This is a genomic window from Pseudomonas sp. C2B4 (assembly GCF_013359695.1).
Classification (GTDB): domain Bacteria; phylum Pseudomonadota; class Gammaproteobacteria; order Pseudomonadales; family Pseudomonadaceae; genus Aquipseudomonas.
The window spans coordinates 1-57,671 of sequence record NZ_JABFMU010000012.1 but is presented as its reverse complement, the minus strand read 5'-3'; the positions used below and the strand labels follow the sequence as shown (position 1 = coordinate 57,671).

Sequence of the window (57,671 nt, the reverse complement as noted above, 5' to 3'; positions counted from 1 at the left end):
TAGGCCTTCTCCAGGGTCATGCCGACCTCGAAGGGGATCATCTTCGACAGGCGATCGGCCAGACCGTAGGATTTGCCCTGCACCCGCGCCACGTCGCGCACCACTGCCTTGGCGGCCATGGTGCCGAACGTGATGATCTGACTCACCGCGTTGCGACCGTAGGCGTCGGCCACGTACTCGATCACCCGGTCGCGACCGTCCATGCAGAAGTCGACGTCGAAGTCGGGCATGGATACCCGTTCCGGATTGAGGAAACGTTCGAACAGCAGATCATAGGCCAGCGGGTCGAGGTCGGTGATCTTCAGTACGTAGGCGACCAGAGATCCGGCGCCCGACCCCCGGCCGGGGCCCACCGGCACGCCGTTGTTCTTGGCCCACTTGATGAAGTCCATAACGATCAGGAAGTAACCGGGGAACCCCATCTGGATGATGATATCCAGCTCGAACTTCAGGCGATCGAGGTAGACCTGGCGCTTCTCTTCGTAATTGGGGGTCGTGTCTTTCGGCCACAATACGGCCAGACGCTCTTCCAGGCCTTCGTGGGAAACATGGCGCAGGTAGTCGTCAATGCCCATGCCATTGGGCGTAGGAAAATCCGGCAGGAAGTGCTTGCCCAGTTTCACGTCGATGTTGCAGCGCTTGGCAATCTCGACCGTGTTGTCCAGTGCCTCGGGGATATCGCTGAACAGCTCGGCCATTTCCTCGGCGCTTTTGAGGTATTGCTGATCGCTGTAATTCTTCGAACGCCGCGGATCGTCAAGGGCCCGCCCCTCACCGATGCAGACGCGGGTTTCGTGGGCCTCGAAGTCTTCCTGCTTGAGGAAACGCACATCGTTGGTGGCGACCAGCGGCGCACCGATCTTCTCGGCCAGGGCTACGGCGCCATGCAATTGCTCTTCATCGTTAGGGCGGTTGGTACGCTGGATTTCCAGATAGAAACGCTCTGGAAACACCGCCATCCACTCACGCGCCAGAGTTTCGGCTTCATCCGGGTTGCCGCTGAGCATGGCTTGGCCGATCTCGCCCTCTTTCGCCGCCGAGAGCATGATCAAGCCTTCGTTGGCTTCGGCCACCCACTCGCGCTCGACGATGACCGAGCCATTGCGCTGCCCATCGATGAAACCGCGGGAAATCAACTCGGTGAGGTTGCGATAACCCACCGGGTTCATGACCAGCAGGCTGATCCGGCTCAGCGGGTTATCCGGATCCTTGTTCGACAGCCACAGGTCGGCGCCGCAGATCGGCTTGATCCCGGCACCCATGGCGTTTTTATAGAATTTGACCAGGGAACACATGTTGTTCTGATCGGTGACCGCTACGGCAGGCATATTCATGCCGACCAGGGTCTTGACCAGCGGTTTGATCCGCACCAGACCGTCGACCAGGGAGTATTCAGTGTGCAGGCGTAGGTGAACGAATGAAGCCGGCATAGTGATCCTGTCTAGAAACTAGAGACGTGAAAGCAACAAGGCCCGGATTGTACCGGGCCTTGGTAAAAAAAATCAGCCTTGCGACTAACTCTCCGCGAGGCTTTCCCGAGCCTCATACGCCAGACGCACCGGAGCGAAGGAGCGCCGGTGAATCGGGGTCGGGCCAAGGCGGGTAAGCGCTTCCAGATGAACGGGCGTGGGATAGCCTTTATGGCCACCGATGCCGTAGCCCGGGTAAATCAGCTCGAACGCCGCCATTTCACGGTCGCGACTGACCTTGGCCAGAATAGAGGCTGCCGCAATAGCCGGGACCTTGCTATCACCTTTGACTACGGCTTCGGCGCGCATCGGCAATTTCGGGCAACGGTTACCGTCGATCATCGCCAGCTTCGGCTGGATGTGCAGCCCGGCCACGGCGCGCTGCATGGCCAGCATGGTGGCGTGCAGGATATTCAGCTCGTCGATCTCTTCGACTTCTGCGCGGGCAATGCACCAGCTCAGGGCTTTTTCGCAGATTTCGTCGTAGAGCTTTTCGCGGCGGGCCTCGGTGAGTTTTTTCGAGTCGTTCAGACCGAGAATCGGACGCTGCGGATCGAGGATCACCGCTGCGGTCACCACAGCGCCACAGAGCGGGCCACGGCCGACTTCGTCGACACCGGCAACCAAATCTTCCACTTCAGCGACCAAGGTGAAATCCAGCCCCATCTGCATGCTTGTTTTACTCATTGTACTTGGCCGACCAGGTTCAATACCGCATCGGCCGCTTGATTGGAGGCATCGAGACGCAGGGTACGGTGGATTTCGTCGAAACCGCGAGTTTGCTCCTGCCCCCCCTCGATCAGCGGCGACAGGGTCTGGGCCAGAGCCTCGACCGTCGCGTCATCCTGAAGGAGTTCGGGGACCAGCAGGCGCTGGGCCAGCAGGTTCGGCAATGACACGTAGGGGCTTTTCACCATGCGCTTGAGAATCCAGAACGTCAGCGGTGCCAAGCGATAGGCGACCACCATGGGCCGCTTGTACAACAAGGCTTCCAGCGTTGCGGTACCAGATGCAATCAGCACGGCGTCGCAAGCCGCCAGGGCCAGATGGGACTTGCCATCAAGCAATGTCAGCGGCAGATCCCGGCCGGCCAACAGCTCTTCAAGCTGCGCCCGGCGCTGTGGGTTGGCACAAGGCACTACAAACCGCACACCGGGGCGCAGTGCCCGTAGGCGCTGGGCCGTATCGAGAAACAACGCACCGAGACGGCCGACTTCGCCGCCACGACTACCGGGCATCAGCGCAACCAACGGTCCGTCAGGCAATCCCAGTTCGGCCCGCGCAGCAGCGCGGTCGGCTTCCAGCGGAATGGCATCGGCCAAGGTATGCCCGACAAACCGCACCGGAACGCCTTTCTCTTCGTAGAATTTCGCTTCGAATGGGAACAGCGTCAGCATCAGGTCGCAACCTTCGCGAATCTTCAGCACACGCTTCTGCCGCCAGGCCCAGACCGAAGGGCTGACGTAATGCACCGTCTTGATCCCGGCCTGACGCAGCTTTAGCTCGATATTGAGGTTGAAGTCCGGAGCATCGATACCGATGAAGACGTCCGGTTTCGCGGCAATCAGGTCTGCCACCAGCTTCTTGCGGCGCGCCAGCAGTTCGCGCAAACGCCCCAGGACTTCCACCAGGCCCATGACCGACAGGCGCTCCATTGGGAAGTAGGAGCTCAAGCCTTCGGCCTGCATCAGCGGACCACCAACACCGATGAATTCGACCGCCGGATGGCGGGCCTTGAGCGCGCGCATGAGACCCGCGCCGAGAATGTCGCCGGAAGCCTCACCCGCCACCAGCGCAATACGCAGATTGGCCATGATTAGCGGGTGATGCCGCGGGTCGAAGACTGGATGGAGTCACGGAACACTGCGACTTCCGGGAACTGCGCCGAGGCTTCGGCCAGTTCGGCGAGCGCCTGCTCAACCGTCAGGCCCTGACGATAAACGACCTTGTAGGCACGACGCAGGGCGTGGATGGCGTCTTCGCTGAAACCGCGACGACGCATGCCTTCGAAGTTCATGCTGCGAGCCTCGGCCGGGTTGCCGAACACCGTGACGTAGGCAGGAACGTCCTTGCCGATGGCAGTCCCCATGCCGGAAAAGCTGTGGGCACCGATATGGCAATACTGGTGAACCAGGGTAAAGCCAGACAGGATGGCCCAGTCCTCCACATGCACGTGACCGGCCAGCGCCGTGTTGTTGACCAGGATGCAGTGATTGCCGATAACGCTGTCGTGACCGATGTGTGCATAGGCCATGATCAGGTTGTGATCACCCAAGGTCGTTTCCGAACGGTCTTGAATGGTCCCACGGTGAATCGTCACGCCTTCGCGAATGACGTTGTGGTCACCAATCACCAGGCGCGTTTCTTCGCCCTTGTATTTCAGATCCGGTGTGTCCTCGCCTACCGAGGAAAACTGGTAGATGCGGTTGTGCTTACCGATTCGGGTCGGGCCTTTGAGAATCACGTGCGGACCGATGACCGTTCCCTCGCCGATTTCCACACCTGCGCCGATGATCGACCAAGGGCCGACCTCGACACCGTCGGCCAGGACGGCCGTCGGATCGATGATTGCGCGAGGGTCAATCAAACTCATAGTTTGCGTTCCGCGCAGATGATTTCAGCAGAGCAGACCGGTTTTCCATCCACCGAGGCCTGGCACTCGAATTTCCAGATCTGACGCTTGCAGCTGATGAACTTCGCTTCAAGGATCAACTGATCACCTGGCAACACTGGCTGGCGGAAGCGCAACTTGTCGGAGCCGACGAAGTAGTAAAGCGTGCCATCGGCGGGCTTCACGTCGAGCATCTTGAAACCAAGGATGCCGGCAGCCTGAGCCATCGCCTCGATGATCAGCACGCCCGGCATGATTGGATGCGCGGGAAAGTGACCATTGAAGAACGGTTCGTTGATGCTGACATTCTTGTAGGCGCGAATGCGCTTGCCTTCCACATCCAGATCCACGACCCGGTCCACCAGCAGGAACGGGTAACGGTGAGGCAGGTATTCGCGAATCTCGTTGATGTCCATCATTTCGGGGGGAAGCCTATGTAAAGATTGGGAGCGCGCGACTGATGCGCACTCCTCTAGCAAATCAAGGACGCAGTCTAGCGGCTGTGCACACTTGATATGGAAATGGTATCAGCCATCTGATGAAGCATTACCGTCAGGGGTCACTTCCCCTGCCTGCTTTTCCAGCTGTCGCAAACGCCGCGCGATGTCATCGAGCTGACGGATACGTGCCGCGCTTTTGCGCCACTCGGCTGCCGGCTGCATCGCCGTACCGGAAGAATAGGCGCCCGGTTCGGTAATCGAATGGGTCACCATGGTCATCCCGGTGATGAATACGTTGTCGCAAATATCGATATGCCCCACCAGCCCTACGCCACCGGCGAGCATGCAATGCTTGCCGATTTTGGTGCTGCCGGAAATACCCACGCACGCCGCCATGGCGGTGTGATCACCTACCTGAACGTTGTGGGCAATCTGTATCTGGTTGTCGAGCTTCACGCCATTACCAATGATGGTATCGGCCAGTGCGCCACGGTCGATGGCAGTATTCACACCGATTTCCACGTCATCGCCGACCAATACGCCACCAATCTGGGCGATCTTCTGCCAGATACCTTTCTCGTTGGCAAATCCGAAACCTTCGCCGCCAAGCACCGCACCGGATTGAATCACCACCCGCTTGCCGACGCGCACATCGTGATACAGGGTGACGCGCGGCGCGAGCCAGCCACCTTCGCCGATGACACTGCGGGCGCCGATGAAACAGTGCGCGCCGATGGTCGCACCCGCATAAACACGTGCTCCGCTTTCGATGACCACGAAGGCACCGATACTCGCCGCCGGGTCAACCACGGCGTCCGCCGCAATCACCGCCGTCGGGTGTATGCCGGCAGCCGCCTTGGGCTTGGGATCGAACAAGTGAGACACGCGAGCGTAGGCAGCGTAAGGGTCAGGCACCACCAGTGCATTCCCGGAAAAACCTTCGGCGTCAGCGGCCTTGAGCAACAAAGCTGCAGCCTGACTGCCTGCAAGGTACTTTCGGTACTGGGGGTTGGCGAGAAAGCTCAACTGAGTTGGGCCAGCCTCCTGCAAGGTGGCTAGCCCAGTAATTGCTTTCTCCGGGTCGCCACGGAGGGTGGCGCCGAGGAACTCGGCCAATTGGCCGAGCTTAATGGTCGCTGTCATGGATTACTTCAGCTGATTCATGCGCTCGATAACCTGGCGCGTGATGTCGTACTGAGGTTTGACATCAATCACTGCACCACGCTCGAAGACCAGGTCATAAGCACCTTTCTTGATGACTTCTTCCACAGCGCTGTCCAGTTTCGGCTTGAGCTGCTTCAGCATTTCGCGGTCGGCAACGGCTTTGGCTTCGTTCAGCTCCTTGGACTGGAACTGGAAGTCACGAGCCTTTTGCTTGAATTCAAGCTCCAGACGTTCGCGTTCGCCTTGCTGCATTTTGTCGCCACCGGCCATCAGCCGGTCCTGGATACCCTTGGCGCTGCTTTCCAGCGTCTTGAGCTTGGTTAGTTGAGGACCGAACTTCTTCTCGGCATCCACAGCGTATTTCTTGGCCGCATCGGATTCCAGCAACGCCATCTGATAGTTCAGTACGGCAATTTTCATGTCGGCAAATGCCGGGCCTGCTACCAGTACGGAAGCCAGGAGAACCAATTGAGTCAACTTACGCACGATGCACTCCTACAAAATCCATTGTCGTTATCTTGGGTCAGACGCTTAGAACGTCTGGCCGAGGGAGAATTGGAACACTTGAGTTTCAGCGTCATCCGGTTTCTTGACTGGCATGGCCAGCGCGAAACTCAGAGGACCCAGTGCGGTGACCCAGGTCACACCCACACCAACGGAACTTGCCATGTTGCTCAGGCTGATGTCATTGCACTGGGTGTTGGACTTCGTACCATCAGCGTTGGTGACATCCGAGCACTTGGAGTCAAATACGTTACCCACATCCCAGAATACCGAAGTACGCAGGGAGCGTTGATCCTTGACGAACGGCAGAGGGAACAACACCTCCACACCACCCTGGATCAGGACGTTACCACCGAACGGCAGCGGATCCTGGTCCGGGTCGACAGCAGTGCCAGGGTTCTTGCCGGTACTTGGCGTACTGCGAGGACCCAAAGTGCTGTCCTTGAAGCCACGAACCGAGTTGAAACCACCAGCATAGTAGTTTTCATAGAATGGCAAGCCATCGGTCGAACCGTAACCATCGCCATAACCCAACTCGGTATGCAGGCGCATGGTGTAGTTTTCGGACAATGGCTGGAACAGCTGGCCACGGTAATCAAGCTTGAAGAACGACAGGTCGCTGCCTGGCGTCGTGCTTTCCAGCACCAGGCTCTGGGAATGACCACGGGTCGCCAGCACGCCCTTGTTCAGGGTGGACTCGGACCAGCCGGCCGAAGCCTTGAAGTTCAGGTACTTGTCGCCTTCCTTGTTCACGAAGTCAAAGATCTCGTCAACGGTATAGATACCCGTCTTGATCTCGTCCTGCTGAACAGTCAAGCCGAAGGTCAGACGCGATGTCTCACTGATTGGATAACCGACGCTTGCACCCGCACCCAGGCTGTCTACGGAATAGCTGGCTACGTCAACATCGAGATCGTCATAGTCCGTGGTGCGGTAGAACGCGTTGTAACCCAGGCTCACGCCATCAGCGGTCCAGTAGGGGTCGACATAACCGAAGTTATAGCGGCTCTGGTATTCACTGCGGGTCAAGCCGATGCTGACCTTGTTACCGGTACCGAGGAAGTTGTTCTGGGTGATCGAACCACCAAGGATCAGACCCGCGCTCTGGGCGAAACCGACGCTGGCGGTAATCGAACCGGACGCTTGCTCTTCCACACTGTAGTTCACATCCACCTGGTCGTCGACGCCCGGTACGGCCGGGGTTTCAACGTTGACTTCCTTGAAGAAGCCCAGGCGTTCAAGACGGGTCTTGGACTGGTCGATCAGGTAGGTCGAAGCCCAACCACCTTCCATCTGACGCATTTCACGACGCAGCACTTCGTCTTCCGACTTGGTGTTGCCACGGAAGTTGATGCGGTTGACGTAAGCACGCTTGCCCGGATCGACCGCGAAGGTGATGTCTACGGTGTGATCTTCATCGTGAGGCTGTGGCACGCCGTTGACGTTGGCGAAGGTGTAACCCTCGTTACCCAGACGACGGGTGATCAGCTCGGAGGTGGTGGTCATCAACTTGCGAGAGAACACCTGGCCTTTCTGCACCAACAACAGCGACTTGACCTGGTCCTCAGGAACTTTCAGGTCACCGCTCAGCTTCACGTCACGAACGGTGTACTTGTCGCCTTCGTTGATGTTGACGGTGATGTAGACGTGTTTCTTGTCCGGGGTGATGGACACCTGGGTCGAAGCGATATCCATGTTGATATAGCCACGGTCCAGGTAGTAGGAGCGCAGACGCTCCAGGTCACCGGAGAGCTTTTCACGAGCATACTTGTCGTCGTTCTTGAAGAACGACAACCAGTTGGTGGTCTTGAGTTCGAACAGATCGATCAGATCTTCATCAGGGAAAACCGTGTTACCCACCACGTTGATGTGCTGGATAGCCGCAACGGTGCCTTCGTTGATGTTGACCTTCAGACCAACGCGGTTGCGCGGCTGCGGCACCACTTCGGTGTCTACGGTAGCCGAGTAGCGGCCTTGGGCAACATATTGGCGCTGCAGCTCGTTACGCACACCTTCGAGGGTGGCGCGCTGGAAGATCTCGCCTTCGGCAAGACCTGATTGCTTGAGGCCCTTCATCAGGTCTTCAGTGGAGATCGCCTTGTTACCTTCGATCTCGATACTGGCAACCGACGGACGCTCGACTACAGTGATGACAAGGACGTTGCCATCGCGGCCCAGCTGGATATCTTGAAAGAAACCGGTTTTGAACAGCGCACGCGTGGATTCCACCAGGCGACGATCATCCGCCTGTTCACCGACGTTCAACGGCAAAGCACCAAAGACGCTACCCGCGGAGACCCGCTGGAGGCCATTGACGCGAATATCAGAGATAGTGAAGGACTCGGCGTGAACTTCGGCGATCATCAATACGGTGAGAACCGCAGTTAGCAGCAGACGTTTCATGAAGTCCTTTCTTATTCCAACTGGCAATAAACAAACTGCCGCAAAATGCGGCAGATTCGCAATTCAGCGACGTTACAGACGGCCTAGATCATTGACCAGAGCGAGCAACATCACTCCGACCACCAAACTGATACCGATCTGTATCCCCCAACCTTGCACCCGATCCGACAAGGGGCGACCACGCGCCCACTCGATCAGATAAAACAACAAATGCCCCCCATCCAGCACAGGAATGGGCAGCAAATTCAGAACCCCCAAGCTAATACTCAGATAAGCAAGGAAATTCAGGAAATCAGCGACACCCGACTGGGCCGAAGCGCCCGCCACTTTAGCAATGGTTATCGGTCCACTCAAGTTTTTTACCGAGAGCTCGCCGAACAACATTTTCTTCAATGAATCGAGGGTCAGCAGGCTCATGGTCCAGGTACGTCGAGCCCCTTCCCCAATCGCAGCCAAAGGACCGTAGCTGACCTCACGGATCATCTCGGGTGGCCAATCGACCGCCTTCACCCCCGCCCCCAAATAACCGCTCGGCGCCTTTTTCTCACCGCGCGCAGCCAGCGTGACCGGGACGTCGATTTGAGCACCATCGCGCTCGATCCGCAGCATGATTTTGGTATCAGGACGCATACGGACGATATCGACCACCTGCTGCCAGTCATCCAGCGACTGGCCATCAAGCGCCAGCAACCGATCCCCCATCTTCAGGCCTGCAGCCTGTGCCGGACCTTTCGGGTCAAGCTCGGCCAGGATTGGCGGCAATGCCGGGCGCCAAGGACGGATACCCAGCGAACGAATCGGATCCGGCTCGTCGGCACCCTTGAGCCACTTGTCCAGCGCCAGCTCACGCGGCGAGTCAATCGTGGATCCCTGCTCACGAACCAGCAATTGCAGGGAACCGCTTTCCCCCAATCGACGGACCAGTTGCAGATTCACCGCGGCCCAGCCGGAAGTCGGCTCGCCATCGATGGAGATGATTTCCTGCCCAGCGCTCAAACCGGCTTTGGCGGCAATACTGCCAGACTCGACAGCACCGATGACCGGGCGCACCTGCTCGCTGCCGAGCATGGCCAACACCCAGAAAAACGCAAACGCCAGCAAAAAGTTGGCAATCGGCCCAGCCGCTACGATAGCAATACGCTGACGAACCGATTTGCGATTAAAGGAATGATCGAGCTGATCAACGGGCACTTCGCCTTCACGCTCGTCGAGCATCTTCACGTAGCCACCGAGCGGAATGGCGGCCACAACGAACTCAGTACCCTGCTTGTCGTGCCAGCGGAGCAGCGGCATGCCGAAGCCCACGGAGAAACGCAGCACCTTGACCCCACAGCGACGCGCGACCCAGAAATGGCCGAACTCGTGGAAGGTGACCAGCACGCCCAAAGCCACCAGGGTGCCGACAATCATATAGAGCGCGCTCATCTACTTTCTCCGCATTTCTTTCAGGTGCTGCGTGAACCAACGCAACGCAGCACTTAACGCCCGTGACGACTCAGCCATTGTTCGGCCAGCACACGCGCCTTCGCATCTGCCGTGAACACCGCCTCAAGATCATCCACTGCCACCACCGGCTCGAGATTCAATGTTTCTTCGATGATACTCGCGATTTCCGGGTAACGAACCCGTCCGTCGAGAAACGCCGCCACAGCAACCTCATTCGCCGCATTCAGCATGGCCGGTGCGCTGTTACCCGCCTCAGCCGCCAGACGCGCCAGGCGCAGGCAAGGGAAACGCTCTTCATCCGGCGCCTGGAAGTCCAGGCGGGCGACGGCAAACAGGTCCAGCGGTGCTACACCCGAATCGATTCGCTCAGGCCACGCCAACGCATTGGCGATGGGCGTGCGCATGTCGGGATTGCCCAATTGGGCCAGAACCGAACCATCGATGTAGTCCACCAGCGAATGAATCACGCTCTGCGGATGAATCACCACCTCAACCTGTGACGGCTTGGCATCAAACAGCCAGCAGGCCTCGATCAACTCGAGCCCTTTATTCATCATGCTGGCCGAATCGACCGAAATTTTGCGCCCCATGGACCAGTTCGGGTGAGCGCAAGCCTGCTCAGGCGTAACATGCGCCAGCTCAGCGATAGGCGTCTGTCGGAACGGACCGCCAGAGGCCGTCAGCAAAATCCGACGCACGCCGACTGCGCCGAGCCCACGGGCGTAATCCTGTGGCATGCACTGGAAAATCGCATTGTGCTCACTGTCGATCGGCAACAATACCGAACCGCTCTTGTGCACGGCTTGCATGAACAACGCACCGGACATCACCAGTGCCTCTTTGTTGGCCAGGAGGATTTTTTTGCCCGCCTCCACTGCCGCCAGCGTCGGACGCAACCCCGCCGCCCCGACAATGGCCGCCATCACCGCATCCACTTCAGGATCGGCAGCGACCTGACACAAGCCTTCCTCACCCACCAGCACGCGGGTCGAAAGACCTGCAGCACGCAAGTCATCCTGCAACGCGCGAGCGGCGCCCGCTTCTGGCACGACGGCGAATCGCGGGGTGTGTCGCACGCACAGCGCCAGCAACTCACTCAAACGGGTAAACCCGCTCAAGGCAAAGACTTTATAACGCTCGGGATGACGAGCGATCACATCAAGGGTGCTCAGACCAATCGAACCGGTCGCCCCCAAAACGGTAATCTGCTGAGGGCGGCTCACGGTGCAGCCATCCACAGCAGCACGGCAAATACGGGAATGGCCGCAGTCAGGCTATCGATCCGGTCCAGCACCCCGCCATGACCCGGCAGCAGATTACTACTGTCCTTGATCCCGGACTGGCGCTTGAACATGCTTTCGGTGAGATCACCCACGACCGAGATGAAGACGATCACGGCTGCACCGATCAACCCCTTGAACAACTCGGCGACGGTCCAGTCGCGAAAGAACCCGACAAGAACGGTGATGACCAGACTCAAGGCCAGACCGCCGTAGACACCCTCCCAGCTCTTGCCAGGGCTGACCTGCGGCGCCAGCTTGCGCTTGCCGAAAGCCCGACCGGAAAAGTACGCACCGATATCGGCACCCCAGACCAGCACCATCACCGCCATGATCAACCAGTTACCGAGCGGGTACTGCTTGATCTGCACCAGGCCTTGCCAGGCAGGCAACAGGATCAGCAGGCCTATCACCAGTTTGCAGGCCGCACTGGCCCAGTGATCGCTGGAACGTGGATACGTCAGCACCAGGTAGGTCGCAATGCCCCACCAGAGCACCGAAGCCCCCAACACCCAAGGCGCGAGGCCGGGCAGGATGTGCATGATAAACAGCATCAACGCGACGACAGCGGCATAACCTACGCGCATCGACTGGGCAGTGAAGCCTGCCAGTCGCGCCCATTCCCAGGCGCCAAGGGTCACGACCAGCCCGATGAACAGCGCAAAACCGGAACCCTCGAGCAGGAAAAACCCGCCCAGGGCAATCGGCAACAGGATCAGCGCAGTGATGATTCGTTGTTTAAGCATTAAACCCGGGCTCCAGCCTCGACCTGCTCGCTCGTTTTACCGAAACGACGCTGGCGGGATGCGAAATCGGCCAGCGCGTTACGCATGGCGTCGTGTTTGAAGTCCGGCCAGAACAGGTCGGAGAAGTACAACTCGGCATATGCCAGTTGCCACAGCAGGAAGTTACTGATGCGGTGCTCGCCACCGGTACGGATGCACAGGTCCGGCAGCGGCAGATCGCCGGTCGCCAGGCAGGTTTGCAGTAGGTCCGGCGTGATGTCCTCCGGACGCAAATGCCCGGCCTGGACTTCCCGAGCCAGTCGCTGGGCAGCCTGCGCGATATCCCACTGACCACCGTAGTTGGCGGCGATCTGCAGCACGAAGCGATTCGCGCCGGCAGTCATCGCCTCGGCTTCACGCATGGCAGCCTGAAGCTCCGGATGAAACCGCGAACGATCGCCAATGATGCGCAAACTGATGTTGTTGTCGTTCAGGCGCTTGGCCTCGCGACGCAATGCCTTGAAGAACAGATCCATCAAGGCACTGACCTCATCGGCCGGGCGCTGCCAGTTCTCACTGGAGAACGCGAACAGGGTCAACACCTCGACCCCGGACTCGGCACACACCTCGATGACCGCACGAACTGCGTCCACACCCGCTTTATGCCCGGCGACACCCGGCATAAAGCGTTTTTTCGCCCAGCGATTATTACCATCCATGATGATCGCGACATGGCGCGGCACCGCGGACGGCGCAGTCTGCTTGGTCTTGTCCATTAACACGTGACCCTTATACGGCCATCAGGTCTTTTTCTTTCTGCGCCAGGTCTGCGTCGATCTTGGCCACGAACTTTTTGGTCAAATCATCGATTTCGCCAGTAGCACGACGCTCTTCGTCTTCGCTGATTTCCTTTTCCTTGACCAGATCCTTGAGCTGGCTGTTTGCATCACGACGGATGTTGCGCACGGCAACACGAGCGTCTTCAGCCACATCACGAGCCTGCTTGGTGAAGCCCTTGCGGGTTTCTTCGGTCAGGGCCGGCATGGAGATCAGCAGCAACTCACCCAGGTTGGTTGGGTTGAGGTTCAGACCAGCACTACCAATGGCTTTGTCGACGGCGCCCAACATGTTGCGCTCGAAGGCAACGACCTGCAGGGTGCGTGCATCTTTAACGGTGATGTTCGCTACCTGTTTGATCGGGGTGTCGGCGCCGTAGTACGGCACCATCACGCCTTCCAGAATGCTTGGGTGCGCCTGGCCGGTACGAATGCGGCCGAAGTTGTGCGCCAGCGATTCTACGGATTTCTGCATGCGCTCTTGAGCGTCTTTCTTGATTTCGTTGATCATTGTTGGCCTTCCTCGATCAGGGTCCCTTCAGCGCCGCCATGCACGATGTTCAGCAGGGCGCCGGGCTTGTTCATGTTAAATACGCGCAATGGCATCTTGTGGTCGCGGCACAGGCAAATGGCCGTCAGATCCATCACACCCAGCTTGCGATCCAGCACTTCATCGTAGGTCAGATGATCGAACTTCTCGGCATGCGGGTCTTTGAACGGGTCAGCGGTGTAAACACCATCGACCTTGGTTGCCTTGAGCACGACATCGGCATCGATTTCGATCGCACGCAGACAGGCTGCCGAATCTGTGGTGAAGAACGGGTTGCCGGTACCGGCCGCGAAAATCACCACGTCCTTGGAGTTCAGGTGGCGCATGGCTTTGCGGCGATCATAGTGATCGGTCACGCCAACCATGGAAATGGCCGACATCACGATGGCCGAGATATTGGCACGTTCCAGCGCATCGCGCATGGCCAGGGCGTTCATCACAGTGGCCAGCATGCCCATGTGGTCACCGGTGACCCGATCCATGCCGGCCTTGCTCAGCGCTTCGCCACGGAACAGGTTACCACCGCCGATCACCAGACCGACCTGGACACCGATGCCGACCAGTTGGCCAACTTCCAGGGCCATGCGATCCAGAACCTTCGGATCGATCCCGAACTCTTCCGAGCCCATCAGGGCCTCGCCGCTAAGTTTGAGTAGAATGCGTTTATAGCGAGCCTGATAACCACTGCCCTGCTGAGCCATTGCGAATCTCTCCTGCGGCGTATTTTAAAAAATTCTTTGCGAGCTGTTTACAGCTGGCGTTCACTCTAGCTTGGCGCTGCTTCAGCGCCATCGGAACATGGCTTTGTAAGCCAGTTCCAAACGGAAACCAATTAAAAATTGGTGACCCATCTGAAAAGAGGCTGCGCGCGTGAGCGGGCAGCCTCTTCAGGGCGACAGTTAAAAACCGTCTTATTGCTTGGCAGCAGCCAGTTGAGCAGCAACTTCTTCAGCGAAGTTATCAACTGGCTTCTCGATGCCTTCGCCGACTTTGAAGTAGGTGAAGGAAACGATTTCAGCGCCGGCTTTCTTGGCCAGAGCACCTACGGTGATTTCCGGGTTCATCACGAAAGCTTGCTCAACCAGGCTGGCTTCGGCCAGGAACTTGGTGATACGACCAGCGATCATTTTTTCAACGATTTCGGCTGGCTTGCCTTTCATCTTGTCTTCGTTCAGCTGCAGGAATACAGCCTTCTCGCGCTCGATGGCTTCTGGCGAAACCTGCGATGGCACCAGGAACTCAGGGTTGCTTGCCGCCACGTGCATGGCGATTTCCTTGGCCAGCTGGACGTCGCCGCCCTTCAGGACAACAGCAACACCGATCTTGTTACCGTGCAGGTAGGTACCTACCACGTCGCCTTCTACGCGAACCAGGCGACGGATGTTGACGTTTTCGCCAACTTTGGCCACGAGGGCTTCACGAGCCGATTCCTGAGCGGCGATCAGCGGAGCTGCGTCGGTCAGTTTTTCGTCGAAAGCTTTTTCTACGCTGGCAGCAACGAAGTTCTTGAAGTCGTCTTGCAGGGCCAGGAAGTCGGTCTGCGAGTTCACTTCCAGCAGTACGGCAGACTTGTCGTCGGCCTTGATGGCGATTGCGCCTTCAGCGGCAACGTTGCCAGCTTTCTTGGCTGCCTTGATGGCGCCCGAAGCGCGCATGTCATCAATGGCTTTCTCGATGTCGCCGCCAGCCTTGGTCAAGGCCTTTTTGCAGTCCATCATGCCTTCGCCGGTACGCTCGCGCAGTTCTTTGACCAACGCTGCAGTAATCTCTGCCATTTCAAAATTCCTCTTGGATAGGTTATCAACCATTCCACCCGATCGAACGGGCGTTCAATTCTTCCCGAACCACCCTTGTTAGCTGCCGCACGTTACAAACAGGCCAGTGGGCGCCGACAAATGGTTTTCGAGGTGGCAAAAAGGGGGCCAAGCCCCCTTTTTGCTTACTGAGTCAACGCCAGGGCGTCAATTACTCAGCTGCAGCTGCCGGAGCTTCTTCTACGAACACTTCGGTGCCGCCAGCAACGTTGTTGCGACCACGGATAACAGCGTCAGCCATCGAACCCATGTACAGCTGGATAGCGCGGATTGCGTCATCGTTGCCTGGGATGATGTAGTCAACGCCTTCCGGGCTGCTGTTGGTATCGACTACGCCGATAACCGGGATGCCCAGCTTGTTGGCTTCGGTGATCGCGATGCGCTCGTGATCAACGTCGATAACGAACAGAGCGTCTGGCAGACCGCCCATGTCCTTGATACCACCCAGGGAACGATCCAGCTTTTCCAGGTCACGGGAGCGCATCAGCGCTTCTTTCTTGGTCAGCTTGGCGAAAGTACCGTCTTCGGCTTGCACTTCAAGGTCACGCAGACGCTTGATGGAAGCACGGATGGTTTTGAAGTTGGTCAGCATGCCGCCCAACCAGCGGTGATCGACGTACGGCGAACCGCAACGTGCTGCTTCTTCAGCAACGATCTTGCCAGCGGAACGCTTGGTGCCGACGAACAGAATCTTGTTTTTGCCCTGGGCCAGACGCTCTACGAAAGTCAGAGCTTCGTTGAACATTGGCAGGGTTTTTTCAAGGTTGATGATGTGGATCTTGTTACGCGCGCCGAAAATGTATTTACCCATTTTCGGGTTCCAGTAACGGGTCTGGTGACCGAAGTGCACACCGGCCTTCAGCATATCGCGCATGTTGACTTGGGACATGATAGTTCCTTAATAAGTCGGGTTTGGCCTCCACGTATCCCAATGACCAACCAGCAGCATCAGCTGAAGGCACCCAGGTCATCGTGTCGACACGTGTGTGGATTTAAGCTTTTCGGGACATCCCCGGAAAGCGGCGCATTTTATACCACAGGGTCGGAAAAAACGGAACCCGGATTCTGAAATCCTGGCGACCAGGGTGTTCCAGCCCCTGGAATCCGCGCAGATTGCACCATCCTATATAGAGAAGCGATGCACAGAGGCGCGGATTTGCGCTGTTCGTCTGTTAGAATCGCGTTTTTCAGGGCGGCGAAGTTCGATCACGCGATGCCCATTCCGTTTGAGAAGCGCCGTCGAGCGCAGAGAGAGCCTGTATGACCGTCACCCTCAAAACTCCCGAGGACATCGCAAAAATGCGCATCGCCGGCAAACTGGCCGCCGATGTGCTGGAAATGATTGCCGAATATGTCAAGCCGGGCGTCACCACTGATCAGCTTAACCAGATCTGCCACGACTATATCGTCAACGAGCAGAAAGCCATCCCTGCCCCACTCAACTACAAGGGCTACCCGAAGTCGATTTGCACCTCGATCAACCATGTGGTCTGCCACGGCATCCCGAACGACAAACCGCTGAAGGATGGCGACACGCTGAACATCGACGTCACCGTCATCAAGGACGGCTACCACGGCGACACCAGCCGCATGTTCCACGTCGGGACTGTGCCAGTCTGGGCCGAACGCCTGTCGCAAGTGACCCAGGAATGCATGTACAAGGCCATCGAGCTGGTTAAACCCGGCTGCCGCCTGGGTGACATTGGCGAAGTGATCCAGAAGCATGCAGAGAAGAACGGTTTCTCGGTGGTTCGCGAGTTCTGTGGCCACGGCATCGGCAAGGTCTTCCATGAAGAACCGCAGATCCTGCACTACGGCCGCGCCGGCACCGGCATGGAGCTGAAGGCAGGCATGACGTTCACCATCGAACCGATGATCAACCAGGGCCGTGCCGAAACCAAGGTGCTGGGCGACGGCTGGACCGCAATCACCAAGGACCGCAAGCTTTCGGCGCAGTGGGAACACACACTGCTGGTCACCGATACCGGTTACGAGATCTTCACCTTGCGCAGCGATGACACCATCCCTCGCGTTTCGGCCTGATCCGCTTGCGTAGCTCCCAGCCATAAAAGATAGGAAAGCCAATCGATGCCGCAGGTGGATCCCGAACTCTTCGACCGCGGCCAGTTCCAGGCTGAACTGGCACTGAAGGCCAGCCCGATCTCAGCCTTCAAGAAGGCGATCCGTCAGGCCCGCGAAGTGCTCGACGCGCGCTTTCGCAACGGGCGGGATATACGGCGACTGATCGAGGATCGTGCCTGGTTCATCGACAATATCCTGCAAAAGGCATGGGAGCAGTTCAACTGGAGTGAAGACGCCGATATCGCACTGGTTGCGGTGGGTGGCTACGGTCGCGGCGAGCTGCACCCCTACTCCGACATTGATTTGCTGATCCTGCTGGACAGCGCCGACCATGAAGTTTTCCGCGACTCCATCGAGCGTTTTCTGACGCTGCTGTGGGACATCGGCCTGGAAGTCGGTCAGAGCGTTCGCTCGGTCGAGGAATGCGCCGTCGAGGCCCGCGCCGACCTGACGGTGGTGACCAACCTGATGGAAAGTCGCACCATTACCGGCCCGGAGCACCTGCGCCAGCGCATGCTGGATGTCACCAGTACCGCGCACATGTGGCCGAGCAAGGACTTCTTCCTGGCCAAACGCGCCGAACAGAAGGCCCGCCATCACAAGTACAACGACACCGAATACAACCTGGAGCCCAACGTAAAAGGCTCGCCCGGTGGCCTGCGGGATATCCAGACGATTCTCTGGGTCGCCCGTCGCGAATATGGCACGTTGAACCTGCGGGCCCTGGCCGGTGAAGGCTTTCTGGTCGAGAGCGAAAACGCGTTGCTGGCTTCCTCCCAGGAGTTTCTGTGGAAGGTTCGTTACGCCTTGCACATGCTGGCCGGCCGCGCCGAAGACCGCTTGCTGTTCGACCACCAGCGCACCATTGCCAAGCTGCTGGGATTCGAAGGCGACGACGCAAAACAGGCCGTCGAAAACTTCATGCAGCAGTATTACCGGGTGGTGATGAGCATTGCCCAGCTCAGCGACCTGATCATCCAGCACTTCGAAGAAGTCATCCTCGCCCCGGAAGACGAGGCACAGCCGCAACCGATCAACTCGCGCTTCCAGCTGCACGATGGCTACATCGAAGCGCGCAGCGACAACGTGTTTCGCCGTACCCCGTTCGCCATGCTGGAAATCTTCGTACTGATGGCCCAGCAGCCGGAAATCAAAGGCGTACGCGCCGATACCATTCGCCTGCTGCGGGAAAATCGCCACCTGATCGACGACGATTTCCGCAATGACATCCGCAACACCAGCCTGTTCATCGAACTGTTCAAGTGCAAGATCGGCATCCACCGCAACCTGCGCCGTATGAACCGTTATGGCATCCTCGGGCGCTATCTGCCGGAGTTCGGTTTTATCGTGGGACAGATGCAGCACGACCTGTTCCACATCTATACCGTCGATGCGCACACGCTGAACCTGATCAAGCACCTGCGCAAATTGCAGTACACCCAGGTGTCGGAAAAATTCCCGCTGGCCAGCAAACTCATGGGCAAGCTGCCCAAACCCGAATTGATCTACCTGGCGGGCCTGTACCATGACATCGGCAAAGGCCGGCATGGCGACCACTCGGAAATCGGCGCTGTGGACGCCGAAGCCTTTTGCCAGCGCCACCAGCTTCCCGTGTGGGATAGCCGCCTGATCGTCTGGCTGGTGCAGAACCACTTGCTGATGTCGACCACCGCGCAGCGCAAGGACTTGTCCGACCCGCAAGTCATCCACGACTTTGCCCAGACCGTCGGCGACGAAACCCACCTCGATTACCTGTACGTGCTGACGGTCGCCGATATCAACGCCACCAACCCGACGCTGTGGAACTCCTGGCGCGCCAGCCTGCTGCGCCAGCTCTACACCGAGACCAAGCGCGCATTGCGTCGTGGCCTGGAAAACCCGGTGGACCGCGAAGAGCAGATCCGCCAGACCCAGAGCGCGGCCCTGGACATCCTGGTGCGCGGCGGTACCGACCCGGACGATGTCGAGCAGTTGTGGGCGCAGTTGGGTGATGACTATTTCCTGCGTCACACCGCTGGCGACGTCGCCTGGCACACCGACGCGATCCTTCAGCAACCGACCGATGGCGGGCCGCTGGTGCTGATCAAGGAAACCACGCAACGGGAATTCGAGGGCGGCACGCAGATCTTCATCTATGCACCGGACCAGCACGACTTCTTCGCCGTGACCGTGGCCGCGATGGACCAGCTCAACCTGAACATCCATGACGCCCGGGTCATCACCTCCAGCAGCCAGTTCACCCTCGACACCTATATCGTGCTTGATACCGACGGCGACTCTATTGGCGATAACCCGGCGCGGGTCAAGCAGATCCGCGACGGTCTGACCGAAGCCCTGCGCAACCCGGATGACTACCCGACGATCATCCAGCGCAGGGTGCCGCGCCAGCTCAAGCATTTCGCTTTCGCGCCCCAGGTGACGATCCACAACGACGCACAGCGCCCGGTGACCGTACTGGAACTGACCGCGCCGGACCGCCCTGGCCTGCTGGCCCGGGTCGGCACGATCTTCCTGGAGTTCGACTTGTCGCTGCAGAACGCCAAGATCGCCACCCTGGGCGAACGCGTGGAAGACGTGTTCTTCATCACCGACGCCAACAACCAACCGTTGTCCGACCCACTGCTGTGCAGCCGCCTGCAGGATGCGATCGTCGAACAACTGAGCGTCAACCAGGAACCCGATATCAAACTGTCGCGCATCAGTATCTGAATCACCCCCACTTCTCCACTGTGGGAATGGGCCTGTTTTTCCCAATGTGGGAGCGAGCCTGCTCGCGAAAGCGGTGGATCAGCACACAAGGATGTTGAACTTGCCACCCTCTTCGCGAGCAGGCTCGCTCCCACAGGTTTTGCGCCCGGACCGACACTCGAGCAAGCCCGCTCCCACCCTATAAGAGGCCCCCATGAACAACGCTTTGTCCCAGCTCCAGCCCTACCCGTTCGAGAAGCTCCGCGCCCTGCTCGGCAGCGTCACGCCCAACCCGGACAAGCGTCCCATCGCGTTGTCCATCGGCGAGCCGAAACACCGTTCGCCGAGCTTCGTCGCCGAAGCCCTGGCCAGTAATCTGGAAAAAATGGCGGTGTATCCGACCACCCTCGGTATCCCGGAGCTGCGCGAGGCCATTGCAGCCTGGTGTGAGCGTCGTTTCAACGTCCCGAGCGGCTGGATCGACCCGGCGCGCAACGTGCTGCCGGTCAACGGCACTCGCGAAGCGCTGTTCGCCTTCACCCAGACCGTGGTCAACCGGGGTGACGATGCCCTGGTGGTCAGTCCGAACCCGTTCTACCAGATCTACGAAGGTGCGGCCTTCCTCGCTGGCGCCAAGCCGCATTACCTGCCGTGCCTGGACGAAAACGGTTTCAACCCGGATTTCGACGCAGTCTCGCCAGACATCTGGAAGCGCTGCCAGATCCTGTTCCTGTGCTCGCCGGGCAACCCGACCGGTGCTTTGATCCCGGTCGATACCCTGAAAAAACTAATCGCCCTGGCCGACGAACATGACTTCGTGATTGCCGCGGACGAGTGCTACAGCGAACTGTACTTCGACGAACAAACCCCGCCACCGGGCCTGCTCAGCGCCTGCGCGGAACTGGGCCGCAAGGATTTCAAGCGTTGCGTGGTGTTCCACAGCCTGTCCAAGCGCTCCAACCTGCCGGGCCTGCGTTCCGGTTTTGTCGCCGGCGATGCGGATATCCTCAAGGGCTTCCTGCTCTATCGCACCTACCATGGCTGCGCGATGCCGGTTCAGACGCAACTGGCCAGCGTTGCCGCATGGAATGACGAAGTACATGTGCGAGCCAATCGGGCGCTGTATCGCGAGAAGTTCGACGCCGTACTGGAAATCCTCAGCCCGGTCCTCGACGTACAACGCCCCGATGGCAGCTTCTACCTGTGGCCGAATGTGGCGGGTGATGACGCAGCCTTCTGCCGCGATTTGTTCGAGCAGGAGCATGTGACCGTGGTGCCAGGCTCCTACCTGTCGCGCGACGTGGATGGCGTCAATCCGGGTGCGGGGCGTGTGCGCATGGCGTTGGTTGCGCCGCTGGCCGAGTGCGTGGAAGCCGCGGAGCGGATTCGCGATTTCATCCAGCGCCGTAAATAAACACGGAGCTTTGCAGGAGCGAGCTTGCTCGCGATGGACCAGAGAACAACACGGGACACCAGACAGCCCGCGTTACCGTTGGCGTCCATCGCGAGCAAGCTCGCTCCTACAGGGACAAGCGTTATTTCACCTGCCCAAGCTTGGCCTCGCTCAAATCCAGTTCCGCCAACACCTCACGCAACACGTCATCGCCAACCTGGTGCTGACGGCTGAGGCTGTACAACTCCAGGCGCTGCGCCCGCAGTGCCTTCAAGCGCAACCGCCGCTCCAGCAAGTCCATCTGAAACGCCAGGGCCTGGGCTTCGGCGGAGTCGTTGAACACCTCCAATTGATGGCGATACTCGGACATGATCCGCGCCTTGAGCTCCGCCGCCAGCGCGGCCTGGGTGGCATCCTGCGGATTGACCTCCTCGGTTTCCAGCGAGTGAATGGCCGCTTCGGCCGTCTTGCGCCAAGCGTCACGCACTTCGTTGCGGCGCTTGTCGTCGGGGCTTTTCTCGATGCCGCGCAGCAACAAAGGCAAGGCAATGCAGGCGGCGATCAGCGACAACAGAATCACTCCGGCGGCGATGAAGATCAGCAGGTCGCGCTCGGGAAATGCGCTGCTCCCCAAGAGCATCGGCACCGACATCACACCCGCCAACGTCACCGCGCCTCGCACGCCACCCACCGTCAACAGCCAGCAGGAGCGCGCGCTCGGCACCCGGGTGATCTCATCCTTGCCGCGCCAGCGCCGTACAAAAATGGACAGGCGCCAGATGCTTTGCACCCAGACAAACCGCAACACCAGCAACACCAGGAAAATCAGCGCCACGTCGAAGCAGCGATACAGCAGTGTCGGCCACAACGAATCCTCATGGCTGGCCACGGCCTTGATGATGTCCGGCAATTGCAGACCCAACAGCAGGAAGATCAAGCCGTTGAAGGCAAACTCCAGCAACGACCAGACGCTGCGATTGAGCAGGCGGGTGTTGGTCTGGCGCGGCAACAGATCCAGCCAGCTCTGCATCATCCCCGCCGCCACCGCCGACAGGATGCCCGACGCCCCCACGCGCTCAGCCAGCACGTAGGCGGCAAACGGCAGCAACAACATGAACACGACGTGGGTGGCCGGGTCATCCCAGCCGCGGGCAATCATCCACGAGCGCATGCGCCCGACCAGCCAGCTCAACGCCACGCCAATGGCCAAGCCGCCAACCGCCACCAACACAAACGTCACACTGGCGTTGGCCAGCGAGAACACGCCCGTCACCGCCGCCGCCAGGGCAAACTTGAACGTCACCAGGCCCGAGGCATCATTCATCAGTGCCTCGCCTTGCAGCATGTGCATCAACGGCGTCGGCAAACGGTTCTGGGAGATTGCCGAAACCGCCACGGCGTCGGTTGGCGACAACACCGCTGCCAACGCAAACGCCACCGGCAGCGGGATGCTCGGCAATAACCAGTGAATGAAATAACCCGCACCGACCACGGTGAACAGCACCAAGCCCACCGCCAGCGTGAGGATTGGCCCACGCAAGCGCCAGAATTCGCGTTTAGGCATGCGCCAGCCATCGGAAAACAGCAGCGGCGGCAGGAACAGAAACAGGAACAACTCGGGATCCAGCGCCACATGCAAACCGAGCGTCGGCCAGGCGAGCAAGGCGCCAGCGGCGATTTGCACCAATGGCAACGGCAGGGGGATCACCCGTCCGATCAAGCGCGAAACGCCGACCAACATGAGCATGATCAGGACGGTATAAGCGGTTTGCATAAAGCGGGGTTCCCGGACAATCGACAGCGTTGAAGTGCCATATTAGACGCTTAGACTACGCACGACCCTTGCACCTATGTCGCACACCAGGACAGCACAACCTCCTGTAGGAGCGAGCTCGCTCGCGATGTACTGTAAGACTCCACGGGGTGTCAGGCTGCGCGCATTATCGTTGGCGACCATCGCGAGCAGAGCTCGCTCCTACATGTTTTGTGCCATGACACAACGACAAACCCGACCACAGCCGCCGCGAAACCGTCCGGTCATGGCATAATCCGACACCTTTTTTCTCCAGCACCTGTAAAGGGGGCGATTCCTTGACCGTTTCAAGCAAAACGTTGCACCTTTTCGGCATCAAAGCCTGCGACACCATGAAAAAGGCGCGCACCTGGCTCGATGAACACGCTGTCAGCTATGACTTTCATGATTACAAAGCGGTCGGCATCGACCGTGAACACCTGACCCAATGGTGCGATGAGCACGGCTGGGAAGTGGTGTTGAACCGTGCAGGCACGACCTTTCGCAAGCTCGACGACGAACGCAAAGCCGATCTCGACCAATCGAAAGCCATCGAACTGATGCTCGCACAACCTTCGATGATCAAGCGCCCGGTGCTCGATCTCGGTGACCGAACCCTGATTGGCTTCAAGCCAGACATCTACGCGGCAGCTCTGAAGTAAGCAGCCCGTTTCAATTTGTTAGAGGTATCAACATGTCCACTACCCTGTTCAGCCTGGCCTTTGGTGTCGGCACTCAAAACCGTCAAGGCGCATGGCTGGAAGTGTTCTACGCGCAGCCATTACTCAACCCATCGGCCGAACTGGTCGCTGCCATTGCCCCGATCCTGGGCTACAGCGAAGGCAACCAGGCCATCGCCTTCACCACCGCTCAAGCCTCGCAACTGGCTGAAGCCGTCAAAGGCGTCGACGCGGCCCAGGCTGCATTGCTGACCCGCCTGGCCGAAAGCCACAAGCCGCTGGTCGCCACCCTGCTGGCCGAAGATGCCCAGCTATCGTCGACCCCTGAGGCGTACCTCAAGCTGCACCTGCTGTCCCATCGCCTGGTCAAGCCACACGGCCTGAACCTGGCCGGTATCTTCCCATTGCTGCCGAACGTGGCCTGGACCAGCCAGGGCGCCATCGATCTGGCCGAACTGGCCGAGCACCAACTGGAAGCCCGTCTGCGCGGCGAGCTGCTGGAAGTGTTCTCGGTGGACAAATTCCCTAAAATGACCGACTACGTGGTTCCGGCCGGCGTGCGTATCGCTGACGCCGCACGTCTGCGCCTGGGCGCCTACGTGGGCGAAGGCACCACCGTGATGCACGAAGGCTTCATCAACTTCAACGCCGGCACCGAAGGCCCGGGCATGATCGAAGGCCGCGTATCCGCTGGCGTATTCGTCGGCAAGGGTTCGGACCTGGGCGGCGGCTGCTCGACCATGGGCACCCTGTCGGGCGGCGGCAACATCGTGATCAAGGTCGGCGAAGGCTGCCTGATCGGCGCCAATGCCGGTATCGGTATCCCGTTGGGCGACCGCAATACCGTTGAGTCGGGCCTGTACGTCACCGCTGGCACCAAAGTGGCGCTGCTGGACGAGAAAAACCAGCTGGTCAAAGTCGTGAAGGCCCGTGAACTGGCCGGCCAGACCGACCTGCTGTTCCGTCGCAATTCGGAAACCGGTGCCGTGGAATGCAAAACCCACAAATCGGCCATCGAACTGAACGAAGCGCTGCACGCTCACAACTAAGCGTCGTAGACTCTGTGGGAGCCCCTGTGGCGAGGGGATTCATCCCCGTTCGACTGCGCAGCAGTCGTAAATCCAGCGCTCGCGGTGTATCTGGCACACCGCGCTTGCAGGATTTAGGGCCGCTACGCGACCCAACGGGGATAAATCCCCTCGCCACAAAAGCTCGCTCCTACAGGGAGTCAGGCGTAAAGGCCGAACACCATGATGATTGCCTCCCCCTGGCGCGCCGATTTTCCGGCCATCGCCGCGCTGCAACGGCAAGACCAGACCTATCTGGACAACGCCGCCACCACGCAAAAACCTCAAGCACTGCTGGATGCCCTGGCGCACTACTACGCCAATGGCGCGGCCAATGTGCATCGGGCGCAACACCTGCCCGGCGCCCATGCCACCCAGGCGTTCGAGGACAGCCGCCGCAAAGCCGCGCAATGGCTCAACGCCGGTGACAGTGGGCAGATCATCTTCACCCACGGCGCGACCTCTGCGCTGAACCTCCTGGCCTATGGCCTGGAACCTCTATTCCATCCGGGCGATGAAATTGTCATCAGCGCCCTGGAGCATCACGCCAATCTGCTGCCGTGGCAGCAATTGGCACACCGCCGCGCGCTGAAACTGGTGGTCCTGCCATTGGATGCCGACGGCGTGATCGACCTCGAAGCCGCCACAGGATTGATCGGTCCACGCACGCGACTGCTGGCGGTCAGCCAGTTGTCCAACGTGATCGGCGCCTGGCAACCCCTGCCCGCGCTGCTGACGATGGCCAAGGCGCATAACGCGTTGACCGTGATCGACGGCGCCCAGGGCGTGGTCCATGGCCGGCATGACGTGCAGGCACTGGGGTGTGATTTTTACGTATTTTCCAGCCACAAGCTCTACGGTCCCGATGGCCTGGGCGTGTTGTTCGGACGCCATGAAGCGCTGCAACAGCTGCGCCCCTGGCAGTTCGGCGGCGAGATGGTGCTGGACGCCAACTATCACGACGCACGCTTCCGGCCTGCACCGCTGGGCTTCGAAGCCGGCACGCCGCCGATTTCCAGCGTCATTGGCCTGGGGGCCACCCTGGATTACCTGGCCGGGCTCGACCAGGACGCCGTATCCGCCCACGAAGCGGCGCTGCATGACTATCTGCTCAAGGGCCTGGATGCGCGAAACGGCATCCGCCTGCTGGGCAAGCCGCAAGTGGCACTGGCGAGTTTTACCATCGAGGGTGTACATAATTCGGATCTGGCACACCTGCTGACCGAACAAGGCATTGCGGTGCGCGCCGGTCATCACTGCGCCATGCCGCTGCTCAAAAGCCTGCACCTGGCCGGAGCGATTCGGGTGTCGTTGGCGCTGTACAACGACTCCGAAGACCTGGAGCGGTTCTTTGAAGCGCTGGATCAAGCACTGGAGCTACTGCGATGAGCCTGCCCGCCGAGGCATTGACTGCACTGGAAGCCTTTCAGGAGGCACCCGGCTGGGAACAACGGGCGCGCCTGCTGATGCAGTGGGGCGAACGCCTGCCCGCCTTGAGCGATGTGGACATGTGCGAGGCCAACCGGGTGCATGGCTGTGAAAGCCAGGTGTGGCTGGTGGGCGAGCTGAAGGATGGCCACTGGCAATTCAGGGCCAACAGCGATGCACGCCTGATTCGCGGCCTGGTGGCGTTGCTGCTGGCGCGGGTGAACGGGTTGTCGGCGGCTGAACTCAAGCAGGTGGATTTGGCGGACTGGTTCAATCAGCTGGGGTTGGGACGGCAGTTGTCCCAGTCGCGCAGCAATGGCCTCAATGCCGTATTACAACGAATGAATGAGTTGGCTGGTTAATCGCCTTCGCGAGTAGGCTCGCTCCCACAAGAGAAAGCATTCCAATGTGGGAGCGAGCCTGCTCGCGAAGAGGCCATCAGCAGCAATACTTAAACCTGAGGCTTGACCCGATCCGCGGGCCGTCTCACACCCGCCACAATCTTGTCCACAGCCTTGGTCGCCGCGACCATGCCGAAGGTCGCCGTCACCATCATCACCGCGCCAAAGCCACCGGCGCAGTCAAGCTTCACGCCATCACCGACAAAACTCTTCTGCAAACAGATGCTGCCGTCCGGTTTCGGGTAGCGCAGTTGCTCGGTGGAAAACACGCACGGCACGCTGTAATGGCGGGTCACGGTACGCGAGAAGCCATAGTCGCGGCGCAAGGTGGAGCGAACTTTCGAGGCCAGCGGGTCATTGAACGTGCGGTTGAGGTCGCAGACCTGGATCAACGTCGGGTCGATCTGGCCGCCCGCGCCGCCGGTAGTGATGATCTGGATCTTGCGGCGCTTGCACCAGGCAATCAGCGCCGCTTTCGCGTTGACGCTGTCGATGCAGTCGATCACGCAGTCGATGTTGGGCGTGATGTACTCGGCCATGGTCTCGCGGGTAACGAAATCCGGCACCGCGTGCACCGTGCAGTCCGGGTTGATCCCGCGCAGGCGCTCGGCCATGACCTCGACCTTGGGTTTGCCAACGGTGCTGTCCAGCGCGTGCAACTGACGGTTGGCGTTGCTGACGCAGACGTCATCGAGGTCAAACAGCGAAATCTCGCCGACCCCGCAACGGGCCATGGCTTCCGCCGCCCAGGAACCGACGCCACCCACGCCGACGATCGCCACATGCGCCGCACGCAGGCGCTCGAGCCCTTCGATGCCATACAAGCGGGCAATGCCGGCAAACCGCGGATCTTCTGTACTCATGACCAACACCTCAAAAACCGGCGCGCATTATAGGGCCGTCGGCGTCCAAGAGCATCATTGCGCTATGAATGGACGACTTTCCAGTCTTGATGAAACGACATCGAACGAAGATTCGCCCTACACGCTCTAATGAAAGAACTTAAATCGACTTGGATTGCCCAACGTCCGGCATTTCCCTGTCCGATGTACGTTCAGTGAAGTGCCGGTGTAGGATGCGCGCCCCCGCTCTTGGGCAGCCGACAGCCGATCGTTCCCTCGTTCCACAGCCTCCGGAACCCGAAATAACCATGTCATCGCGTAAATTTGGACTCAACCTGGTGGTGGTGCTCGCCATCGCTGCCTTGTTTACCGGCTTCTGGGCGCTGATCAATCGCCCGGTTACGGCCCCTAACTGGCCTGAACAGATCTCCGGCTTCTCGTATTCGCCGTTTCAGCAGGGTCAATTCCCACAGAAAGAGCAGTACCCGACCGACGACCAGATGCGTCGCGACCTGGAGATCATGAGCAAGCTAACGGACAACATCCGTACTTACTCGGTCGATGGCACGCTGGAGAACATCCCGAAACTGGCGGAAGAATTCGGCCTGCGGGTCACGCTGGGGATCTGGATCAGCCCGGACCAGGAACGCAACGAGCGGGAAATCGCCCGCGCCATCGAACTTGCCAATTCTTCGCGCAGTGTCGTCCGCGTCGTTGTAGGTAACGAAGCCATTTTCCGTAAGGAAATCACCGCTGCCGAACTGAGCGTGATCCTTGATCGCGTCCGCGCCGCTGTGAAAGTGCCGGTGACCACGTCCGAACAGTGGCACGTCTGGGAAGAACACCCGGAACTGGCCAAGCACGTCGACCTGATCGCCGCCCACGTTCTGCCCTATTGGGAATTCATCCCGATGGACAAGGCCGGGCAGTTCGTCCTCGACCGCGCCCGCGACCTGAAGAAGATGTTCCCGAAAAAACCGCTGCTGCTGTCCGAGGTCGGCTGGCCGAGCAATGGCCGCATGCGTGGTGGCGCCGATGCGTCGCCGGCGGACCAGGCGATTTACCTGCGAACCCTGGTCAACAAGCTCAACCGCCAGGGCTTCAACTACTTCGTGATCGAAGCCTTCGACCAACCGTGGAAAGCCAGTGACGAAGGTTCGGTGGGCGCTTACTGGGGCGTGTTCAACGCCGCGCGCCAGCAGAAATTCAACTTCGAAGGTCCGGTGGTCGCCATTCCGCAGTGGCGCGTGCTGGCCATCGGTTCGGTGGTATTGGCGCTGCTGTCGCTGACCTTGCTGATGATCGACGGCTCGGCCCTGCGCCAGCGTGGTCGCACCTTCCTGACCTTTATCGCGTTCCTCTGCGGTTCGGTGCTGGTCTGGATCGGTTATGACTACAGTCAGCAATACAGCACCTGGTTCAGCCTGACGGTGGGCTTCCTGCTCGCCCTCGGCGCCCTCGGGGTCTTTATCGTGTTGCTGACCGAGGCTCACGAACTGGCCGAAGCCGTGTGGATTCACAAGCGCCGCCGGGAATTTCTGCCGGTGGTCGGCGATTCGAACTACCGCCCGAAAGTCTCGATCCACGTGCCGTGCTACAACGAGCCGCCGGAGATGGTCAAACAGACCCTCAACGCCCTGGCCAACCTCGACTATCCGGACTTCGAAGTCCTGATCATCGACAACAACACCAAGGACCCGGCGGTCTGGGAACCGGTGCGCGACTACTGCGAAACCCTCGGCCCGCGCTTCAAGTTCTTCCACGTCGCGCCACTGGCCGGTTTCAAGGGCGGCGCGTTGAATTACCTGATTCCGCACACCGCCAAGGATGCCGAAGTGATCGCGGTGATCGACTCCGATTACTGCGTCCATCCGAACTGGCTCAAGCACATGGTGCCGCACTTCGCCGATCCGAAAATCGCCGTGGTGCAGTCGCCGCAGGACTACCGCGACCAGAACGAAAGCACCTTCAAGAAGCTCTGCTACGCGGAATACAAAGGCTTCTTCCATATCGGCATGGTCACCCGTAACGACCGCGACGCGATCATCCAGCACGGCACCATGACCATGACCCGTCGCTCGGTGCTCGAAGAACTGGGCTGGGCCGACTGGTGCATCTGCGAAGACGCCGAACTGGGCCTGCGCGTGTTCGAGAAAGGCCTGTCGGCGGCGTATTACCACGACAGCTACGGCAAAGGCCTGATGCCCGACACCTTTATCGACTTCAAGAAACAGCGGTTCCGCTGGGCCTATGGCGCGATCCAGATCATCAAGCGTCACACCCGCAGCCTGCTGCGCGGCAAGGACACCGAGCTGACCCGCGGCCAGCGCTACCACTTCCTCGCGGGCTGGTTGCCATGGGTGGCGGACGGCATGAACATCTTCTTCACCGTTGGCGCGCTGTTGTGGTCGGCGGCGATGATCATCGTGCCGCAGCGGGTCGATCCGCCGCTGCTGATTTTCGCGATCCCGCCATTGGCGCTGTTCGTGTTCAAGGTCGGCAAGATCATCTTCCTCTACCGTCGCGCCGTAGGCGTGAACCTGAAGGATGCGTTCTGCGCGGCACTGGCCGGCCTGGCGTTGTCGCACACCATCGCCAAAGCGGTGCTGTACGGCTTCTTCACCAGCAGCATTCCGTTCTTCCGCACGCCGAAGAACGCCGATAACCACGGCTTCTGGGTGGCGATTTCGGAGGCCCGGGAAGAGGTGTTCATCATGCTGTTGCTGTGGGGCGCGGCGCTGGGGATCTTCCTGGTCAACGGTATGCCGAGCAACGACATGCGCTTCTGGGTGACCATGTTGCTGGTGCAGTCGCTGCCGTACCTGGCGGCGCTGATCATGGCGTTCCTCTCCTCCCTGCCGAAACCGACCGCCGAAACCGAAACGGCGCCAGCGGTCTAAATCTTCACCGATCCACTAAACGGCGGCCAATGGTCGCCGTTTTGCTTTAAGATAACCGCCATTTTGCGGGGCTTGCAGCCCAATGGCCGGACCTGACCCCTGTGGGAGCGAGCCTGCTCGCGAAGGCGTTGTAACAATCAACGTTTATGTTGACTGACACACCGCCTTCGCGAGCAGGCTCGCTCCCACAGTGAGTCCGCGCCCACATTCATGATTTTCGGAGTTTTCCATGACGGCCCACGCCGACCTTTCGCCGACCCTCCAACTCGCCATCGACCTGATTCGCCGTCCGTCCGTGACGCCGGTCGACGCCGATTGCCAGAAGCAGATGATGCAGCGCCTGGGCGATGCCGGTTTCATGCTGGAACCGATGCGCATCGAAGATGTGGATAACTTCTGGGCCACCCACGGTAAACACGACGGTCCGGTGCTGTGCTTCGCCGGTCACACCGACGTGGTGCCGACCGGTCCGGTGACCGCCTGGCAGATCGACCCGTTCAACGCCGTGATCGACGAGCACGGCATGCTCTGCGGTCGTGGCGCGGCGGACATGAAAGGCAGCCTGGCGTCCATGACCGTGGCGGCCGAGCGTTTCGTCGCCGACTACCCGGACCACAAGGGCAAGGTCGCCTTCCTGATCACCAGCGACGAAGAAGGCCCGGCGCACCATGGCACCAAGGCAGTGGTTGAACGCCTGGCCGCGCGCAAGGAGCGCCTGGATTGGTGCATCGTCGGCGAACCGTCGAGTACTACCCTGGTCGGTGACGTGGTCAAGAATGGCCGTCGCGGCTCCCTCGGTGCCAAGCTGACCGTACGCGGCGTGCAGGGCCACGTGGCCTATCCGCACCTGGCGAAAAACCCGATCCACCTCGCCGCCCCGGCCCTGGCCGAACTGGCCGCCGAGCACTGGGACCACGGCAACGATTTCTTCCCGCCGACCAGTTTCCAGATCTCCAACGTCAACTCCGGCACCGGCGCGACCAACGTGATTCCGGGTGATCTGGTGGCGGTGTTCAACTTCCGCTTCTCCACCGAGTCCACCGTCGAAGGCCTGCAAAAGCGCGTCGCCGACATCCTCGACAAGCATGACCTGGACTGGCACATCGACTGGGCATTGTCCGGCCTGCCATTCCTCACCGAGCCGGGCGCGCTGCTCGACGCGGTGTCGTCGAGCATCAAGGACATCACCGGCCGTGAAACCAAGGCGTCCACCACCGGCGGCACCTCCGACGGGCGCTTCATCGCGACCATGGGCACACAAGTGGTCGAGCTGGGGCCGGTCAACGCGACCATCCACCAGGTCAACGAGCGCGTGCTGGCGGCCGACCTCGATGTGCTGACCGAAATCTACTACCAGACCCTCGTCAAGTTGCTCGCCTGATGCTCGCTTGCCCGATCTGCAGCGAACCGCTCAACGCGGTGGACAACGGCGTGGCCTGCCCCGCCGGGCATCGTTTCGACCGTGCGCGCCAGGGTTACCTGAACCTTTTGCCGGTGCAGCACAAGAACAGCCGTGATCCCGGGGATAACCAGGCGATGGTCGAAGCCCGTCGCGACTTCCTCAACGCCGGACACTACGCGCCAGTGGCCAGGCGCCTGGCGGAGCTGGCAGCCGGTTACGCGCCGCAGCGCTGGGTCGATATTGGCTGTGGCGAGGGTTACTACACCGCACAAATCGCCGAGGCCCTGCCGGAGGCCGATGGCTATGCGCTGGACATTTCCCGGGAAGCCGTCAAACGCGCCTGCAAACGCAACCCGCGGCTGACCTGGTTGATCGCCAGCATGGCCCGCGTGCCTTTGGCGTCGGGCAGTTGCCAGTTCCTGGCCAGCGTCTTCAGTCCACTGGACTGGAACGAAGCCAAACGCCTGCTCAGCCCCGGCGGCGGCCTGATGAAAGTCGGGCCGACCAGCGGTCACCTGATGGAGCTACGTGAGCGGCTGTACGACGAAGTCCGCGAGTACATCGACGACAAGCATCTGGATCTGATGCCGGAAGGTATGGCACTGGCCCACAGCGAAACCCTGGAATTCAAACTTTCGCTGGCCAGCGGCCAGGACCGGGCGAATCTGCTGGCCATGACGCCCCACGGCTGGCGTGCCAGTGCCGAACGCCGGGCAGCCGTGATCGAGCAGGTCGAGCCCTTCGAGGTCACCATCTCGATGCGCTACGATTATTTCGTACTTCAATAACTTGAAATTTTTGGTCTTGGGCAATGGCTCAAGACCGGCTAAATCCGCGAATGGATTTTTCAGACACGCAGTGAGGACATCCATGCGCCAGCCCGATATCGAGATTTACCTGAAAGACGCCGACGTCGACCATAAAGCCATCTCCACCTGGCTCGGCGCGGCGTTGGGCCCGTGCACCGACTGGGTGCAGAAAGGTCAGACCTACAAGTGCAAGGCCGGCAATGTGCCAGTGACCTGGTTGCCCAAGGCCGTAGGAAAATGGAACAGCCTGTACCTGGAAAGTGACCAGACCCCGTGGGACGACGACATCGCCTGCGCCCGCGCCGCCTTTGCCGCGTTGAACGTCGAAGTGCGTTGCGCACCGGGCAGTTGGGTCGAGGAAGAAGGTGAAGAAACGGCTGATCGCTGGATTCGCATCAGCGCCGATGGTGAAGAAGAAATCACCTGGAAAACGGCTTAACAGCCGTACAACGGACCTGTGGGAGCGGGCTTGCCCGCGATTGCGGTTTGTCAGTCACATCATTGTTGGATGTGCCGCCGCCTTCGCGGGCAAGCCCGCTCCCACAGGTTTTTTCGTGCTATGAAGAGTGGGTTTACAACCCCACCACATCCTCAGCCTGCAACCCCTTCTGCCCTTCCACCACCGCGTACTCGACCTGCTGGCCTTCGGTCAGCGAACGGTGGCCTTCACCGCGAATCGCGCGGTAGTGCACGAACACATCCACCCCGTCCGCGCGCTGAATGAAGCCGTAGCCCTTGGCGTCGTTGAACCACTTCACGTTGCCGGTTTCACGTGTTGCCATCTGTTCATACTCCCTTTTTATTATTGATCGGGCTTTTCGCAGGAAAGCCTCGGAACGTCAGCCTGCACATGCCGGCCCCTGAGGGGCGACGGCGACAGAGCGCCGAGTATATGTCAGACGTTTAATCTCTCAATAGCACTTTGATTGCCGCTTTTTTGCCGATTTTCGATGAATACGGCACACTAACGACCGCCCGAGCAATTGCTCGGTTTTCATTCACTCATGCAGATGCCGTATGACCCGTTCCCCGCTCCGCCGTCTTGTGTTTGGCACCCTGCGTCGACTGTTGTACCTCTGGGTTCGCTCGGAGACGATCAACCAGTCGTCGTTCACCCTCAACCTCGACCGCAGTCGTCCGGTGTTCTACGTCCTGCAAAACCCTTCGCTGACCGACCTCGCCGTGGTCGACACCGAATGCAGCAAGGCCGGCCTGCCACGTCCGGTGTTGCCGGTATCGGTGGGCAACCTGCTGGAACCGGCGGCGTTTTTCTACCTGACACCGGACCCGGACTGGCTCGGTCGTCAGGACAAGCGCGGCGCCCCGCCAACCCTGACCCGCCTGGTCAGCGCCCTGAGCCAGAACGCTGCCGAAGACGCGCAGATCATTCCGGTCAGCGTGTTCTGGGGTCAGTCGCCGGACAGCGAAAACAGTCCGTGGAAACTGCTGTTCGCCGACAGTTGGGCGGTCACCGGGCGCCTGCGCCGCTTGCTGAGCGTCATCGTGCTGGGGCGCAAGACCCGCGTGCAGTTCTCCGCGCCGATTCACCTGCGCGAGCTGATCGAGCACAACAAGGGCCACGAGCGCACCGTGCGCATGGCCCAGCGCATCCTGCGGGTGCACTTTCGCAACCTCAAAGCCGCCGTCATCGGCCCGGACATCTCCCACCGACGCAACCTGGTCAAGGGCCTGGTCAACCAGCCACTGGTCAAGCAGGCGATCCTCGACGAAGCCGAACGCGAAAACATCGCCCCGGAGAAAGCCAAGGCCCAGGCCTTGCGCTACGGCAACGAGATCGCCTCGGACTACACCTACACCGCGATCCGCTTCATGGAAGTGGTGCTGAGCTGGTTCTGGAACAAGATCTACGACGGTATCAAGGTCAACAACATCGAAGGCGTGCAGAAGGTCGCCCCGGGTTACGAAGTGATCTACGTACCTTGCCACCGCAGCCACATCGACTACCTGCTGCTGTCCTACCTGCTGTTCCGCAACGGCCTGACCCCGCCGCACATCGCCGCCGGGATCAACCTGAACATGCCGGGGATCGGCGGCCTGCTGCGTCGCGGCGGTGCGTTCTTCATGCGCCGTACCTTCAAGGGCAACCCGCTGTACACCTCGGTATTCAACGAATACCTGCACACCCTGTTCACCAAGGGCTTTCCGGTGGAGTACTTCGTCGAAGGCGGACGCTCGCGCACCGGGCGCATGCTGCAACCGAAAACCGGGATGCTGGCGATCACCTTGCGCAGCTATCTGCGCTCCTCGCGCACGCCGATCGTGTTTGTGCCGGTGTACATCGGCTACGAACGCGTACTGGAAGGCCGCACCTACCTCGGCGAACTGCGCGGGGCGAGCAAGAAGAAAGAATCGATCTTCGATATTTTCAAAGTCATCGGCGCCCTCAAACAGCGTTTTGGTCAGGTGGCGGTGAACTTCGGCGAACCGATCAAGCTGGCCGAATTCCTCGACAGCGAACAACCGGACTGGCGCAAACAGGAACTCGGCCCGCAGTTCAAGCCGGCCTGGCTCAACGAAACCACCAACCGCCTCGGCGAGAAAGTCGCGCAGCACTTGAACGAAGCGGCGGCGATCAACCCGGTCAACCTGGTGGCCCTGGCGCTGCTGTCCACCAGCCGCCTGGCGCTGGACGATCGCGCCATGTCCCGGGTGCTCGACCTGTACCTGGCGCTGTTGCGCAAGGTGCCGTACTCGCCGCACACCACGCTGCCCGAGGGCAATGGTCGCGCGTTGATCGAGCACGTCAAGGACATGGACCTGCTGTCCGAGCAGAGTGACGCGCTGGGCAAGATTCTCTATCTGGACGAGCAGAACGCCGTCCTGATGACCTATTACCGCAACAACGTGCTGCACATCTTCGCGCTGCCGGCGCTGTTGGCGAGCTTCTTCCAGAGCGCCTCGCGCATGAGCCGCGAACAGATCCTGCGTTATACCCGCGCGCTGTACCCGTACCTGCAGGCCGAGCTGTTCATTCGCTGGTCGCTCGACGAGCTGGATGGCGTGATCGATCAATGGCTGGAGGCGTTCGTCGAGCAAGGCCTGCTGCGCTTCGAGAACGACGTCTACCTGCGCCCGGCGCCAAGCTCGCGGCATTTCGTGCTGTTGACGCTGCTGTCAAAAAGCATCGCCCAGACGCTGCAACGCTTCTACATGACCGTTTCCCTGCTGCTCAACAGCGGCCAGAACAGCATCAGCGCCGAAGAACTGGAAGACCTGTGCACCGTCATGGCCCAGCGCCTGTCGATCCTGCATGGCCTGAATGCCCCGGAGTTCTTCGACAAGAGCCTGTTCCGCCACTTCATCCAGACTATGCTGGATCTCGAGGTGCTCAAGCGCGACGAGGCCGGCAAGCTGGGTTATCACGAACTGCTCGGCGAACTGGCCGAGGGCGCGGCCAAACGGGTGCTGCCGGCTGATATTCGCCTGTCGATCCAGCAGGTAGCGGTGCATCGCAGTGAAGATGCCGCCGACCAACCCGCCACACAACCCGCAAACTGATGTAAAACCTGTGGGAGCGAGCCTGCTCGCGAAGAGGCCGTATCAGTCGACTTTAATGGCGGCTGACACGCCGCCTTCGCGAGCAGGCTCGCTCCCACATGAGAAGGAGATCTGCAATGAAAAAACTCTCTCTATTGGCCATGACCGTACTGCTGGGCGCCTGCCAGTCGATGCAGCCTGCAGCAAAAGCCAGCCTCGATGGCGAAGTCTTCTACCTGCAACGCATCGCGCTGCCGCCGAACGCGGTCCTCAGCGTCAGCCTGCAAGACATCTCACTGGCCGATGCTCCGGCCAAAGTCATCGACGAACAACGCGGCCCGGTCAAAGGCCAGGTGCCGTTGCCCTTTCACCTGAGCTACGACCCGACGCAGATCGAGCCCAATCACCGTTATTCAATCAACGCGCGCATTGAAGTCGATGGCAAACTGCTGTTCATTACCACCGAGAATCACGCCGTGCGCCTGGACGGCTCCGACCCACAGCCTGTGAAGGTCCGCGTCGACGCGGTCCGCTAGAGCTGATTGAAATAAGTGTCTTTTTGAAAAAGGAAGTTGCCATGCTCCGCCCTACCCTCCGCTTCGCCGGCCTGTGCGCAGGTTTGATGATCTGTGCCAGCGCCATGGCGCTGTCCCTCAGCGACCTGTCGCAAAAAGACGCCACCGGCGGTCTCAAGGACGCCCTGACCCAAGGCGCGCAACTGGCCGTGAAACAACTCGGCACCCCGGGCGGATTCAGCAACAACCCGGACGTGAAAATCGAATTGCCCGGCAAACTGGGCAAGGTCGCCAGCAAAATGAAACAGTTCGGCATGGGCGACCAAGTCGATCAACTGGAAACCAGCATGAACAAAGCGGCGGAAACCGCTGTCGTCCAGGCCCAGCCAATCCTCGTCGATGCCGTGAAAAAAATGACGGTAGACGATGCCAAGGGCATCCTCAGCGGCGGCAACGACTCGGCCACCCAGTACCTGAACAAAACCAGCCGCGAACAGATCCGCGCCAAGTTCCTGCCGATCGTCAAGCAAGCCACCGACCAGGTCGGCCTGGCCAAGCAATACAACGCCTTCGCCGGCCAAGCCGCGACCATGGGCGTGATCGATGCCAAGAGCGCCAACATCGAAAACTACGTCACCGAACAGGCGCTCAATGGCTTGTTCGAAATGATCGGCAAACAGGAAGAAGCCATTCGCAAGGATCCGGCGGCTGCAGCGACCAGTTTGGCGAAGAAGGTCTTCGGCACGCTCTAAGCTTCACCGCAAAACCAGTGGGAGCAAAGCTTGCTCGCGATGGCCACACCTCGGTTTGACTGATAGAACAACTTTCAAGCGCTTGAAAAAAGCCCGCTGACTTTCAGAAAGTCAGCGGGCTTTTTTGTTAGGCCTATTTCGGCAGATCGATCTGATCCAGCACGCGGTTCACCGATAGTTGCGCCAGCACAATCATCTGCTGAATACCGAGCACCAGATTGCACGCCGGGCCGGTCAGAATGGAGGACAACTCGGTGGCCATGACATTGGCTGAAGCGAGGGTTTCATGGGCATGGACAAGCAGGGTTTCAGAATTGACGCCGGGGTGAATCGTGAAGATTGGACACGGGCGGTAAGTGGTTTTTGCCTGTGGGTCAGCGGGAGCAGATTCTGGAGGGTTCATGGACTCGTTGTTCATGGTGCAACTCCTTGAGACTGGAGCGCCCGATACCATTTTTAGATCCGGCGCTTGTTAGCACCTAACAAAAATTCGGGCTTGCAGTCCCGGTCGCTGAATTGGCAGCGACGGACACAGGCTAGTGATCGAGGTTCCTAGGGACAACCTGAAAGTGTTGTGGGAAGGTTCTGAAGATTTGATTGAGCGATAAACATCATTGGCTGCGAGGCCGTCTTCGCGAGCAGGCTCGCTCCCACAATTGGACCGTGTACAACCGGGAGAGATTGGTCGGCTGTCAGGCCGCCATCGCAGGCAAGCCAGCTCCCACAGAGGGTTGGTGGTTGCCGCAAATTTCAGCTTCGGCACCGGCCTACTGTGGGAGCGAGCCTGCTCGCGAACGCGTCGGGTCAATCAACACTGGTGCTGAATGTGCCACCGTCATCGCGAGCAAGCTTTGCTCCTACAAGCTGTTTGGTCAGACCGGCTCTTTCTTGACCCTGAACCAAGCCGCATACAAAGCCGGCAAGAACAACAGCGTCAACGCCGTCGCCACAATCAAGCCCCCCATGATCGCCACCGCCATCGGCCCGAAGAACACACTGCGCGACAACGGAATCATCGCCAGAACCGCCGCAAGCGCCGTCAACACAATCGGCCTGAACCGCCGCACCGTGGCCTCGATGATCGCCTGCCAAGGCTTCAACCCGGCAGCAATATCCTGCTCGATCTGGTCCACCAGAATCACCGAGTTGCGCATGATCATCCCCGACAAGGCAATGGTCCCGAGCATGGCCACGAAACCAAACGGCTGGCGGAAGACCATCAGGAACAGCGTCACCCCGATCAGGCCCAACGGCGCCGTCAGGAACACCATCGCCGTGCGTGAGAAACTGCGCAGTTGCAGCATCAGCAACGTCAATACGACCACGATGAACAGCGGCACGCCGGCCTTCACCGAGTTCTGCCCGCGGGCGGAATCCTCCACGGTGCCACCGACATCCAGCAAATAGCCGTCCGGCAATTCGGCGCGGATCGGGTCGAGGGTCGGCATGATTTGCTGCACCAGGGTCGCCGGTTGTTCCTTGCCGTAAATGTCGGCACGGACGGTCACGTTGGGCAGGCGGTTGCGGTGCCAGATCACGCCTTCTTCGAAGCCGTATTCCAGCGTCGCGATTTGCGACAGGGCGACGCTGCGACCGTTGTCGGTCGGTACCGACAGGCTTGGCAGCAACGACAACTCGGTACGTTCATGCACGGTGCCGCGCAGCAGGATCTCGATCAACTCATTGTCTTCGCGATACTGACTGACGCTGGAACCGGTCAGCGAGCTTTGCAGGAACTTCGACAGGTTCGCCGTGCTCACGCCCAATGCCCGGGCGCGGTCCTGATCGACGTTCAGGTACACGACCTTGCTAGGTTCTTCCCAATCCAGATGGACGTTGGCCACGTGCGGGTTTTCACGAACCTTGGCCGCGACTTTGCGGGCCAGCGCGCGGACTTCTTCGATGTGCTCACCGGTCACCCGGAACTGCACTGGATAACCAACCGGCGGACCGTTTTCCAGGCGCGTGACCCGCGAGCGCAGGGCCGGGAATTGTTCGTTGAGGGTTTCGATCAGCCAGGTGCGCAGGGTTTCACGCTCCTCGATGGTTTTGGCCAGCACCACGAATTGGGCGAAGCTGGGTGCGGGAAGTTGTTGATCCAGCGGCAGGTAAAAACGCGGTGAACCGGTGCCGACATAGGCCACGTAATTATCGATCCCTGCCTTGTCCTTGAGCAGCGCTTCGAGGCGCTTGACCTCTTCGGCGGTGTTGCTCAGAGAGGCGCCTTCGGCCAGTTTCAGATCAACCATCAATTCCAGCCGGCCCGACGCCGGGAAAAATTGCTGCGGTACAAAGCGGAACAGGACCACAGAGGCGATGAACAGAATCACCGTCGCCGCAATCACCGTCTTGCGCCGACGCACGCACCACTCCACCACGCGCCGGACCCGCTGATAAAACGGCGTGCCGTAAGGGTCAGGCTGATCGGGTCCGTGCTTGGCCGCATGAATTTTCGCCAGATCCGGCAGGAGTTTTTCCCCGAGGTACGGCACAAACACCACCGCCGCCACCCAGGACGCCAAGAGCGCGATGGTCACTACCTGGAAGATCGAGCGGGTGTATTCGCCGGTGCCCGATTGCGCGGTGGCGATCGGCAGGAAGCCGGCGGCGGTGATCAGCGTGCCGGTGAGCATCGGGAACGCGGTGCTGGTCCAGGCATAGCTCGCCGCTTTGATCCGGTCGAAGCCTTGCTCCATTTTGATCGCCATCATTTCCACGGCGATGATCGCATCGTCCACCAGCAAACCCAGCGCCAGTACCAACGCACCGAGCGAGATCTTGTGCAGGCCGATGCCGAGGTAATACATGCTGGCGAAAGTCATGGCCAACACCAGCGGGATCGCCAGGGCGACCACCATGCCAGTGCGCACACCAAGGGAGAAAAAGCTCACCAGCAACACAATTGCCAGCGCTTCCACCAATACCTGGACAAACTCGCCGACCCCGGTTTTCACCGCCGCCGGTTGATCGGAGACCTTACGCAGCTGCATGCCGGCCGGAAGGTTTTTCTGGATACGGGCGAACTCGATTTCCAGGGCCTTGCCCAGTACCAGAATGTCGCCGCCGTCCTTCATGGCCACGGCCAGACCGATGGCGTCTTCAGCCATGAAGCGCATGCGCGGCGCCGGTGGATCGTTGAAACCACGGCGCACATCAGCCACATCGGAGATGCGGAAGGTGCGATCCCCGACCCGGATCGGAAAGTTTTTTATCTCATCGACGGTCTGAAAATTCCCCGAGACCCGTAGCTGCAATCGCTCGCTGCTGGTTTCGAAGAAGCCGGCGGTGGATACCGCATTCTGCTCTTCAAGCGCCTGCTGGACAGCCGCCAGGGGCAAACCGAGGGTCGCGAGTTTGACGTTGGACAGTTCGATCCAGATCTTTTCGTCCTGCAGGCCGAGCAGGTCGACCTTGCCCACGTCCTTGACCCGTTGCAGCTGGATCTGGATGCGGTCGGCGTAATCCTTCAGCACGGCGTAATCGAAACCGTCGCCGGTCAATGCGTAGATATTGCCGAACGTGGTGCCGAATTCATCGTTGAAGAACGGCCCCTGAATGCCCGGCGGCAAGGTGTGGCGAATGTCGCTGACCTTCTTGCGCACCTGATACCAGAGCTCCGGGATGTCCACCGAATGCATGGAATCGCGGGCAATGAACGTCACCTGGGATTCACCGGGGCGGGAGAACGACACGATGCGCTCGTACTCGCCGGTTTCCATCAGCTTCTTTTCGATGCGCTCGGTAACCTGGCGCGAAACTTCCTCCGCCGTGGCGCCCGGCCAGTTGGTGCGGATCACCATGGCTTTGAAGGTGAACGGCGGATCTTCGCTTTGGCCAAGCTTGGTGTAGGAAAGCGCGCCGACGATAGCCAGCAGTAGCATCAGGAACAGTACGATCTGGCGGTTACGCAACGCCCATTCGGAAAGATTGAAGCCCATCGGGGATTACTCCTTGTCCGCCAGATTGACCACGCGGTTGGAGCGATCCACCGGGCGCACCTGCTGCCCGTCGAGAAGCACATGGACGCCAGCGGCCACCACCCAGTCGCTGGCGTTGAGGCCTTCGAGCACCGGGACGGTTTTCTCACCGAAGGCACCGACCCGCACCGGGGTCTTCTTCAGGGTGTTGTTGGCGCTGACGACCCAGACGTAGGTCACGCCGTTTTCGGCGGTCAGCGCCGACAGCGGCACAGACAGCGGCACTGACTCGGCGGTCTGCACGAATACCCGGGCACTCTGGCCCAGTTCGGCCGGAACCTTGCCGGCGTTGAAGGCGATGCGCGCGGCGAAGGTACGGGATTTCGGATCGGCAGCAGGCGACAGTTCGCGGATATGCCCGGCGAAACGCTGACCCGGTAGCGTCCACAGCTCCACCGAGACTGGCTCGCCGACCTTGAAGCGGCCGAAGTTCTGCTCCGGCAGACTGATCGACACTTCACGCTCGCCATCGGTGGCCAGGGTGAACACCGTTTGCCCGGCGGCCACCACTTGACCGACCTCGACCGCACGCTTGGCCACGACGCCGTCCTGGGGCGCACGCAACACGGCGTAGCTGGCCTGGTTACTGGAGACGTTGAATTCGGCTTTGATCTGCTTGAGACGGGCTTCGCCGGACCGGTAAAGGTTCTCGTGATTGTCGTACTGCGAGCGGCTGACCAACTGACGCTCCATCAGCGTTTTGTAGCGATCACGCTCGGCGCGCACCATATTCAGATTGGCTTCGGCGGCCGCGACCTGGGCGCGGGTGGCTTCCAGTTGCAGGCGCACGTCTTGCGGATCGAGCTCCGCCAGCGGTTGATCGGCCTTGACCCGCTGCCCCTCTTCTACCAGTCGTCGGCTGACTTTGCCGCCAATGCGGAACGCCAGGTCCGGCTCATAGCGGGCGCGGACTTCGCCGGGATAACTTTCCATCGCCTGGGACGAAGGCTCTGGCTGGACCACCATGGCCGGGCGAACGCTGACTTGGGGCGCCTCTTCGTGACCACACGCCGTCAAAAAAAACGCCAGGCTGACTGGCAACGCGAGGGGCAAGGCATAGCGGAACATGGTGAAGGACCTTTCGCTAATGGTGCTTGGAATAATTATACTGACCAGTATGTTATTAATAGCAAACTCACCAGTCCAGTAATAAAAGCGCATATGCCGAACAATCTTTCAGCACCCAGCGGACCCGGCCGCCCCAAGGATCTGGCCAAACGCCAGGCGATCCTCGACGCGGCGAAAACGCTGTTTTTGACCAAGGGATATGCCAACACCAGCATGGATGCTGTCGCCGCAGAAGCAGGCGTTTCGAAGCTGACGGTCTACAGCCATTTCAACGACAAGGAGACCCTGTTCTCCGCTGCCGTGGTGGCGAAGTGCGAGGAGCAGTTGCCGACACTGTTTTTCGAATTACCGGACGGCGTGGCGGTGGAAACCGTGCTGCTGAACATCGCCCGCGGCTTTCACGTGCTGATCAACAGCGACGAATCGGTGAACCTGCATCGCTTGATTATGACCCTGGGCACCCAGGACCCGAAACTCTCGCTGATCTTCTTCGAGGCCGGCCCCGAGCGCATGCTGCACGGCATGGAACGGCTGCTGAGCAAGATCGACCAGAGTGGCGCCTTGAGCATCGACAAGCCGCGCAATGCGGCGGAGCACTTCTTCTGCCTGCTCAAGGGCGCGGCGAATTTCCGCTTGTTGTATGGCTGTGGCGAGCCGTTGACCGATGAGGCGGCGGAGAGCCATGTGCGGGAGGTTGTGGAGTTGTTTATGCGGGCTTATCGACCTTAGCCAGTCCGAACCATTTTTGTTGTCTGGTCTGGCCCCTTCGCGAGCAGGCTCGCTCCCACACTGGATCTAAGTAACACCTCGGATCTCCTGTGGGAGCGAGCCTGCTCGCGAAAGGGGCGACACGGTCTTACGGCTTGAGTGCCTTCTTCGGGTAGATGTCATACCGACTGGACTTGCCATCCAGCGCATGACTCGGCTTCGGCCCTTCGATGCACGGCGCCTTGCGCGGGCGCTTGACCACTACGCGGTGGGTGGCCAGGGCCAATGCCGCAGCGAGCAAGGCCGGTGCATCCGGGTCATCGCCCACCAGTGGCCGGAACAGGCGCATTTCCTTCTTCACCAACGCGGTTTTCTCACGGTGCGGGAACATCGGGTCGAGGTAGATCACCTGCGGCGGCTCGCCTTCCCAGTTGCTCATCACCTCGATCGAATTGCCCTTGAGCAAACGCATGCGCGCCACGATCGGCGCCACCTCGAAATCTTCCGCGCCTCGGGCAAGGCCATCTTCGAGCAAGGCCCCGATCAACGGCTGACGCTCGATGAGGCTCATCTCGCAACCCAGGCTGGCCAACACGAACGCATCCTTGCCCAGACCCGCCGTCGCATCCAGCACCCGTGGACGCACGCCCTGGGCGATGCCGACGGCCTTGGCGATCATCTGCCCGCTGCCGCCACCGTACAACCGACGATGGGCCGCGCCGCCCTCGACGAAGTCCACCCGCACCGGCCCCGGTGCATCCGGGCCGAGCTGTTGCAGCTGCAAACCCTGGTCGCCCACCTGCAACGCAAACTCACCGTCATCCACCCGCAGCGGCAGGCCCAGGCGCTCGGCCCAGTGCTCGGCCTGTGGCTGAAAAGTCTGGTCCAGGGCTTCGACATGGATGCGGCACGCCGCCGGTTGCTCAATCATGGGAAAACACGCTCAAAAAATTAATGATCGGCAAAAACTGCCGATAACAAAACTATCGAGCATTTTGCCAGAGCTGAGCGTCGACCGAGAGAAATGTCAGACATTCAACCCACAATCACAGGTTTTATCTCGCCCTACGGCGACTACAACCTGCGAAACACCCAGGCACTGAGCGGCGTCAGCCACATCTGGCAGGATTTCTTTGCCCGAGCGCTGGCCGATCAGTCGGGTGAAGTGCTGCCTGAATCGCTGAACTTTCCACCGGTCGATATCGAAAGCCCGGTCGAACCCACCGTCGGCAGCGACCTGCTGGCGCACATCATTTCCCAGCGCGAATGCGACGTGAAGGACACCGAGATCCGCCCGCCCGAGCCGCTGTTCCTGCCGATTGCCGAATTCGAAATGGACCTGGCCGACAAGCCGTTCCCACCGTTCCCGCCGGAAGAAATCGTCGCCCAACAGAAGCAGCAGAACTTCGAAAGCGGCTGGGTGCGTCCGATTGTGCTGACCGCCGGCCAGCCTTTGCCGGAAGCCGGTCCGGCGCCGCAACCGCGTCCGCTGCACCTGCCGATCGCCGAGTTCGAACTCGACCTGTTGGACAAGCCCTTCCCGCCGTTCTCCCCTGAAGAGTTGGTGGAACAACAGAAACAACTCGATTTCGATAACGGCTGGGCACGCCCGATCATCCTGCAGAACCTGCGCCTGGCAGCCTGATCCCCAGCGACCGTCTCAGCGGCAACGCCACCACGGCCCGACGTCCAGATGAAAGTGATTGCGATGGGCGGCGTTGTAATCCGGACTCAACACCACACTGAACAGACCACAGGCGCCATCGCGGACCTGCCTTAGAAACTGCGCGTCCTGATTGTCCTTGGGCCAATCCTTGAGCACGCTGATGGAACGGCCATCGGCCAGGCGGAAGCCGGCGACATCCAGCGCATTGGCCGATGCGTGCTGACTGAGTCGACCATTCTCTCGACCATAGACATTGCGACAGGCAAAGCTGCCGAGGTGGTCGACCCGCGCCACCGCTTGCCCGTAGACAGCCTGCGCCGCCGGTTGCAGGGCGTGACGCTCGAACAGGGCAAACGACACCGCCAGGCGGCAACTGGCGAGGAAGCTGCTGCTCAGCGCCACGTCGCCGCCCTGCACGCGCAAAGCGTCAGTCAACGGACACTTGGCATCCGGGCTGGCGGCCTGTCGGGTCACGCGCAAACCGGAGCCGCTCAAGGCCTGATCACACAGTTGCGGATCGTCGCGCAGACGCATCAATTTGTAGCGGGTCAGCAGGTTCGGCGGGGCTTTCACGTCCAGCGGCGCCCAGGGATTCCATTGCGGTGGCAGCGACACCCAGCCCCGCCAGGCGCTCATCCCCACCGCCGCGATGATCGCCAACAACAGCCACCACCGAAATCGCATCGTCAGCCTTTGAAGAACTGATTGGCCTTGGCGTACGGCATGGACCGCGACGTGAACCCGAACGTGCCCGACGCCTGGATCTCTTCGGCGGCACGGTAGAACTCGCCCAGCGCCGCCAGTGCGAGCGCCGAACCGACACTGATGCGCTTGACGCCCATTTCACCCAGCTCCTGCACCGTCAGCTTCAAGCCGCCGGACATCAACACGTTCACCGGTTTTGGCGCCACGGCGCGGACCACGGCCAGCACGTCTTCAGCGCTGCGCAGACCCGGCGCGTACAACACGTCCGCGCCGGCTTCGGCGAAGGCCTGCAAGCGGCGAATGGTGTCGTCGAGATCCGGGTTGCCGTGCAGGAAATTCTCGGCCCGTGCCGTCAGCGTGAACGGGAAAGGCAAGCTGCGAGCAGCCGCGACGGCGGCTTTGATGCGCGCCACGGCATGTTCAAAGCAATAGATCGGGGTGTCTTCACGGCCAGTGAAGTCCTCGATCGAACCGCCGACGGCACCCGCTTCGGCGGCCCGCAAAAGGCTCTTGGCGCACTCGGCAGGATCATCGGCAAAACCGTTTTCCAGATCGACCGCGACCGGCAGATCGGTGGCGGCGACAATGGCCCGGACGTTGGCCAGGGTCTCGTCCAGGGTCAACCCGCCATCAGGACGTCCCTGGGAGAAAGCGTAACCGGCGCTGGTGGTCGCCAGCGCCTCGAATCCCAGGCTGGCGAGCATTTTTGCCGAGCCGGCATCCCAGGGATTGGGGATCACAAAAACGCCGTCGCGTTCGTGCAAGGCTTTGAAGGCGTGGGCTCGAAGGGTTTGCGCGTCCATTGGCAGCTCCTGGAAAAGGGGAACGAATCCGCTTTCAGAGCAGGCCAAGTTGCTCGGCGGCGGGCTCTCTGTATAGCTCAGGCAGCGCCGGCAAGCCAGGCAAACGCAGCATCAATCGGGCGTGGAAACGTTGCGCCAGCTTCGCCGCCAGCACGTTGTCGGCGGTGTGCAGGAAGATATACGGCGTGCGCCCCTCTTCGATCCACAGGGCGATTTTCTCCACCCATGGCAGCAGAAACGGGTCGTTGGCCTCAAGCGTCGGATGGCCGATGAAGCGCACTTGCGGGAACTGGGTAAACGCCGCGGGGCGTGGTGGAACCCTCGGCTTTTTCGATTGGGCGTGGAGCACCGAAGGATCGGTCGAAGTGCAACTGAACAACGCGCGCGGATCGAGGCAGATGCGCTCGACGCCACGGTCCAGCAGCAGGCGATTGAGCATCCGCTCACTGTCGCCCTTGGCGAAGAAATCATCGTGCCGAACTTCCACCGCCAGGGGGCGCTGCAGGGCATCGATGAAACTGGCCAGTTCGGGCAAACGTTGTGGCGTGAAGCTTTTCGACAGCTGCAACCACAGCGGCGACACCCGCTCACCGAGGGGACTGAGCAATTGGGTGAAGGTGTCGGCGGCGGTCAGTTGCTCGCGCAGGTCGCCGCCGTGGCTGATGTCACCGGGGAACTTGGCGGTGAAGCGAAAGTACCCGGGCATGGTTTCGGCCCAACGCTGCACGGTACTGGCAGCCGGGCTGGCGTAGAAGGTCGTGTTGCCTTCCACGGCATTGAATACCTGGGAATAGAGATCGAGAAATTCGGCGGGCCTGGCATCTGGCGGATAAAGATATTCGCGCCAGGCGTTTTCACTCCAGGACGGGCAACCGAGGTAGTAAGGCAGCATCAGATGTACAGGTCGAGCCCCATGACCTCAGCATCCCAGTCGACGAAACCGGCGGTACTGAGATAGCTGGCCAGGGCCATCGCCACGCTTTTGCTCATGGCGCGGTGGTAAAGCATGTCCTGCTGACGGGCGGGCAGGTTGCTCAGGCGTTGCGCGGAAGCCTTGGCGCGGGCGGCCAGTTGCTCTTCGGACGGAAACTCCAGCTCGCCGTCGATATCGACGGACTCGTCTTCCACCACAGGGCCTTTGCGAGGCTTGCGCTTGATGGGGTAGGACTGAGAGGAAATGCCGTCTATACGCATAAATGCATGCTCGGTATCAGTGATGGCAGTTTAGTGGCGCACAACCCACTTCGCAAACCGCCGAGTGATAACTAGAACACATAAAAGGCAAAAGGTTTAAAAGCTGGGGTTAGAAAACGACGATTGGTGACTATCAGAAAGAAAGCTTTCGCGAGCAGGCTCCCTCCCACAAGGAAAAGCGCAGATCCTGTGGGAGCGAGCCTGCTCGCGAAGGGTTCACCGCAGTATCGAGAATCAACGCGCCTTGGGCGTCGCTACCTTGTCCCGCAGATAAACCGGCTGCGCCTCATCGGCGACGATTGCTTCACCCCGTTCCCAGGCAAAACGCGCCAGGGTCAACAGGTCTTCGGCATGGGGCAACATGCCCGCGTCCTGGCCGCTCAAGCTGACGGCGATGCGTTCGCCATAGCCCCAACCGGTGCCCGCACCGAACCATTCGCCGCTGACGTCGGCCGGTAGTGCGGCCACTTCCGGTGGCAGCACCGCTTCGTGGCCGACCAGTCGCATTTCCCCCGCCGTCTCGCGGTAGCAGCCCCAATACACCTCATCCATGCGTGCATCAATGGCCGCCGCGACCTGAGTGGCGCCATGTTCGCGGTAAGCGCGCTGGGCCAATACAGCGAGGTTGGACACCGGCAGCACCGGGCGATCCAGGGCGAACGCCAAACCCTGCACCACACCGATGGCAATACGCACGCCGGTGAAGGCACCCGGGCCGCGCCCGAACGCGATGGCATCCACCGCTTGCAGGGTGGTGCCGGCGTCGGCCAGCAATTGCTGGATCATCGGCAGCAACTTCTGCGCATGCAGGCGCGGGATCACCTCGTAATGGCTCGTGACCTTGCCGTCATGCAGCAAGGCAACGGAGCAAGCTTCAGTCGCGGTGTCCAGGGCCAGCAAGGTGCTCATCGATGTTTCCGTAAGAGAGGTCAGAAAAAAGTGCGTCAGTATAAACAACTACGGCCCGCAAGCGGGCCGTGGATGATAAAGCCGATCAGACTTTTCAGCTCAGTGCTTCAAGCACCTTGCCGGTGATCGCTTCAACCGAGCCTACGCCAGGGATGTGGCTGTACTTCGGCTTGCCTTGGGCGGCGGACAGCTTCTGGTAGAAATCAACCAGCGGCTTGGTCTGCGAATGGTAGACCGACAGGCGATGACGCACGGTTTCTTCGGTGTCGTCCTTGCGCTGCACCAGTTCTTCACCGGTGATGTCGTCCTTGCCAGCGATTTTCGGCGGGTTGTAGACGGTGTGGTACACGCGGCCGCTGGCCTCGTGAACACGGCGGCCGGCGATACGCTGAACGATTTCTTCGTCATCGACGGCGATCTCGACCACTGCATCCAGCTCGACGCCAGCCGTCACCAGGGCTTCAGCCTGAGGAATGGTGCGCGGGAAACCGTCGAACAGGAAACCGTTGGCGCAGTCAGACTGGGCGATGCGATCTTTGACCAGCGCGATGATCAGGTCATCGGACACCAGGCCGCCGGCATCCATGATGCCCTTGGCCTTGAGGCCCAGCTCGGTGCCGGCCTTGACTGCCGCACGCAGCATGTCGCCAGTGGAGATTTGCGGAATGCCGAATTTCTCGGTGATGAACTTAGCCTGAGTACCTTTACCGGCCCCGGGAGCTCCCAGCAGAATGACGCGCATCGATGTGCTCCTCAATTTTTTATATAGATAACGTCAGATTCGCCTCGTGGGGCCAATCTCAAAAATAGGGTCGTGACCGCCCAAACGGCCAAAGGCTGATCAAGATACACAGCAGGCTGCGCCCACACAAGCCGCCAAAAGTCGGAGAAACCGCAGGGTCTTGTGACCTTTTGGTGCGGTTCCCCAAGTCGCAACCCCATCATTAACTGTCGCCTGGCCGCACTTTTCTGCCTGCCATCGAACGGCACCCGACGCCTGCATCGGATGCCAGTCCCCCACGGCAAAAACCTTAGCCGGTATTACGCAAACCGGCGGCAATCCCCGCCACAGACACCAGCAGCGCCTGTTCCACCGGGCTGCCCTGCGCCACTTCCTGTTGCCGCGAACGGGCCAGCAACTCGGCCTGCAATAGATGAAGCGGATCGAGGTAGGTGTTGCGCAGACGGATGAATTCCAGGGTGTCTGGGCTATGTGCCAGTAGCTGCGACTGACCGGTCATCCCCAGGACGATCGAGCACGCCTGCGACAATAGGTCGCGTAAGTGCGCACCCAAAGGCAGCAAGTGCGGCTCGACCAGACGCTCGTCGTAGGATCGGGCGATATCCGCGTCAGCCTTGGCCAGCACCATCTCCAGCATGTCGATGCGCGTGCGGAAGAACGGCCATTGCTCGCGCATTTGCCCCAACAGCTCACCTTCGCCACGCTCCAGAGCCTTGCTCAGGGCCGCTTCCCAGCCGAGCCAGGCCGGCAGCATCAGGCGAGTCTGGGTCCAGCCGAAGATCCACGGGATCGCCCGCAGGCTTTCGATCCCTCCGGCCCGGCGCTTGGCCGGACGGCTGCCCAGCGGCAGGCGCCCGAGCTCCTGTTCCGGGGTCGACTGGCGGAAGTACTCGACGAACTGCGGATTTTCCCGCACCACGGCGCGGTAAGCGCTGACACCGTCGGCGGCCAATTCGTCCATCAGATGGCGCCATTCCGGCGTTGGCGGCGGCGGTGGCAACAGGGTCGCTTCGAGTACCGCGGCCAGATACAGATTGAGGTTTTGCTCGGCGATGTCCGGCAGGCCGAATTTGAATCGAATCATTTCCCCCTGCTCGGTGGTGCGGAAACGCCCCGCCACCGAACCCGGTGGCTGCGACAGAATCGCCGCGTGGGCCGGGCCGCCGCCACGGCCCACGGTGCCACCGCGACCGTGGAACAACAGCAGCTCCACCTGTTGCTCGCGGCAGATGTCCACCAGGCGCTCCTGCGCCCGATATTGCGCCCAGGCTGCCGCGGTGGTGCCGGCATCCTTGGCCGAGTCGGAGTAGCCGATCATCACTTCCTGCGGCCCTTGCAAGCGCGAGCGATAGCCCGGCAGCAGCAACAGTTTTTCGATCACAGGCCCAGCGTTGTCGAGGTCGGCCAGGGTTTCGAACAGCGGTACCACGCGCATCGGCCGCAACACACCCGACTCTTTGAGCAGCAGTTGCACCGCCAGCACATCGGAAGCGGCACCGGCCATGGAGATGACGTACGAACCGAGGGACGCCGCCGGCGCGGCAGCGATTTCCCGGCAAGTGGCCAACACTTCGGCGGTGTCGGCGGACGGTTTGTAGTGAGCCGGCAGCAAGGGGCGACGGTTGTTCAGTTCGCGGGTCAGGAACGCGATGCGCTCGTCTTCGCTCCAGTCCTCGTAACGACCCAGGCCGAGGTAATCGGTGATTTCAGTCATCGCCGAGCTGTGCCGCGACGAGTCCTGACGCACATCGAGGCGCACCAGGAACAGGCCGAACGTCACGGCGCGACGCAGACAATCGAGCAGCGGACCGTCGGCAATCACACCCATGCCGCACTCATGCAACGACTGGTAGCACAGCTCCAGCGGATCGAGCAGGTCGCGGTTGTTTTGCAGCACGTCGACGGGCGCAGGCGTAGGCGCCGTCAACGCGGTATGGGCCCAGTTGCGCGTGGCGCGCAGGCGGTCACGCAACTGTTTGAGTACGGCACGATAGGGCTCTGCACTGTCCCCCGCCTTGGTCTTCAGTGCATCACTGGCCTGTTGCATCGACAAATCGGCCGCGAGTTGATCGACATCGCGCAGGTACAGATCGGCCGCCATCCAGCGCGCCAACAGCAAGACTTCGCGGGTGACAGCCGCCGTGACGTTGGGGTTGCCATCGCGATCGCCGCCCATCCACGAGGCGAAGCGAATCGGCGCGGCTTCCAGCGGCAAGCGCAGGCCGGTGGCGGCGTACAAGGCCTGGTCGGCCTTGCGCAGGTAATTGGGGATGGCGTGCCACAGCGAGTGTTCGATCACCGCAAAGCCCCACTTGGCTTCGTCGACCGGTGTCGGACGGGTGCGGCGGATTTCTTCGGTGTGCCAGGCCTCGGCGATCAGGCGTTGCAAGGTCGACTTGATCTGCTCACGCTCGGCACTGGTCAGGTCGCGGTGGTCTTGGGCCGCCAGTTGCGCGGCAATGGCGTCGTATTTCTGGATCAGCGTGCGACGCGCGACTTCGGTGGGGTGAGCCGTGAGAACAAGCTCGATTTCCAGCCGGCCCAGCTGCCGGGCCAGGGATTCGGTGCCATGACCTTCAGCGAGCAGGCGAGCGAGCAACTCCGGGAGGACACGCGCTTCGAACGGCGCGGGTTGCGACTCTTCGCGGCGGTGAATCAACTGGTATTGCTCGGCGATGTTGGCCAGGTTGAGGAACTGGTTGAACGCCCGCGCCACCGGCAGCAATTCGTCTTCAGTCAACTGATTGAGACTGGCACTCAGCTCGGCGTCCATGGAACCGCGACGGTCCGCCTTGGCGCCCTTGCGGATCTGCTCGATCTTGTCGAGGAAGCCGTCCCCGTACTGTTCGCGAATGGTGTTGCCCAACAGCTCACCCAGCAGGTGAACGTCTTCGCGCAAGCGTGCATCAATATCGGTCATCAGCAGTTCTCCAGCAAAGAATCCGGGCGGCCAGGAACCCCAAGAGTGCCGCTCCAGGCCGGTTCTTACAACCCAGACGACGAAGGGTCTTTAAACCTTCAAGGCAGAAGCTAGTCTCAACAATAAGCCGTACAACGGCTTTCGCCGGCCAACGCCGGACGCCAACCGACCTGCCACGAGCAGGCGTGCCATGAGGTCATTATGAAAATCCGCGAGCTTGCCCATCACTGGGAAGAAAACGCCAAGGGTCGCCTGACCGACACCGGCTACTCGATTCATCTTGATGTTGAAGCGGCCGCCAGGCTGGCAGCGATCGTTGATATGTACCCCAAGCGGCAACCCGAAGAACTGCTCGGCGAACTGATTGGCGCCGCCCTGGAAGAACTGGAAAAAAGCTTCCCCTACGTGAAAGGCCCGACGGTGGTCGCCACGGATGAAGAAGGCGATCCACTGTACGAAGACATCGGTCCGACCCCGAGATTTCTCGCGCTGTCCCGTCGGCATTTGCATGATTTGTCGGCGGGTCACGACAAGCAAAAACACTGACACCCCCATGAAAATCTGTGGGAGCGAGCCTGCTCGCGAAGGCGTCGTGTCAGTCGATATCAATACCGGCTGACAGTACGCCTTCGCGAGCAGGCTCGCTCCCACAATGGTCAACTCCTCCCTCAAGAACCCTCTCCAGTCGCTCAAAAGTTTTCCGACGCTGAGCCAATTTCTCTGAACTTTTAAAAAATGCCCCGGGTCCACCGAGTAACCACGCCTGGGACGGCCGTTTCAAAATGCCCCCGAAATGAAGGTTGCGGCTCCTTGCCCAGGATGGATTTTTTAGTTGTTCAGGAGTTAGCCCAATGGAGTTGAAAACCATGAAAACCCGCACTGGCAAATCCTCGTTCACACCGCTGCACGGCCTGAAAATGGCTGCGTTGGTCATCGGCGGCAGCCTGATGCTGGCCGGATGTGCCGGCAACCCTCCCACCGAACAATTCGCCGTCACCGAGTCAGCGGTCAATAACGCCGTCAGCGCCGGCGGCACCGAATTCGCCGCCGTGGAAATGAAGGCGGCGCAAGACAAGTTGAAACAAGCCGAAATCGCCATGCACGACAAAAAGTATGACCAGGCGAAAACCCTGGCCGAACAGGCTGAGTGGGACGCCCGGGTCGCCGAGCGCAAGGCCCAGGCGATGAAAGCCGAACAGGCTGTGAAGGACTCTCGACAAGGGGTTCAGGAACTGCGTCAGGAAAGCCAGCGCACCGTTCAGTAACGGCGCGGCATGACGTATCTCTTCTCGACTAAAAAGGACGAAACCATGATGAATTCCAAACATTTGATGATCCCTGCCCTGCTGGCCGCCAGCGTCGCCCTGGCGGCGTGTTCCACGCCACCAAACGCCAACCTTGAACAGGCCCGCACCAACTACAGCGCCCTGCAAGCCAACCCGCAGGCAAGCAAAGTCGCGGCGCTGGAAACCAAGGAAGCCAGCGATTACCTGGACAAGGCCGACAAGGCTTATCTGGACAAAGAAGATCAGTCCAAGGTCGATCAGCTGGCGTATCTGACCAACCAGCGTGTGGAAGTGGCGAAACAGACAATCGCCCTGCGCACCGCCGAGGCCAACCTGAAAAACGCTTCCGCGCAACGGGCCCAGGCTCGGCTGGATGCTCGTGACCAACAGATCAAACAACTGCAAGCCAGCCTCAACGCCAAACAGACCGATCGCGGCACGCTGGTGACCTTCGGTGACGTGCTGTTCGCCACCGACAAGGCCGAGCTGAAATCCAACGGTCTGATGAACATCAACAAACTGGCGCAATACCTCCAGGAAAACCCCGACCGCAAGGTGATCGTCGAGGGCTATACCGACAGCACCGGTACGGCGTCGCACAACCAGTCCCTCTCGGAACGCCGCGCCAGCTCCGTGCGCACAGCACTGGTGAAAATGGGCGTTGATCCGGCGCGCATCGTTGCCCAAGGTTATGGTAAGGAGTATCCGGTGGCGGATAACAGCAGCGTCTCGGGGCGCGCACAGAATCGTCGGGTGGAAGTGACGATTTCCAATGACAACCAGCCGGTGATTCCGCGGTCGGCGGTGAGTTCGAACTAAATTACTGAGTAGCCCAAAAGCCCCGCCTGATCTGATCAGGCGGGGCTTTTGGGTTATGGGAGGCTATCTACCATTCGTCGCAACCTGTCATTTATGCCAGTAGCCGTCGCGAAATTTCCGAAGTATCACTGACGCTCCAACACAAATCTCGGGCATCAAGGAGCGTAGACATGCGAGCACGGACCTTTCTCTCAACGCTATGTACGGCAATAGCCTTGGTCGGTTGCACGCAAATCGACAAACCAAAAACAACCCATTCACCTGTCAGCGAATTGGTCTATGACGAAAGGGGCCATACCCAGTGACGTTCCGTTGCCGAAATCGGGGGTCAATCAGCGTCCGGTAGTGGGAACTAAAACCCTTTTGGTTACCGTTACCCACTGGCGGGATGGAGACACTCTGAACTTTCCATTGATTCAAAAACATACTGTATCCAACGATCCTGACGCACTGCCGGCTTATATCCGGGCAGCCTCAAATGGAAAGCTCACATTAGCGGGAAAGATTATCGAATATACATCCGGCCCTCGTCCGTACGAATGCATTTACAGACCCGAAGACCCCAATCAGGAATGGCCACCGTTGCCGATCCGCCTGGCAGACACAGAGGGGAAAAAAGCGGCGGAGGCACACGGAATAAATCGCGATAAATTCGACTATTTAATTAGCGTAATTGATTGTGGAGGAAGTGGATCGGCTTGGCAGCCTGGGAGATTCGTGGGCGTATATGGCCAGTCAGGCATTGCTCACATATACAAGCATGAATTCGGACACAGCCTTGGGTACGGCCATGGAGCCACATACACCCAATGTCCTACGCCAAGTGGTGTGGTATCGGCTCCGGGCTCTTGCCAGAAAGTCGATTATGGCGATACCGGGGATACATTATCAGGTGGAGGCACGCTCTACCCCGCGAACTTCCGTTGGTTCTCCGGATGGCTGGATAGCTCCCAAGCAACGGTCATCGAGAAAACCGGCCTTTATCGCTTGGCAAAACTCGGTAGTGAGGGCCCACAGCTCTACCTCATCAATCGAACCGGATTGGATCCTACTCAATTGGCCCTCGAATACCGTAAGCCCACCCCGTTCGATAATTTTCCTTACGATGATAATCGCGTGAACGGTGTTTGGATCAGATACACCACGATGGGGCAAGTCGCTTCAAACATACAAGTCGATGGCACACCGCAAACGCCCGAGACGACTGATCCGACATTTCTTCCCGGTAAAACTCTGTTCGATCCAGTAGCGAAGATCTCCGTAACGGTATGTAGTGCGGACATGCATGGCGCCACAATGGCGGTAACAGTTAACGGCGAGTCACGACCAAGTTGCACTCCAACGTTGACCGCACCGAGTGTTTCCACTCCGCGTCATAATCAGCGAGTTGGTTATAGACCCATAATGACAGGGACGGGAATGCCGGGTACAACTGTAAAAATTGAAAGGATCAGAGATGGTTATTTAGTCGGCGTAGTTGGGTCCGCTATTGTTGGAGCAGATGGCAAATGGTCGGCACAGATCGATCAGCCCTTGGCTGCCGGGCTGCAGCAAATAGCAACCTATTCAACCAATGCAGGGAGCCCTGACTCCAGCAACGTTTCTTCTGCGGAATTCACCGTCGTGGATACACCAGATGGCCCAACAGTTAACGGCTCAGGTGCAGACACAACAGGGCCCTACCCTACGTTCTCTGGAACGGGCTTACCGGGCGCCATAGTCTCTGTATCAAAGATCTACCTCGGGCTTAACTGGGGTGTTGTCGCGACAGCGTTGGTGAATGAAGAAGGAAAGTGGTCCACGCAGAGTCAAGTGGAATACGCACCCGGAACTTACGCTTCAGGCGTTTTTCAAAAGAATGGAGACAAAAAATCCGGGAGCCAAATCTTTGGACTTTTTGAGGTTAAAGCGACATCTCAACAAGCCTCCTTCGATGTTTCGAAGCAGAAAAACCAAGCAGAAAAAGCAACGTCACCTCAGTGATCAATGGGTAAGTGACGAGAGAGTGGCTCTCGTCACATACCATTAGCTATTTCGATCTCAGTTTTCCAGTTTCGGCGTTTCCTGCCCCATGCAACGCACTGCTTTCTTGCGGTCGTTGACCAACACCCCAGTCAAACCTTTCTGCTCGGTATCAAACAACACCAACACTCCATCAATGCACTGCGCCACTTGCGCCGCCGGCTCCAGGGAGACTTTGTAGTCTTCGCCCGGCACGGTCTTGAGCATGGTGAATTCGTTGAGCAGCAACGCATCCTCGGGTTTGGCGAAGTGCAGGTAGCCGTACCACCACAAGGCACCGACGGTGCCGAGGATGCTGCAGATACCGGTGATAATCAGCGGGATGGCGTTACGTTCTTCACTCATTGCGGACTCTCTGGTGGTTCGTCTTCAGAATTTTGGGGCGCCGGGTAATTGGGGATTTCACCCAGGCGGCGCAGGCCGTTGAAATGTTGCGGGTCATCAAGATAACGCAGCATGACTTTGCGCCAGACCGGGTCGGCGAAGGTCTGCACGTGCCCGCCCCGGGTCGGTTGCAGGACACGCGGCGGCGGCGCAGCTTGATACAGTCGGATGCCGTTTGAAAGGGGCACGATCGGATCATCGATGCTGTGGTAGATCAATTTCGGCACGCCGTTGAGCTGTGCCATGGAATTGATCGCGCTGTCACCATCCGGAACCAGCCACGACAGCGGTACCTGAAAGGCCCAGAACACCCATGAATTGCTCAGTGCATACCGACCGACACTGCGATAGCTGGCGGGCACGCCGTCGAGGACAACGGCCTTGAGTTGTTTCTGCCGCTCGGGGTGTTGAACCAGGTAGTGCACGGCCATCGAACCGCCGAGGCTCTGGCCGAGCAGGATCAGCGGTTTGCCCTTGACCTCGGGCGCCTGGTCGAGCCATTTGAACGCGGCGTCGATGTCCTGATAGATCGCCGGCAGGCTGGGCTCGCCTTCGGACAGTCCGTAACCGCGATAGTCCACCAGCAGTACTTGATAGCCCTGCTTGGGCAACCACCAACTCCCGCCCAGATGCATCGGCAGGTTGCCGCCGTTGCCGTGCAGGTGCAGCACGGTGCCCTTGACCTCGACGCCTTTTTTCGCCGGCAACCACCAGGCGTGCAGCCTGACGCCGTCGGCGGTGGTCAGGGTGACGTCGCGGTATTCGAGCTTGGCCTTTTCCGGGGTGAACAGCTGGCCGGGTTCGGGGTAGAACAGCAATGAGCTGCAACCGCTCAGGGTCAGGAGAAGGCAGAGGATGCCGAGGATTCTCATCCGTTGAAACCTCGCGAATTAGGGGGTAAACACGAAACCCTGTGGGAGCGAGCCTGCTCGCGAAAGCGGTGCGTCATTCAGCATTGATGTTGACTGGTATGCCGC

52 protein-coding genes (1 of these 52 running past the window's edge) are annotated in these 57,671 nt (G+C 60.0%); 20 read left to right on the top strand and 32 right to left on the bottom strand.

All coding sequences use genetic code 11. The annotated features are described in order from the left end of the window. The 16 genes from dnaE to rpsB form a co-directional block, all read right to left on the bottom strand. A protein-coding gene (dnaE, locus tag HNQ83_RS11150) for a DNA polymerase III subunit alpha (RefSeq protein WP_175388996.1) crosses the window boundary here: on the bottom strand, positions 1-1,430 show its 5' end (the start). The gene continues 2,092 nt to the left of window position 1, outside the view; the window shows 1,430 of its 3,522 coding nt (coding positions 1-1,430); its start codon is at positions 1,428-1,430; its stop codon lies beyond the left edge, outside the window. A gap of 84 nt (positions 1,431-1,514) precedes the next feature. After that, the gene (rnhB, locus tag HNQ83_RS11145; RefSeq protein ID WP_175389048.1) at positions 1,515-2,141 is read right to left on the bottom strand and encodes a ribonuclease HII; all 627 of its coding nucleotides are present in this window, start codon (positions 2,139-2,141) and stop codon (positions 1,515-1,517) included. An 11-nt stretch (positions 2,142-2,152) separates the two neighbouring features. After that, the gene (gene lpxB / locus HNQ83_RS11140; RefSeq protein WP_175388995.1) at positions 2,153-3,283 is read right to left on the bottom strand and encodes a lipid-A-disaccharide synthase; all 1,131 of its coding nucleotides are present in this window, start codon (positions 3,281-3,283) and stop codon (positions 2,153-2,155) included. Between the two features lie 2 nt (positions 3,284-3,285). Further along, positions 3,286-4,062, bottom strand: a complete 777-nt coding sequence (gene lpxA / locus HNQ83_RS11135) for an acyl-ACP--UDP-N-acetylglucosamine O-acyltransferase (protein ID WP_175388994.1) — start codon at positions 4,060-4,062, stop codon at positions 3,286-3,288. Next, positions 4,059-4,499 (bottom strand): 3-hydroxyacyl-ACP dehydratase FabZ, encoded by a 441-nt coding sequence (gene fabZ / locus HNQ83_RS11130; protein WP_007940511.1) that lies wholly within the window; start codon positions 4,497-4,499, stop codon positions 4,059-4,061. Before fabZ ends, lpxA begins: the two co-directional genes overlap by 4 nt. Positions 4,500-4,607: 108 nt before the next feature. Further along, positions 4,608-5,663 carry a UDP-3-O-(3-hydroxymyristoyl)glucosamine N-acyltransferase gene (gene lpxD, locus HNQ83_RS11125; RefSeq protein WP_175388993.1) on the bottom strand — a complete coding sequence of 352 codons (1,056 nt, stop codon included), beginning with the start codon at positions 5,661-5,663 and terminating at the stop codon, positions 4,608-4,610. A gap of 3 nt (positions 5,664-5,666) precedes the next feature. Then, positions 5,667-6,170 carry an OmpH family outer membrane protein gene (locus tag HNQ83_RS11120; RefSeq protein ID WP_008000031.1) on the bottom strand — a complete coding sequence of 168 codons (504 nt, stop codon included), beginning with the start codon at positions 6,168-6,170 and terminating at the stop codon, positions 5,667-5,669. Between the two features lie 45 nt (positions 6,171-6,215). Next, positions 6,216-8,591, bottom strand: coding sequence for an outer membrane protein assembly factor BamA (bamA, locus tag HNQ83_RS11115; protein WP_175388992.1), 2,376 nt, complete (start codon positions 8,589-8,591; stop codon positions 6,216-6,218). A 72-nt stretch (positions 8,592-8,663) separates the two neighbouring features. Then, a complete protein-coding gene (gene rseP, locus HNQ83_RS11110; RefSeq protein WP_175388991.1) occupies positions 8,664-10,016 on the bottom strand; it encodes a sigma E protease regulator RseP in 1,353 nt (450 codons plus the stop codon). Positions 10,017-10,069: 53 nt separating this feature from the next. Further along, a complete protein-coding gene (gene ispC, locus HNQ83_RS11105; protein WP_175388990.1) occupies positions 10,070-11,260 on the bottom strand; it encodes a 1-deoxy-D-xylulose-5-phosphate reductoisomerase in 1,191 nt (396 codons plus the stop codon). Continuing rightward, on the bottom strand, positions 11,257-12,063 hold the full coding sequence (locus tag HNQ83_RS11100; RefSeq protein WP_175388989.1) for a phosphatidate cytidylyltransferase: 807 nt from the start codon (positions 12,061-12,063) through the stop codon (positions 11,257-11,259). Before HNQ83_RS11100 ends, ispC begins: the two co-directional genes overlap by 4 nt. Then, a complete protein-coding gene (gene uppS / locus HNQ83_RS11095; protein WP_175388988.1) occupies positions 12,063-12,818 on the bottom strand; it encodes a polyprenyl diphosphate synthase in 756 nt (251 codons plus the stop codon). The genes HNQ83_RS11100 and uppS overlap by 1 nt, the downstream gene beginning before the upstream one ends. Before the next feature lie 13 nt (positions 12,819-12,831). Further along, a complete protein-coding gene (gene frr / locus HNQ83_RS11090; protein ID WP_095197092.1) occupies positions 12,832-13,389 on the bottom strand; it encodes a ribosome recycling factor in 558 nt (185 codons plus the stop codon). Next, the gene (gene pyrH / locus HNQ83_RS11085; protein ID WP_003222124.1) at positions 13,386-14,129 is read right to left on the bottom strand and encodes a UMP kinase; all 744 of its coding nucleotides are present in this window, start codon (positions 14,127-14,129) and stop codon (positions 13,386-13,388) included. The genes frr and pyrH overlap by 4 nt, the downstream gene beginning before the upstream one ends. 210 nt (positions 14,130-14,339) lie before the next feature. Further along, on the bottom strand, positions 14,340-15,203 hold the full coding sequence (gene tsf, locus HNQ83_RS11080; RefSeq protein WP_175388987.1) for a translation elongation factor Ts: 864 nt from the start codon (positions 15,201-15,203) through the stop codon (positions 14,340-14,342). A gap of 190 nt (positions 15,204-15,393) precedes the next feature. After that, positions 15,394-16,131 (bottom strand): 30S ribosomal protein S2, encoded by a 738-nt coding sequence (gene rpsB, locus HNQ83_RS11075; protein WP_008057307.1) that lies wholly within the window; start codon positions 16,129-16,131, stop codon positions 15,394-15,396. A 371-nt stretch (positions 16,132-16,502) separates the two neighbouring features. On the opposite strand from rpsB, the gene map reads away from it, so the two are divergent. The 3 genes from map to dapC all read left to right on the top strand — a co-directional run bounded on the left by map (position 16,503) and on the right by dapC (position 21,426). Beyond that, on the top strand, positions 16,503-17,285 hold the full coding sequence (map, locus tag HNQ83_RS11070; protein ID WP_175388986.1) for a type I methionyl aminopeptidase: 783 nt from the start codon (positions 16,503-16,505) through the stop codon (positions 17,283-17,285). Between the two features lie 45 nt (positions 17,286-17,330). Next, positions 17,331-20,033 carry a [protein-PII] uridylyltransferase gene (locus HNQ83_RS11065; protein ID WP_175388985.1) on the top strand — a complete coding sequence of 901 codons (2,703 nt, stop codon included), beginning with the start codon at positions 17,331-17,333 and terminating at the stop codon, positions 20,031-20,033. 193 nt (positions 20,034-20,226) lie between these two features. Then, positions 20,227-21,426 carry a succinyldiaminopimelate transaminase gene (gene dapC / locus HNQ83_RS11060; RefSeq protein ID WP_175388984.1) on the top strand — a complete coding sequence of 400 codons (1,200 nt, stop codon included), beginning with the start codon at positions 20,227-20,229 and terminating at the stop codon, positions 21,424-21,426. A gap of 121 nt (positions 21,427-21,547) precedes the next feature. Here the strand turns inward: dapC and HNQ83_RS11055 are convergent, their stop codons facing one another. Beyond that, positions 21,548-23,179 (bottom strand): Na+/H+ antiporter, encoded by a 1,632-nt coding sequence (locus HNQ83_RS11055; protein WP_175388983.1) that lies wholly within the window; start codon positions 23,177-23,179, stop codon positions 21,548-21,550. Positions 23,180-23,496: 317 nt separating this feature from the next. Between HNQ83_RS11055 and HNQ83_RS11050 the strand changes: the two genes are divergently transcribed. The 4 genes from HNQ83_RS11050 to HNQ83_RS11035 all read left to right on the top strand — a co-directional run bounded on the left by HNQ83_RS11050 (position 23,497) and on the right by HNQ83_RS11035 (position 26,734). Beyond that, entirely contained in the window at positions 23,497-23,859 is a 363-nt protein-coding gene (locus tag HNQ83_RS11050) for an ArsC family reductase (RefSeq protein ID WP_175388982.1), read from the top strand. 32 nt (positions 23,860-23,891) lie between these two features. Next, entirely contained in the window at positions 23,892-24,926 is a 1,035-nt protein-coding gene (gene dapD / locus HNQ83_RS11045) for a 2,3,4,5-tetrahydropyridine-2,6-dicarboxylate N-succinyltransferase (protein WP_175388981.1), read from the top strand. Positions 24,927-25,127: 201 nt separating this feature from the next. Then, positions 25,128-26,333: an aminotransferase class V-fold PLP-dependent enzyme gene (locus HNQ83_RS11040; protein WP_175388980.1), complete on the top strand. Its 1,206-nt coding sequence runs from the start codon at positions 25,128-25,130 to the stop codon at positions 26,331-26,333. After that, a complete protein-coding gene (locus tag HNQ83_RS11035; protein WP_175388979.1) occupies positions 26,330-26,734 on the top strand; it encodes a SufE family protein in 405 nt (134 codons plus the stop codon). The genes HNQ83_RS11040 and HNQ83_RS11035 overlap by 4 nt, the downstream gene beginning before the upstream one ends. A gap of 89 nt (positions 26,735-26,823) precedes the next feature. On the opposite strand, the gene tcdA is transcribed toward HNQ83_RS11035, so the two are convergent. After that, on the bottom strand, positions 26,824-27,636 hold the full coding sequence (gene tcdA / locus HNQ83_RS11030; RefSeq protein ID WP_372241893.1) for a tRNA cyclic N6-threonylcarbamoyladenosine(37) synthase TcdA: 813 nt from the start codon (positions 27,634-27,636) through the stop codon (positions 26,824-26,826). Between the two features lie 287 nt (positions 27,637-27,923). Between tcdA and HNQ83_RS11025 the strand changes: the two genes are divergently transcribed. From HNQ83_RS11025 to HNQ83_RS11010, 4 genes are all read left to right on the top strand, one after another. Beyond that, positions 27,924-30,515, top strand: a complete 2,592-nt coding sequence (locus HNQ83_RS11025) for a glycosyltransferase (protein WP_175388978.1) — start codon at positions 27,924-27,926, stop codon at positions 30,513-30,515. 229 nt (positions 30,516-30,744) lie between these two features. After that, positions 30,745-31,896 (top strand): succinyl-diaminopimelate desuccinylase, encoded by a 1,152-nt coding sequence (gene dapE, locus HNQ83_RS11020; protein ID WP_175388977.1) that lies wholly within the window; start codon positions 30,745-30,747, stop codon positions 31,894-31,896. Then, the gene (locus HNQ83_RS11015; RefSeq protein WP_175388976.1) at positions 31,896-32,705 is read left to right on the top strand and encodes a putative RNA methyltransferase; all 810 of its coding nucleotides are present in this window, start codon (positions 31,896-31,898) and stop codon (positions 32,703-32,705) included. The genes dapE and HNQ83_RS11015 overlap by 1 nt, the downstream gene beginning before the upstream one ends. Positions 32,706-32,787: 82 nt before the next feature. Continuing rightward, entirely contained in the window at positions 32,788-33,165 is a 378-nt protein-coding gene (locus HNQ83_RS11010; RefSeq protein ID WP_008019569.1) for a hypothetical protein, read from the top strand. Between the two features lie 133 nt (positions 33,166-33,298). On the opposite strand, the gene HNQ83_RS11005 is transcribed toward HNQ83_RS11010, so the two are convergent. After that, positions 33,299-33,508: a cold shock domain-containing protein gene (locus HNQ83_RS11005; RefSeq protein WP_019647794.1), complete on the bottom strand. Its 210-nt coding sequence runs from the start codon at positions 33,506-33,508 to the stop codon at positions 33,299-33,301. 235 nt (positions 33,509-33,743) lie between these two features. On the opposite strand from HNQ83_RS11005, the gene plsB reads away from it, so the two are divergent. From plsB to HNQ83_RS10990, 3 genes are all read left to right on the top strand, one after another. Next, positions 33,744-36,245 (top strand): glycerol-3-phosphate 1-O-acyltransferase PlsB, encoded by a 2,502-nt coding sequence (gene plsB, locus HNQ83_RS11000; RefSeq protein ID WP_175388975.1) that lies wholly within the window; start codon positions 33,744-33,746, stop codon positions 36,243-36,245. Positions 36,246-36,361: 116 nt separating this feature from the next. Beyond that, complete coding sequence (locus tag HNQ83_RS10995) at positions 36,362-36,760, top strand: YbaY family lipoprotein (RefSeq protein WP_175388974.1); 399 nt, start codon at positions 36,362-36,364, stop codon at positions 36,758-36,760. 41 nt (positions 36,761-36,801) lie between these two features. Beyond that, entirely contained in the window at positions 36,802-37,491 is a 690-nt protein-coding gene (locus HNQ83_RS10990; protein WP_175388973.1) for a DUF4197 domain-containing protein, read from the top strand. A gap of 133 nt (positions 37,492-37,624) precedes the next feature. Here HNQ83_RS10990 and HNQ83_RS10985 read toward each other — a convergent pair whose 3' ends face one another. From HNQ83_RS10985 to HNQ83_RS10975, 3 genes are all read right to left on the bottom strand, one after another. Further along, positions 37,625-37,909, bottom strand: coding sequence for a DUF6124 family protein (locus HNQ83_RS10985; protein ID WP_175388972.1), 285 nt, complete (start codon positions 37,907-37,909; stop codon positions 37,625-37,627). 454 nt (positions 37,910-38,363) lie between these two features. Then, positions 38,364-41,429, bottom strand: coding sequence for an efflux RND transporter permease subunit (locus HNQ83_RS10980; protein ID WP_175388971.1), 3,066 nt, complete (start codon positions 41,427-41,429; stop codon positions 38,364-38,366). A 6-nt stretch (positions 41,430-41,435) separates the two neighbouring features. Continuing rightward, entirely contained in the window at positions 41,436-42,536 is a 1,101-nt protein-coding gene (locus tag HNQ83_RS10975) for an efflux RND transporter periplasmic adaptor subunit (RefSeq protein WP_175388970.1), read from the bottom strand. Positions 42,537-42,629: 93 nt separating this feature from the next. On the opposite strand from HNQ83_RS10975, the gene HNQ83_RS10970 reads away from it, so the two are divergent. Then, entirely contained in the window at positions 42,630-43,265 is a 636-nt protein-coding gene (locus HNQ83_RS10970) for a TetR/AcrR family transcriptional regulator (RefSeq protein ID WP_175388969.1), read from the top strand. A gap of 127 nt (positions 43,266-43,392) precedes the next feature. Here HNQ83_RS10970 and HNQ83_RS10965 read toward each other — a convergent pair whose 3' ends face one another. Then, positions 43,393-44,175: a class I SAM-dependent methyltransferase gene (locus HNQ83_RS10965; RefSeq protein WP_178131929.1), complete on the bottom strand. Its 783-nt coding sequence runs from the start codon at positions 44,173-44,175 to the stop codon at positions 43,393-43,395. Between the two features lie 93 nt (positions 44,176-44,268). Here HNQ83_RS10965 and HNQ83_RS10960 point away from each other — a divergent pair, with 93 nt between their 5' ends. Then, positions 44,269-44,889 (top strand): energy transducer TonB, encoded by a 621-nt coding sequence (locus tag HNQ83_RS10960; protein ID WP_175388968.1) that lies wholly within the window; start codon positions 44,269-44,271, stop codon positions 44,887-44,889. A gap of 15 nt (positions 44,890-44,904) precedes the next feature. On the opposite strand, the gene HNQ83_RS10955 is transcribed toward HNQ83_RS10960, so the two are convergent. The 7 genes from HNQ83_RS10955 to ppc form a co-directional block, all read right to left on the bottom strand. After that, on the bottom strand, positions 44,905-45,594 hold the full coding sequence (locus HNQ83_RS10955; protein WP_175388967.1) for an extensin family protein: 690 nt from the start codon (positions 45,592-45,594) through the stop codon (positions 44,905-44,907). A gap of 2 nt (positions 45,595-45,596) precedes the next feature. Next, a complete protein-coding gene (locus tag HNQ83_RS10950) occupies positions 45,597-46,418 on the bottom strand; it encodes an oxaloacetate decarboxylase (protein ID WP_175388966.1) in 822 nt (273 codons plus the stop codon). A 34-nt stretch (positions 46,419-46,452) separates the two neighbouring features. After that, positions 46,453-47,313: a DUF72 domain-containing protein gene (locus HNQ83_RS10945; protein ID WP_175389045.1), complete on the bottom strand. Its 861-nt coding sequence runs from the start codon at positions 47,311-47,313 to the stop codon at positions 46,453-46,455. After that, the gene (locus HNQ83_RS10940; RefSeq protein ID WP_175388965.1) at positions 47,310-47,612 is read right to left on the bottom strand and encodes a hypothetical protein; all 303 of its coding nucleotides are present in this window, start codon (positions 47,610-47,612) and stop codon (positions 47,310-47,312) included. The genes HNQ83_RS10945 and HNQ83_RS10940 overlap by 4 nt, the downstream gene beginning before the upstream one ends. 234 nt (positions 47,613-47,846) lie before the next feature. Beyond that, positions 47,847-48,521, bottom strand: a complete 675-nt coding sequence (gene tsaB, locus HNQ83_RS10935; protein WP_175388964.1) for a tRNA (adenosine(37)-N6)-threonylcarbamoyltransferase complex dimerization subunit type 1 TsaB — start codon at positions 48,519-48,521, stop codon at positions 47,847-47,849. A gap of 94 nt (positions 48,522-48,615) precedes the next feature. Next, complete coding sequence (gene adk, locus HNQ83_RS10930) at positions 48,616-49,263, bottom strand: adenylate kinase (protein ID WP_175388963.1); 648 nt, start codon at positions 49,261-49,263, stop codon at positions 48,616-48,618. A 289-nt stretch (positions 49,264-49,552) separates the two neighbouring features. Further along, positions 49,553-52,183 carry a phosphoenolpyruvate carboxylase gene (ppc, locus tag HNQ83_RS10925; RefSeq protein ID WP_175388962.1) on the bottom strand — a complete coding sequence of 877 codons (2,631 nt, stop codon included), beginning with the start codon at positions 52,181-52,183 and terminating at the stop codon, positions 49,553-49,555. Between the two features lie 201 nt (positions 52,184-52,384). Between ppc and HNQ83_RS10920 the strand changes: the two genes are divergently transcribed. The 4 genes from HNQ83_RS10920 (at position 52,385) to HNQ83_RS10905 (ending at position 56,271) form a co-directional block, all read left to right on the top strand. Then, on the top strand, positions 52,385-52,729 hold the full coding sequence (locus HNQ83_RS10920; RefSeq protein ID WP_175388961.1) for a pilin assembly protein: 345 nt from the start codon (positions 52,385-52,387) through the stop codon (positions 52,727-52,729). Between the two features lie 305 nt (positions 52,730-53,034). Beyond that, positions 53,035-53,448 (top strand): DUF4398 domain-containing protein, encoded by a 414-nt coding sequence (locus HNQ83_RS10915; RefSeq protein ID WP_175388960.1) that lies wholly within the window; start codon positions 53,035-53,037, stop codon positions 53,446-53,448. Positions 53,449-53,496: 48 nt separating this feature from the next. Then, positions 53,497-54,288: an OmpA family protein gene (locus HNQ83_RS10910; RefSeq protein ID WP_175389044.1), complete on the top strand. Its 792-nt coding sequence runs from the start codon at positions 53,497-53,499 to the stop codon at positions 54,286-54,288. 363 nt (positions 54,289-54,651) lie between these two features. After that, positions 54,652-56,271 (top strand): transposase, encoded by a 1,620-nt coding sequence (locus tag HNQ83_RS10905; protein ID WP_175388959.1) that lies wholly within the window; start codon positions 54,652-54,654, stop codon positions 56,269-56,271. Between the two features lie 57 nt (positions 56,272-56,328). Here HNQ83_RS10905 and HNQ83_RS10900 read toward each other — a convergent pair whose 3' ends face one another. Beyond that, positions 56,329-56,655, bottom strand: coding sequence for a hypothetical protein (locus tag HNQ83_RS10900; RefSeq protein ID WP_175388958.1), 327 nt, complete (start codon positions 56,653-56,655; stop codon positions 56,329-56,331). Continuing rightward, entirely contained in the window at positions 56,652-57,566 is a 915-nt protein-coding gene (locus tag HNQ83_RS10895) for an alpha/beta hydrolase (protein ID WP_175388957.1), read from the bottom strand. The genes HNQ83_RS10900 and HNQ83_RS10895 overlap by 4 nt, the downstream gene beginning before the upstream one ends. Between the last annotated feature and the right edge of the window lie 105 nt (positions 57,567-57,671).

Coding starts and splice junctions, on each gene's coding strand:
- HNQ83_RS11065 (WP_175388985.1), top strand. CDS start 17,331: ATGCCGCAGGTGGATCCCGAACTCTTCGACCGCGGCCAGTTCCAGGCT.
- dapC (WP_175388984.1), top strand. CDS start 20,227: ATGAACAACGCTTTGTCCCAGCTCCAGCCCTACCCGTTCGAGAAGCTC.
- HNQ83_RS10990 (WP_175388973.1), top strand. CDS start 36,802: ATGCTCCGCCCTACCCTCCGCTTCGCCGGCCTGTGCGCAGGTTTGATG.
- lpxA (WP_175388994.1), bottom strand. CDS start 4,062: ATGAGTTTGATTGACCCTCGCGCAATCATCGATCCGACGGCCGTCCTG.
- HNQ83_RS10920 (WP_175388961.1), top strand. CDS start 52,385: ATGAAAATCCGCGAGCTTGCCCATCACTGGGAAGAAAACGCCAAGGGT.
- HNQ83_RS11025 (WP_175388978.1), top strand. CDS start 27,924: ATGTCATCGCGTAAATTTGGACTCAACCTGGTGGTGGTGCTCGCCATC.
- HNQ83_RS11010 (WP_008019569.1), top strand. CDS start 32,788: ATGCGCCAGCCCGATATCGAGATTTACCTGAAAGACGCCGACGTCGAC.
- HNQ83_RS10955 (WP_175388967.1), bottom strand. CDS start 45,594: ATGCGATTTCGGTGGTGGCTGTTGTTGGCGATCATCGCGGCGGTGGGG.
- ppc (WP_175388962.1), bottom strand. CDS start 52,183: ATGACCGATATTGATGCACGCTTGCGCGAAGACGTTCACCTGCTGGGT.
- lpxD (WP_175388993.1), bottom strand. CDS start 5,663: ATGACAGCGACCATTAAGCTCGGCCAATTGGCCGAGTTCCTCGGCGCC.
- rnhB (WP_175389048.1), bottom strand. CDS start 2,141: ATGCAGATGGGGCTGGATTTCACCTTGGTCGCTGAAGTGGAAGATTTG.
- HNQ83_RS10910 (WP_175389044.1), top strand. CDS start 53,497: ATGAATTCCAAACATTTGATGATCCCTGCCCTGCTGGCCGCCAGCGTC.
- HNQ83_RS11035 (WP_175388979.1), top strand. CDS start 26,330: ATGAGCCTGCCCGCCGAGGCATTGACTGCACTGGAAGCCTTTCAGGAG.
- frr (WP_095197092.1), bottom strand. CDS start 13,389: ATGATCAACGAAATCAAGAAAGACGCTCAAGAGCGCATGCAGAAATCC.
- HNQ83_RS11040 (WP_175388980.1), top strand. CDS start 25,128: ATGATGATTGCCTCCCCCTGGCGCGCCGATTTTCCGGCCATCGCCGCG.
- lpxB (WP_175388995.1), bottom strand. CDS start 3,283: ATGGCCAATCTGCGTATTGCGCTGGTGGCGGGTGAGGCTTCCGGCGAC.
- uppS (WP_175388988.1), bottom strand. CDS start 12,818: ATGGACAAGACCAAGCAGACTGCGCCGTCCGCGGTGCCGCGCCATGTC.
- HNQ83_RS10950 (WP_175388966.1), bottom strand. CDS start 46,418: ATGGACGCGCAAACCCTTCGAGCCCACGCCTTCAAAGCCTTGCACGAA.
- HNQ83_RS10995 (WP_175388974.1), top strand. CDS start 36,362: ATGAAAAAACTCTCTCTATTGGCCATGACCGTACTGCTGGGCGCCTGC.
- HNQ83_RS11100 (WP_175388989.1), bottom strand. CDS start 12,063: ATGCTTAAACAACGAATCATCACTGCGCTGATCCTGTTGCCGATTGCC.
- tsf (WP_175388987.1), bottom strand. CDS start 15,203: ATGGCAGAGATTACTGCAGCGTTGGTCAAAGAACTGCGCGAGCGTACC.
- HNQ83_RS10960 (WP_175388968.1), top strand. CDS start 44,269: ATGTCAGACATTCAACCCACAATCACAGGTTTTATCTCGCCCTACGGC.
- pyrH (WP_003222124.1), bottom strand. CDS start 14,129: ATGGCTCAGCAGGGCAGTGGTTATCAGGCTCGCTATAAACGCATTCTA.
- HNQ83_RS10975 (WP_175388970.1), bottom strand. CDS start 42,536: ATGTTCCGCTATGCCTTGCCCCTCGCGTTGCCAGTCAGCCTGGCGTTT.
- dapE (WP_175388977.1), top strand. CDS start 30,745: ATGACGGCCCACGCCGACCTTTCGCCGACCCTCCAACTCGCCATCGAC.
- HNQ83_RS11005 (WP_019647794.1), bottom strand. CDS start 33,508: ATGGCAACACGTGAAACCGGCAACGTGAAGTGGTTCAACGACGCCAAG.
- HNQ83_RS10980 (WP_175388971.1), bottom strand. CDS start 41,429: ATGGGCTTCAATCTTTCCGAATGGGCGTTGCGTAACCGCCAGATCGTA.
- HNQ83_RS10895 (WP_175388957.1), bottom strand. CDS start 57,566: ATGAGAATCCTCGGCATCCTCTGCCTTCTCCTGACCCTGAGCGGTTGC.
- HNQ83_RS10965 (WP_178131929.1), bottom strand. CDS start 44,175: ATGATTGAGCAACCGGCGGCGTGCCGCATCCATGTCGAAGCCCTGGAC.
- tsaB (WP_175388964.1), bottom strand. CDS start 48,521: ATGAGCACCTTGCTGGCCCTGGACACCGCGACTGAAGCTTGCTCCGTT.
- fabZ (WP_007940511.1), bottom strand. CDS start 4,499: ATGATGGACATCAACGAGATTCGCGAATACCTGCCTCACCGTTACCCG.
- HNQ83_RS10900 (WP_175388958.1), bottom strand. CDS start 56,655: ATGAGTGAAGAACGTAACGCCATCCCGCTGATTATCACCGGTATCTGC.
- plsB (WP_175388975.1), top strand. CDS start 33,744: ATGACCCGTTCCCCGCTCCGCCGTCTTGTGTTTGGCACCCTGCGTCGA.
- HNQ83_RS10915 (WP_175388960.1), top strand. CDS start 53,035: ATGGAGTTGAAAACCATGAAAACCCGCACTGGCAAATCCTCGTTCACA.
- adk (WP_175388963.1), bottom strand. CDS start 49,263: ATGCGCGTCATTCTGCTGGGAGCTCCCGGGGCCGGTAAAGGTACTCAG.
- HNQ83_RS10940 (WP_175388965.1), bottom strand. CDS start 47,612: ATGCGTATAGACGGCATTTCCTCTCAGTCCTACCCCATCAAGCGCAAG.
- HNQ83_RS11015 (WP_175388976.1), top strand. CDS start 31,896: ATGCTCGCTTGCCCGATCTGCAGCGAACCGCTCAACGCGGTGGACAAC.
- rseP (WP_175388991.1), bottom strand. CDS start 10,016: ATGAGCGCGCTCTATATGATTGTCGGCACCCTGGTGGCTTTGGGCGTG.
- bamA (WP_175388992.1), bottom strand. CDS start 8,591: ATGAAACGTCTGCTGCTAACTGCGGTTCTCACCGTATTGATGATCGCC.
- rpsB (WP_008057307.1), bottom strand. CDS start 16,131: ATGTCCCAAGTCAACATGCGCGATATGCTGAAGGCCGGTGTGCACTTC.
- HNQ83_RS10970 (WP_175388969.1), top strand. CDS start 42,630: ATGCCGAACAATCTTTCAGCACCCAGCGGACCCGGCCGCCCCAAGGAT.
- map (WP_175388986.1), top strand. CDS start 16,503: ATGACCGTCACCCTCAAAACTCCCGAGGACATCGCAAAAATGCGCATC.
- HNQ83_RS11055 (WP_175388983.1), bottom strand. CDS start 23,179: ATGCAAACCGCTTATACCGTCCTGATCATGCTCATGTTGGTCGGCGTT.
- dapD (WP_175388981.1), top strand. CDS start 23,892: ATGTCCACTACCCTGTTCAGCCTGGCCTTTGGTGTCGGCACTCAAAAC.
- tcdA (WP_372241893.1), bottom strand. CDS start 27,636: ATGAGTACAGAAGATCCGCGGTTTGCCGGCATTGCCCGCTTGTATGGC.
- HNQ83_RS10985 (WP_175388972.1), bottom strand. CDS start 37,909: ATGAACAACGAGTCCATGAACCCTCCAGAATCTGCTCCCGCTGACCCA.